Consider the following 57,671-nt stretch of genomic DNA (forward strand, 5'->3'; position numbering starts at 1 on the left):
TTACGTGTTTTATTTTGCAACTAACATCATAAAGAAAAACTGTATGATTGGGAAGTAGGGATTTTCTCTGCTTCCCTTTTTATTTAGGAAAAATTCCTATTTTTGCCAATAATAATTATACACTAACTCTTGTTCTGCTTTGGCTGTTATTTTTATACAATTACATAAAGGAGATGATACCATGTCGGAGAAAATCAAACGCTGCGCTATCTACATTCGTGTATCCACCTCAGAACAGCTCGTACATGGGAAATCACTGGAAGCTCAGAAAGATTATCTTACTTCCTATGCCAAAGATCACGGCATGATTCCTGTTGGAGTCTACGCAGATGAAGGTAAAACAGCCAGAAAAGAGCTGAAAAAGCGGAAAGCGATTCATGCCCTTCTGGAAGATGTTAAGGCCGGGAAAATCGATGTCATCCTCTTCTGGCGTCTCGACCGCTGGTTCCGTAACATGTCCGACTTTTACAAGGTACAAGACATTCTGGACGAATACAAGGTTTACTGGATTTCTGCATCAGAACCAGGAATCAACATGGAAACCCGTGACGGCCGTCTGCAGCTTAATGTCGTACTGTCGATCGGACAAAATGAAGTCGATACAACTTCCGAGCGTATCAAATTTGTAAATGAGGCTTCGATCCGACAGAAGAAAGTCATCTTTGGCGAAGCCAATATGCCAAGGGGATATAAAATCGGTGTTGTAAATGGCCAAAAATGCATGGTGAAGGATCCTGATCAGGAAGAACTGGTCAATGCTTTCTTTGATTATTTTGAAAAGCATCAGGGAAAACAGGCTACGCTGCGTTACATACAAAGCCATTATGATCCTTCCTTTTCCTACAGTAGCCTTCGTACTATGCTCTCAAGCGAGTTTTACAAAGGAACGTACCGCGGAATACCCTATTGCCCTTCCTACGTTTCTGAAGCCCGCTGGGCACGTTTGCAGAAGATCAGTAAGAAGAACATTAAAACCACTCCATCCGGAAGGATCTATTATTTCAGCGGGATGATCCGTTGCCCGGAATGCGGACAGATTCTGGCCGGGACCGGCTGCAGATCGATCATCAACCGCAAAACCGGTGAGAAACGGGATTACTGCTACTACCGCTGTAATCGGGCTATGATTGACCGGATATGCACGAATAAGCATAAAGTAAGTCAGAACCTTGTAGAAACTTATCTGCTTGATAATCTGGAAAGGGAATTCGAAGAATATAAAATTCGTGTAGAAGAGATTCAAACGAAAAATAAGCAAACGCCGAAAGTTCGAACCGAAGAACAGATCGAAAAAGAAATGTCCAGGCTGAATCTTCTCTTTCAGAAAGATCGAATTACCTGGGACTATTACAGCAAAGAATATGATGCTCTGGAATCTGAAAAAAACAGCTTAAAAACGGTCATCATAGAACCGGAAAGCGATTATTCCTTCATGGAATCGCTTCTAAAAAAAGATTTCCTTTCCATTTACCATTCCCTTTCTGAAGAGAACCGGAGGACTTTCTGGCGTAACATCATCCGGCAGATTCATCTGAAGCCTGACTATACTATTGACTATGTTGATTTTGTTTAGAATTGCTCTGTTTGCGGTGCGGATATACTTTTCCGCACCTTATAGAGAAAGTCTCTGCCTAAAATGTTTTCTCCAAATCCGGTGACAAGTTCCAGATCAATCCCTTCGTCCTTAAAATAATCTTCCTCGACAGCCACATACATCGGGGCATAAAAAATGGAATGGGCAACTTCATTCAAAGTTACTTTTGTAAGTCTGGTTTCCTCCTTTTTGTCCGATTCTGATGAACCGGTCTCTTCTTTTGCACATCCGGCAAGTACAGATGCTGCGAGAGCAGCAACAAGAAGTGCGGACAAAAGCTTCTTTTTCATAATAACCTCCACAAAACTGTTTCATACCATCAGATTATGCACTCCCACGAAAGGTGTGAAGGCCGCTTCTCATTCCGTATTTATCAGAATTTTATTGAAATTCGGACAATTCTTCTTTTACGCTCTATATTTCTCGACAAATCATTGACTTTTCACGCAAAAAGTGCTATGCTCTAGTAACATCGTATATTCGATGTATGGCTTATTGTTTTTATTTTTTATGGAGGTAGCACTATGAACAAGGGTACCGTAAAATGGTTCAACAACCAGAAGGGATATGGATTTATCTGTGATGAATCCGGAAACGATGTATTTGTACACTATACCGGACTGAATATGGATGGATTCAAGACTCTGGAAGAAGGACAGTCTGTTGAATTCGAAGTAACAGAAGGAGAAAAAGGTCCTCAGGCTGTCAATGTGACCAGGTTATAATCGAAATTGTATGCATCTTTTATTTATATAAATTCGTTTTTCAATTTAGATATTTAAAAGCCATAGAATCTGGATTACAAAAAAGGCTGTCGATGACAGCCTTTTTTGATACGTTTCTTTATAAATTTGCCTTATAAGCCTCATCTGCTTTCCAGACACCGAATCCACTTTGCTTCAATATGTCTGCCGCTCTTTCCGGCTCATCTGTCTTTAGGACTGCGGAAGCATCTTTACCGTTCGCGAATGCGTACATATATTCTACGTTAATTCCGCCTTCCACAAGCTGATGCATCGCTTTGCTCAAAGACCCGGTTGCATGCGGAACTCTCAGGGCAATAACCGGTGTGAGCATTGCCGTGATTCCAATCTTCTTCAACTCTTCTTTCCCCTTTTCCGGGTCTGAGACAATCATTCTTAACATCCCGTACTCTGTTGTATCTGCAAGGCTGAGGGCGACAATATTGACGCCGTTCGTTCCAAGCGCATGCAGAACTTCATCGAGTCTTCCTTCTCTGTTTTCCAGAAATACCGATAACTGCTGAATTGTACTCATGCTTTTCCCTCCTATACAAGATTCCGGTTGTCAATTACACGTTTTGCTTTTCCTTCACTTCTCTCGATCGTCTTTGGCTCTACCAGTTTGACTCTGACAGAAACGCCAAGCGCCTGCTTTAAGACATCACCGATCTTATGGCGGAGTGCATCCAGTTTCCGGATTTCATCCGAGAAAAATTTCTCATCCACTTCTACCATGACCGTAAGTACATCCATATTGTCCTCTCTGTCGATAATCAGCAGATAATGCGGAATGACTTCTCCAATTCCAAAGAGTGCTGTTTCCACCTGGGTCGGAAATACATTGACGCCGCGGATGACTTTCATATCGTCTGTACGTCCTTTGAACTTGGAAATTCTCGGTGTTGTACGTCCGCATTTGCATGTCTCATGGCAGATGCTTGTAAGGTCTTTCGTCCGGTAACGGATTAACGGTACGGCTTCCTTGTCCAGCGTGGTAAATACCAGCTCTCCGGTCTCTCCGTCTTTCAACGGCGCATGTGTGGCCGGGTCGAGTACTTCCGGATAGAAGAAGTCAGAATTCACATGGAGTCCTTCATGGTGGATGCAGTCCATCGCAACACCCGGTCCGCTGATCTCACAGAGCCCGTAAATATCAAAGCAGTTGATCTTCAGAATCTCCTCGATCTTGTGCCGCATCTCCACAGTCCAAGGTTCTGCTCCGCATACTGCCGCCTTGATTTTCATCTTTTCAACGACACCTGCTTCCTGCATGGCTTCTGCAAGATGCATCGCATAGGACGGTGTACAGGCAAACGCCGTGGCGCCAAAATCTTCCATACACATCAGCTGACGTTTCGTATTTCCGGCTGACATCGGGATTGCCATGGCTCCAAGCTTCTGCGCTCCAAAATCCAGTCCCATTCCTCCGGTAAACAGTCCATATCCATAGCAGACATGAATCCGGTCCTGCGCTGTCAGTCCGGCCATCGTAAGGCAGCGCGCCACACACTCGCCCCAGATGTCCACGTCTTTCTGCGTATAGGCCATGACCGTCAGTTTTCCGGTCGTGCCGGACGTTCCCTGAACTCTTACGATCTTTTCATTCGGCACTGCCTGAAATCCGAACGGATAGTTGTCACGCAGGTCCTCCTTTGTCGTAAACGGAAGTTTCGTGATATCTTCGATTCCTTTGATATCTCCCGGTTCTACACCGAGTTCTTTCATCTTTTCCGTATAAAAAGGAACGACCCCGTACACTCTTTTTACAAGATTTTTCAGTTTTTCCCCCTGAAGTACCATCCGTTCATCTTCGCTCATACATTCTGCTTGCGGATCACGGATCTGTTCCTTCCATGTTTTGTCTGTTATCATGCTCTTTTCCTCCTATAACTCCTCATCCGAGACAAGCTTTACTCCTGCCTTCGCAAGAATCTTTTCCGCACGTTCCATGTCATCTGTCGAAAATACCATCACCGGTGCGTTATTATCACGGATCACGAACGAATAGATATAATTCAGATTGATCTGTCCGTCAGCCAGAATGGACAGCATTCTGTTTAAGTTTCCTTTTTCATCTTTTAATTCTACTCCGACCACGTCATAGATCCGTACCACAAATCCCAGTCTGGTCAGCGTCTCTTTCGCCCGTTCCGGCTGGTCCACCACCATCCGCAGGATTCCGAACTCCGGAGTATCAAACGAAGCAACCGCACGGATATTGATCTCCGCCTCCATCAGCTTTGAGGTTACTTCCATCAGACTTCCCGGTCTGTTTTCCACAAATACCGATACCTGTTTCATTTCGTCCTCCTATCGTGCTGCTCCTGTTTCAAATGCCTTTTTATTGATCTCGATTGTCTTTGGCGGCACCGTCTTTTCAATCACCCGGTACCACTGTTCTTTTGTGAAATCCATATGTCTGGATGCGATACCGAGAACAATCATATTGAATACTTTTGGATTTCCAAGCTTCTTGGCCTCCTCCGTCGCGTTGACAGTGTAGACTTTATGTTTCTCTTCCAGCGTTTCAATGATGTGTTCCGGATACCTGGCCGCGCCGATCACAACCGGCATCGGATCGATCCTCCAGTCATTCAGGATCAGTGCTCCCCCTTCTTTCAGAAAATGTGCATAGCGCAGTGCTTCCAGACGTTCGAACGCGATAATAATATCTGCGCAGCCTTCCTCCACAATCGGTTCTGCCACCTTGTCTCCATAGCGGACAAAGGTTACAACACTTCCTCCTCTCTGCGCCATTCCATGGACCTCCGAAAGTTTGACGTCATATCCTGCATCCAGTGCAAGTCCTCCAAGAATCCGGCTTGTCAGAAGTGTTCCCTGGCCTCCGACACCGACGATCATAATATTTTTTACTCCCATTACTTTTCACCTGCCTTTACCAGTTCAATCGCTCCAAACTTACAGAGGGATTCACAGAGTCCGCATCCGGTACACATGGTGTCGTCAATCCGGATCGTACCGTCTTCATTTCTTGTCATGGCCGGGCAGCCCGGTTTCATACACATGCCGCATTTTTTACATTTTTCCGGATCCGCAGCATAGAGCGGTTTTGGTCTCTTGTCAAGAAGTACGCACGGTGTCTTTGTAATGATGACGGATACTTCGTCTTTTGCCACTTCTTCCTTAATTGCTTTCTCCAGCGCTTCAATGTCAAAGGCATTGATTTCCTGCACATTCGGCACACCGATTGCACGGCACAGATTCGGAATGTTGATTGCGTAAGTCGGATCTCCCTGAAGTGTTTTTCCGGTCGCCGCATGATCCTGATGGCCTGTCATTCCGGTAGTGGAATTATCCAGAATCAGCACCGTTCCGGTAGCCTGATTGTAAACCATGTTCATCAGGGAATTGACACCGGTATGTAAAAATGTCGAATCTCCAATTACTGCCACCCAGTTTTTGATGTATTCTTTTCCTTTTGCTTTCTCCATTCCATGGAGGCTGGAAATACTTGCTCCCATACAGATTGTCGTGTCCACCACGCTGAGCGGTGCCACTGCTCCAAGTGTATAGCATCCAATGTCTCCTGCCGCATGCATCTTTAATTTGTTGAGAACATAGAAGACGCTTCTGTGCGGGCATCCTGGACAGAGAATAGGCGGCCGCTGCGGCACATCTGCCGGCGGATCCATCCGTACTTCTTCTCCGAGGATGGCCTTGCGGATCATATTGGAACTGTATTCTCCCTGAATGGTAAAGATCTCTTTTCCAATGGCAGGAATACCCCAGGATTTTACCTGCTCTTCAATGACAGGATCGAGTTCCTCCACCACATACAGTGTCTCAACTTTAGATGCAAACTCCCGGATCAGTTTTTCCGGAAGCGGGTTGACCATGCCAAGCTTTAAGACCGAAGCCTGAGGCAGTGCTTCTTTCACATACTGATACGGAATTCCACTTGTGATGACTCCGATTCTGGTATCGTTCATCTCCATTTTATTGATCGGAAGCGTATCTGCCGCTTCTTTTAATTCGTTATTTCTCTTTTCGATTTCCACATGCCGGAATTTTGCGTTTCCAGGCATCATGACATTTTTCCGGATATCCTTTTCATATGTTTTGTCCGGAATCTCCTCCCGGTCTTTGAGTTCCACAAGTCCCTGAGAGTGTGCCAGTCTTGTGGTGATACGGAAGATGACCGGACGGTCAAACTGTTCGCTTAATTCAAATCCGATTTTGACAAACTCTTTTGCCTCCGCACTGTCTGACGGTTCCAGAACCGGCACGCCCGCAGCCCTTGCAATCATTCTCGTATCCTGTTCATTCTGGGAGCTGTAAAGTCCCGGATCGTCCGCCACCATAAAGAGCAGTCCTCCGTTGACTCCCATGTAAGAAACCGTATAGAGCGGGTCGGAAGCTACGTTGAGCCCCACGTGCTTCATACATGCCATGGCACGTACTCCTGAGATGCTGGCTCCGATCGCGGTTTCTGCCGCCACCTTCTCATTCGGTGCCCACTCCGCGTACAGATCATCCCTGTATTTCACGAGATTTTCGCTGATTTCCGTACTCGGCGTTCCCGGATAGGCTGACGACACCTTGACTCCGGCTTCATACGCCCCTCTTGCGATTGCTTCGTTTCCAAGCATTATGACTTTCTTTGATTCTGACATTCTATAATCCATCCTTTCGTAAATCCTTGATTCTCTTTGCCTTTCCCTCAAATCTCTGCAGAGAATAAGGCGCTACCAGCCGGATTTCTGTTGCGAGGCCAAGCTGGGATTTCAGTCCCGCCTTGATCTTCTTTTCCAGTTCGCTGAGTTTTCCGTAGCTGTCAAGCAGCCTGTCATCAATCAGTTCCACTGTGATGGTCATAACGTCCAGTCTGTTCTTTCTTTCTACAAGGATTTCATAGTGTGGTCCGATCTCATCGATCTTGAGCAGTACTTCTTCGATCTGCGTCGGGAATACATTGACGCCGCGGATGACAAGCATGTCATCTGCCCTTCCGGAAAGATTTTCGATTCTTGCGGTCGTTCTTCCGCATTTGCACGGCTCATAGAAAATCCGGGTCATATCTCCGGTCCGGTAACGGATAATCGGAAGAGCCTCCTTTCCAAGACAGGTCACAACAAGCTCTCCACGCTCTCCCGGCGGCAGCACTTCTTCTGTCTCCGGATTGATGATTTCCGGTATGAACCAGTCTTCATTTACGTGCATGCCGCAAAGCTCTCTGCACTCGCCTGCCACACCCGGTCCGCAGAGCTCGCTCATGCCGTAATTCTGCGTGCAGAAGAACTGATCGCCCCATACATGGTGCATCTCCTCGCGCATCGCCTCGGTCATTCCTTCGCCTCCGAAGAGTCCGGTCCGAAGGCACAGATCTTTCGCCGGATCCATCCCGGCCCTGCGGATCTCTTCGCCAAGATGCAGCGCATAGGACGGTGTCGCCACAAGAAGTGTCACGCCCATGTCTTTTAGAAACATGATCTGTTTTTTCGTATTGCCGGATGACATCGGAATCACCGCAGCTCCGATCTTTTCCAGTCCTCCGTGCAGTCCCAGCGCACCGGTAAAGGTGCCGTATCCAAAGGAGAGCTGCACGATGTCATCTGCGCGTGCTCCTCCCATGCAGGCAACTCTTGCTACATTATTCAGCCAGATATCCAGATCGTTTTTCGTGTATCCGACAACCGTCGGTTTTCCGGTCGTGCCGGAACTTGCGTGAAAACGTACCAGTTCCTTTTTGTCAACCGCAAACAGCCCCATCGGATAATTATCTCTGAAATCCTTTTTGCTTGTAAACGGAAGTCTCCTCAAGTCATCCAGCGAACGGATATCTTCCGGAGCCACCCCTGCTTTGTCCATTTTCCCCCGATAAGGAGCCACCCTCTCATAGATGTAGGAAACTGTCTGTTGCAGCTTCCGGAGCTGGATCTCTTCCAGTTCTTCTCTAGGCAGTGTCTCCTCCTTTGCCCATATCATTTTTTCTTCCTCCTGGTCAGATTAATTTGGGAATAAAACGCTTCCCTGTTCCATGCAATGCCTTCTGTGCAGAAGTCTTTCCTTTCCGGCTTTTTGCACAGAAAAAAGAGGACCCGCCTCTTTGGCTTATCCTCTTTAGTATATCATATTCCTTTATTCGTTTAAAGCATTAATCTGCAAAATCAAACAGAGATAACTGATTGGATTCCGGAAGATCGGAAAGAAGTCCCAGTTCCGACATCTTATCAATCACCGTCTTGCTGGCCTTGGTTCTCTGTCGGAAATCATCTTTTGAAAGGTACCTGCCGTCCCTCGCTGCCTGTTCCACCGCTTCTGCCGCCTTGTCTCCCATTCCATCGATACTGGAAAGGGGCGGCATCAGCTTTCCGTCCACAATCCGGAACTTGGTCGCTTTTGCCTCATAAATATCAATCGGCATAAACTCCAGACCTCGCGCATACATTTCCTGCACGATCTTCATATCTTTCATCGTATCCTGCTCTTTTTTACTCAGCCGGTCCTGTCTGCTTTTATATTCCCGGATATGGTATGCCAGTTTTTCCTTTCCCTGACACATCAGCTCATAGGAAAAGGCGTCTGCACGGATTCCAAAGTAGGCAGCATAATACGCAAGTGGATAGTTGACCTTACAGTAGGCAATCCGGTATGCCATCATAACATAGGCGGCCGCATGCGCTTTCGGGAACATATACTTGATCTTCTTACAGGACCAGATATACCAGTCCGGTACTCCAGCCTCTTTCATCGACTCTTCAAACTCCGGCGTGAGTCCTTTTCCCTTTCGCACTTTCTCCATGATCGTAAAAGAGAGCTCACTGTCCATCCCTTTGTTGATGAGGTAAGTCATAATATCATCACGGGTACAGATCGCCGTGGAAATCGTTGCCTTTCCCTCCTGAATCAACGTCTGCGCATTATTCAGCCACACATCGGTTCCGTGGGAAAGCCCGGAAATCCGGATCAGGTCGGAGAGGGTCTTTGGCTTTGTATCTACTACCATCTGGATAACAAAGTCCGTTCCGAACTCCGGAATACCAAGGCATCCAACCGGACATCCGTCAATGTCATCCGGCGTGATGCCGAGTGCCTCCGTATTGGCAAACAGCGACATGACTTTCGGGTCATCCAGCGGAATATCTCTGGCGTCAAATACATTCTCTACGCCGTCATATTCATTGTCCATGGCGTCCGAATTGATCAGCTCCTCCAGTGTCTTGATCATGGTCGGATCATCGTGTCCCAGAATGTCAAGCTTTAATAGGTTGTGGTCAATGGAGTGGTAGTCAAAATGAGTCGTAATGATATCCGTATTCATATCATTTGCCGGATGCTGCACCGGGGTAAAGGAGTTGATGTCCTCACCGTGAGGAAGAACGATAATTCCTCCCGGATGCTGCCCTGTACTTCTCCGGATTCCCGTACATCCCTGCACGATCCGGTCGATCTCACAGTTTCGCTTCCTGCTGCCCCGCTCTTCATAATAGTTCTTCACAAATCCGAATGCGGTCTTGTCCGCCAGGGTACCGATGGTCCCTGCGCGGAACGTCTGCCCTTTTCCAAAGATGACTTCCGTATACTTGTGAGCGTTACTCTGATAATCTCCCGAAAAGTTCAGGTCAATATCCGGCTCTTTGTTTCCTTTAAACCCAAGGAAAGTCTCAAACGGGATATCGAACCCGTCTTTGACGAGCGGATGTCCGCATACCGGGCAGTCCTTGTCCTTCATATCCCATCCGCAGCCCCCCGCAAACGCGCGTACTTCCTCGGAATCAAAGTCACTGTAATGGCAGTGCGGACAATAATAATGCGGGCTTAGCGGATTGACCTCCGTGATTCCTGCCATGGTAGCGACAAAGGAAGATCCGACTGATCCACGGGAACCAACCAGATATCCATCCTCATTGGACTTCCATACCAGCTTCTGGGCAATAATATACATCACGGCGAATCCATTGGAGATAATAGAATGAAGCTCCCTCTCCAGCCGTTCCGTCACGACGTCCGGGAGGGGATCTCCATACATTTCATGGGCTTTTTTATAACAGATATCACGCAGGGTCTGATCGGAATTTTCAATGACCGGAGGACATTTGTCCGGTCGGACCGGAGCAATCTTTTCAATCATGTCCGCAATCTTATTCGGATTCTCAATTACAACCTCATGGGCTTTTGCCGCTCCGAGGTAGGAAAACTCCTCCATCATCTCTTCCGTCGTATGCAGATACAACGGTGCCTGTTCATCCGCATCAGAAAAGCCTTTTCCCGCCATGATGATTCTACGGTAGACCTCGTCCTCCGGATCCAGGAAATGAACATCGCAGGTTGCCACAACCGGTTTGCAGAATTTCTCGCCAAGCCTTACAATTTTCCGGTTCAAATCCCGCAGGTCCTCCTCGCTTTTTACATTGGAAACACGGTCGCTTGCAATCATGAACCGGTTATTCCCGATCGGCTGGATTTCCAGATAATCATAGAAATTCACCAGCTTTGCGATCTGTTCTTCTGATTTTCCATTTAAGACAGCCTGGAACAGTTCGCCTGCCTCACAGGCGCTTCCGATAATGAGTCCGTCCCTGTACCGTAAAAATTCGCTCTTTGGAATTCTCGGCATTCTGGAAAAATACTGCAGGTGGGACATGGAAATCAGGCGGTACAGATTCACACGCCCGGTCTCGTTTTTCGCCAGAATGACCGCATGGTGGGACGGAAGTTTCCGGATTGCGTCCGGATTCATGGAGCCGAAGTGATTCAGCTCTTTCAATGTAAAAATTTCCCTGTCTTTCAGCATTTCGACAAACCGGACAAAAATCTCGGCCGTCGCCTGGGCATCATCCACGGCCCGGTGATGATTTTCCAGCGAAATGTTCAGTGCCTTTGCCACAACATTCAGCTTATACTTGGAAAGAGTCGGAAGGAGCACCCGGGCGAGGGCCACCGTATCCACCGATATAAATTCCTTCTCGATCTCCTGATATCTACAGTTCTGCTCAATAAAACTGACATCAAATCCTGCATTGTGGGCTACCAGAACCGCATCTCCCACAAAGTCCAGAAATTTTGGAAGGACTTCCTCGACAGGCTCGGCATCCATCACCATGTCATCGGTAATACCGGTCAGATCCGTGATCTTAAACGGAATCGGAATCTTCGGATTGACGAAAGTACTGAAACGTTCTGTGATCGCTCCATGTTCCACCTTGACCGCTCCGATCTCGATAATCTTATCCTGAATCGGGCTGAATCCGGTCGTCTCCAGGTCAAATACCACATATGTATCCTGAAGAGTCTGGTCCTTCGCCCCCTGGGCAATCTCCGTCAGATCATCCACCAGATACGCCTCCACGCCGTAAATAATTTTAAACGGATCGTCTTTATCCAGAGATTCGATATAGTGGTTGGCATCCGGGAATGCCTGAACGACACCGTGGTCCGTAATGGCAATCGCTTTGTGTCCCCAGTCATGCGCACGCTTTACAATATCTTTGACTTCCGATACCCCGTCCATATCGCTCATTTTCGTATGACAGTGCAGCTCTACACGCTTTTCCGGATAGAGATCCTTTCTCTGCACGGTGAAGTCACTGATTTTCCGGATTCCGCTCACAGAACCGATGGTCAGCTCCCCATCAAATTTGTCGATCGTGGTAATCCCCTTTACTTTCAGGAATGCACCCTTTTTAATGTCGCCAAGCAGGTCCGGGAGCTGGTCGTTTCTGGCAAACATCTTGACAACGATCGTATCTGTAAAATCGGTGATGGCAAACATGAGGATCGTCTTTTCATTCCGGATCTCTCTCGTATCAAAGCTGATGACCTTTCCCCGGATAGTGATCTCGCCCATCTCACCCAACACCTGGGAGAGTTCGATCGGAGGATCATCGAAGTCACGTCCGTAAATCATGTTCGGATCATCCGATTTTCTGAAATCACGTCTGACAAACGGTTTCTTCATCTCTTTTCCAAACCGCTTTTCTTTCAATGTCTTTGGAGCAGATTTTGTTTTCTCTTCTTTTGTCCCGTTTTCTCCGGCATCCGCCTCTTCCGTATTTTTCCGTTTCTCCTTGCGGAGTGCCTCGTTTCTCTCAATAATTTCATCCACTTCTGCCTGAAGCTGAAGTTCGTTAAACTCAAGCGCGCTCTTTTTTTTCGGCGGTTGATAGCCGACTTTAATGGAAAGAGGCACATGAAAACGGTCATTAAACACTTCGGAAAGGAGGCTTACAATCGCCTCCTTCTTTCCTTCTGCCACGATAGAATTCTGAAGCTTCAGATTCAGAACGCTGTCCTCGAAATCATAGTCCGCATGCTCAAACATGCTTCTCTCAACGGCGCTTCTCTGCTCCAGCTCCAGAAGGATACTGTCATAATACTCGTGCATCAGGTTTTCCGGCGTATACTGCTCTGACAGCTGATAGCTCTCCAGAATCTCCACCTGGATCATCGTCCGGTCAAACAACTGGTGCTTGATAGCATATTCCAGTTCATAAATCTTCTTTTTCTGCAGAAGATGGGTGGAAAACAGATAAATCCGGATAAAATCTCTTGTTGAATTCGTTGAAACTTTCGTAACCCTGACATCTTTCAGCAGAAATTTTGTCTCCTCCGAAAGGTTCAGAGTCGGAAACACTTCAAAAAAGTCTTTTCCCATATGTCATACGTCCTCAATCTTTTTTCCAGTTCAGAAGCTCTTCCCTAAGGGCCGGGAGGAGTTCTTCTTCTTTGAGTTTTTTTACAATCTCTCCCTTTTTAATCAGGAGTCCTTCTCCGACGCCTCCGGCAATCCCGATATCGGCTTCCTTCGCCTCACCAGGTCCATTGACAACACAGCCCATGACTGCCACTTTCACATCGTCAAGCGGGATATCCTGCACCATGTCTTCCACCTGGTTTGCAAGGCCGATCAGGTCAATTCTGGTTCTGCCGCAGGTCGGACAGGAAACGACCTCGATGCCGCCCTTTTTCAGCCCCAATGTCCTTAAAATCAGCTTTGCGGATTTGACTTCTTCCAGCGGGTCTCCCGTCAGAGAGACGCGGATGGTATTTCCGATTCCCTGATAAAGAATGATTCCAAGCCCGATGGAAGATTTGATATTGCCGGAAAGGATAGTCCCTGCTTCCGTAATACCGACGTGAAGCGGATACGGACACTGCGGAGCAAGTAGTTCATGCGCTTTGACACACATCATGACATCAGATGCCTTAATACTGACAACCAGATTGTTGTATCCCATTTTTTCAATCATACGCACTTTATCCAGCGCGCTTTCCACCAGTCCTTCGGCCGTCACGCCATCATATTTTTCCACAAGATTCTTTTCCAGAGAGCCGCTGTTGACTCCTACCCTGATCGGAACCTTGTATTCTTTGGCCTTCTCCACTACTTTTCTCACACGGTCCTGATCCCCGATATTTCCCGGGTTAATACGGATCTTGTCCGCTCCGTTTTCAATGGCCGCAATGGCAAGCCGGTAGTCAAAGTGGATATCCGCCACAAGCGGGATATGAATTCTGCGTTTGATCTCTCTGAGTGCTTCTGCAGCCTCCATTGTCGGAACGGCACACCGGATAATCTCGCAGCCTGCCCGCTCAAGAGCCAGGATCTGCTTTACCGTTGCTTCTACATCTTCTGTTTTTGTGTTTGTCATAGACTGGATGGCAACCGGATAACTGCCTCCGATCTTTACATTTCCTATCTGAATTACTTTTGTCTGTGTGCGCAGCATACTCTTCCTCCTCTACATGAATAAAATCCCCCTCTACCCAAGTCACACGTCATATCCGTTTTCCTGTATAGAGGGGAAAGTTCTATTTTTTATCAAATATCATCTGTTCACCGTATTCGCGGTCCGTAAGCGTCAACGTCTGCCGTTCCATGCTGTAGTCAAACGATGTCGTAAACATGGAAAGCGCTGTATCCAGAGCACTCTGGGTCAACTGTCCATCATACTGCTCCAGGATTCTGTCAATCTCACTTTGCTGCAGTCCGCCGATCACCAGCGTCTTTTCCGTTTTATCCACCTGACAGTCCATTGTCACCGCAAGTTCCGGAACATCCTGCAGATTATCAAACTGAAGTTTAACTTTATCATCACTTTGAATGGTCATTGTAATATTGTCATCCTGATATTCCCATGTCCCAGCAATCGGATTTCTTGCAAATGACCGGATCAGGAAGTACGCTGCAACCGCAATGATGAGAACAGACGCTGTCCAGATTACAATCCGAAACAGGAAACTTCTCTCTTTTTCATCATTTTTGGCAATTAACATCCGGATTACCTCCATATTTTTCTTCTTTTATTCTAAGTAAATTATAAAATTTTTATTCATACCTGTCAACACGGGATTCGTCTCCGGCTCCTTTTGATGCTTTTCGACACATATTGCTCCACCTGTGTTCCTTTCCGCCATACTTCCTGTTTTCCCCACGTTTCTATTGCTAAAATGTAGCCACACTAAAGATAGGAGGCAATATATGGGGTTTTCAGAAAGACTAAAATTACTGCGCAGAAACGCAGACGTAACTCAGGACCAACTAGCACAATACCTTCAGGTATCCCGATCAACCATCGCCGGATACGAGACCAAAAACCGACAGCCAGACTATGACAAACTGTATATGATTGCGCAGTTTTTTCATGTCAGTACCGATTATCTCATTTCCGGCAAGGAGTCGCATCCGGTCGAAGTTTCTTCGTCCGGGCCTGCCATAAACGAACGGATTATTCAGTATCGGCTCAAAACTGTTTTCATGTCTCTCTCCCCGAAGTCAAAGCAGGATCTGCTGGAATATGCAAACCTCCTGGCTTTGAGGGACAGGCAATGATCATCCATACACAATATTTCAGAAATCAGGAAAGGAGGAATTTTTAATTCCTCCTTTTCCTGACTTATTCTTTCATAATCTCTTCCAACGTGTCAAAAAACTGATTCATTTCCTCATCTGTTCCGACAGTGATTCGTAAATACTGCGCGATCTCAGGCTGTTTCCAGTGTCTGACATAAATCTGCCGTTCCTTTAAAGCCTGAAACAGTTTTTCTCCATCATACTTCGGATGTTTTGCAAAAATAAAGTTTGTACTGGAATCCGGAAATTCAAATCCCAGATCCGCCAGTTTCTCTTTGCTCCATTCTCTTGTGGCGACAATCTTTTCCGTCGTCTTCCGGAAGTACTCCGTATCTTTTACCGCTTCCGTCCCGCAGACAATGGCCGGATAGGACATAGTATAGGAATTGAAAGAATACTTCACATCCTGGAGCCAGCGAATAAGCCGTTCGTTCCCTGCCGCAAATCCGATCCGCATTCCTGCCATGGATCTGGACTTGGAAAAGGTTTGTGTCACCAGAAGATTGTCATACCGGTCAATCAGGGAAATGGCGGACGGCTTTCCTGCAAAATCGATATACGCCTCATCCACAATGACGATCACGTCCGGATTCTGCTTTAAAATCTCCTCAATCACATCCAGACTCTCATAAATTCCCGTCGGCGCATTCGGATTCGGGAAAATGATGCCTCCGTTTTCCTTACAGTAGTCCTCTTTTCTGAGGTGCATCTTCTCATCCAGCGGACAGCATTCATACGGGATCCGGTAGAGTTCTGCCCACACCTTATAAAAGGAATAGGTAATATCCGGAAACAGAATCGGCTTTCCGGAATTAAAAAAGGTAAGAAAGCTCATTGACAGTACGTCATCTGATCCCACTCCTACAAAAATCTGTTCCGGTTTCACCTGGCAGTATTCGGCCAGGCTCTCTGTCAGCATGCGGATTTCCGGATCCGGATACAGACGGAGTCTTCCGTCATCCATCTCCTTTAGTGCCCGCTCCACTCCCGGCGCAGGCGGATACGGATTTTCATTGGTATTCAGTTTGATTACTTTCTGCTGCGGCTGCTCTCCCGGAACATAAGGAGTCACCCGGCGGATATTTTCTTCCAGTCTCATACGCGTCTACTCCTGTCCGCGGTACTCGGCCGCAAGTTCTTCAAATTTCGGGAGCGCACGTACAATCGTGTCGTATGCGACACAGTATGCAAGTCTGACATAGCCCGGACATCCAAAGGAGCTTCCCGGCACCATCAGAATATTGTATTTTTTCGCTCTGCTGCAGAATTCCTTTTCATCTTCCACCGGAGACTTGACAAACAGATAGAATGCTCCTTCCGGTTTAATGCAGGAAAATCCCGCCTTCTTTAACCCTTCGTACAGGGTCTCTCTGTTCTTATCATAAAAAGCAATGTCCGCCTTCTCATTCAGGCATCTTGCCACTGCTTTCTGCTGGAGTGTCGGTGCATTGACAAATCCAAGAATCCGGGTTGCTACGTTGGCAGCGGAAATCACATCCGCGCTGTCTGTCACTTCATCCGGAATCACAAGGTATCCGATCCGCTCTCCCGGAAGAGAAAGGGACTTACTGAATGAATAACCTACAATCGTATTGTCGTAATACTTTGTCAGGAATGGAACTTCGGCATCCCCGTACACAAGCTCACGGTACGGCTCGTCGGAAATCAGATAAATATCCGTTCCGTATTCCTTCTGCTTTTCCTCCATAACGGAAGCCATCTTCTTTACTGTCTCCTCGGAATATACGACACCGGTCGGGTTGTTCGGATTGTTGACGATCACCGCTTTGGTCTTCGGCGTGATCTTCCGGGCAAACTCGTCAAGTTTTGGCTGGAATGTCTCCGTATCAGGGGAGATCTCCACAAGCACTCCGTCAAAATTGTTGACATAGCTTCTGTATTCTCCAAAATACGGCGCAAAGACAATCACTTCATCTCCCGGATTGATCAGTGTTTTCAGAATGACATTCAGGCCGCCTGCCGCTCCTACTGTCATCGTAATATTCTTTCCTTCAAAGGAAGTTCCGAAACGCTCGTTCAGATTCTGTGCAACAGCCTCTCTGACGTCCGCATACCCTGCATTGCTGTTCGTATATCCGTGCAGCACAACCGGATCCTCCTCTTTCAGCACATCCATCATAGCGTTTGTCAACGCTTCCGGAGCCGGAATATTCGGATTTCCAAGACTGAAGTCATAGACATTTTCTGCCCCGTAAATCCCGGCAAGCCGGTTTCCTTCCTCAAACATCGCACGGATCGCGGAACTGTTCGCCACCATCCCTTTCATCTTCTCTGCAATCATTCTGATACCTCCTGTACTTTTGATAAAACTCCTTTTTCAAGCAGCATTGCCGGCTTATAGGAAAGCTTTGCTTTTCTAAGCCCCTCCTGTCCGGCATCATCCTCTCTGTTGACATAGCGGTATCCCATACATTCATGTTCCACAAACTGCTGGTTGATCATTGTATATGCACCCGGCACATCGGCAAATGCCTTTTCAATGTGGACAACAACCGTGTCATCACTTACCGGTTCCCCGACGGTAAATGCGACAATCTTACCGTTTACACGAAGAATTCCACCTTTGAGATGCAGCTCCTGAAACAGTCTCAGAGAATTGAGCGTTACACACATCTCGCAGTTTTTCTCTTCATCTTCGTCACATCCGTTTTCGTTTCTCCATTTCAGAGCCATCTGAAAGCATTCTTCCAGATTGTCCTTTGTGAGCGGCTCATATGCCCAGTCCTCATACGTGGCCTTGAACTTATTGATGTGGTTCCGTTTACCGTGAAGCTTTTTCCCCGACAGGGTACAAAGCTTTTCCGACTCATAAATATAATCCGCCGCATCCCTGTCATATTCAATCTGGTACTTTCCCGGATACCAGCTGTCGACAAGGGCAAACTGTGCCTCGGAAAGTCCGTACATATGAAACTCTCCTCCCTGCTCCTCGCAGTGTTTCTCCATCTGCGGGATCAGTTCCCGGATTTCCTCATCCGGTCCTGCGGGCCATGCAAAACCGTACCCGCTCTCTGTCTTTTCCCGGAACAGAATAGCTTTTCCTGTAAAGGCAAAATCCAGATTATAATGTCTTCCCCAAAGCATAACTCCAAAAAATGTTCTGTCACAGCTTCTTGACGGGTATTTCCGAAAATATTCCTTAATCAGTTCCTGATCCTTTAGCTGGACACGGTTAAATTTCCATTCATCCATACTGTATTATACCTTCTTCTTTTCCACGAATACAAAAGCCCTACATCCGGTGCCATACCGATATAGGGCATCCTGTCTGTCAGTTAGTTTTCCTGCATGTTCGCAAGTTTTGCCGCCTGATCGGCCGCAATCAGCGAATCAATGATTTCATCCAGATCTCCGTTTAACACGGTATCCAGTTTGTGAAGTGTCAGCTTGATCCGGTGATCTGTCACACGTCCCTGCGGGAAGTTGTATGTCCGGATCTTCTCGGAACGGTCTCCTGTTCCTACCTGGCTTCTTCTTGCCTCAGCCTCAGCGTCATGCTGCTTTGCCTGCTCCAACTCGTAAAGTCTTGCACGCAGAACCTTGAGCGCTTTATCTTTGTTCTTCAGCTGGGACTTCTCATCCTGACAGGAGATTACGATACCTGTCGGGATATGGGTCAGACGTACAGCAGAGTCTGTCGTATTGACACACTGTCCACCGTTTCCGGAAGCACGGAATACGTCGAATTTACAGTCGTTCATATCGATATGAACATCTACTTCCTCCGCCTCCGGCATGATAGCAACCGTGATGGTGGATGTATGAATTCTGCCTCCGCTTTCCGTTTCAGGCACACGCTGCACACGGTGTACCCCGCTTTCATATTTCAATCTGGAATATGCACCCTGTCCGGAGATCATAAAGACTGCCTCCTTAAATCCGCCGATTCCATTCTCATTGAGTGAAATCATCTCACATTTCCATCTTCTCCGTTCTGCATAGTGAATATACATCCGGTAGATCTCTGCCGCGAACAGCGCAGCCTCGTCTCCGCCGGCGCCGGCACGGATCTCGACGATAACGTTCTTGTCATCATTCGGGTCTTTCGGGAGAAGCAGGATCTTGAGTTCATGCTCCAGCTCTTCCACACGTTTTCTGGCATCGGCAAGCTCTTCTTTCAGAAGCTCCCGCATCTCTTCATCCGACTCTTCCTCCAGCATGGCAAGGCTGTCCTCGATTGTCTCGTTACATTTTTTGTATTCTTTATATGCTTCCACAATCGGAGCCAGATCGTTCTGCTCTTTCATCAGACTGCGGAACCGCGTCTGATCATTGACAACGTCCGGTTCCTGAAGCTCTCCCATAATCTCTTCAAAACGAATCAGCAAATCGTCCAGTTTATCAAACATTTGTTAATTCCTCCTCATTTTCTCTTGCTTTATTGTACACGCCGCCTACTACACGGTCAAGCCCTGCCAGATCCTTTTTTACATAGATCTGACTGTAGCCGGCCTCTTCCATCAGCCTTTTGACATCCTCCGCCTGATCGTATCCGATTTCAAAAAGCAACGTCCCCTGATGTTCAAAATAACCGCCCGCCTCTGAAATGATGCGGCGGTAAAAATACAGCCCGTCTTCTTTGCCGTCCAGTGCCCCGTAGGGGTCATGGAGCCGGACCTCCTCCTGGAGCTTCCGGATCTCTTCCGTCCTGATGTAGGGGGGATTGGAAACGATCATATCGTATGTCCCCTCAATTCTTTCAAACAGATCGCTTTGCACAAATGCGGCCCGTTCTTCCGGAATCTCAAGCAGTCTGCGGTTCTCTTCCGCCATCTTAAGGGCCGGTTCCGAAAGATCGGATCCGGTTCCGGTCCGGTTTTCATTCATTTTTAAAAGGCTTAACAGGATGCAGCCCGATCCGGTGCAGACATCCAGAATCCGCTTCGCGCCTGTATCATCTGCCGCCCGGTCTGCCTCCTCTACAAGGATCTCCGTATCCTGCCGGGGAATGAGCACATGCTCATTGACGTGGAATTCATATCCCATAAATTCCTGCACCCCGGTGATGTGCTGGAGCGGGACGCGGCTTTCGCGCTTTCTTATGGCCTCCTCGTACTGCTCCCGGCACGATTCTTCCATCTCTTCTCTGTCTCTCACAAAATACATGGCTCTGGAAAGGCCGGACACATGCTCCAGCAAAAGCCAGGCATCCAGATCATATTCCGGAATCCCTGCATGCTGAAGCTTTTCTTTTCCCCAGTTCAGTGCTTCCCGGAATGTCATACGGCCTCCTCTTTTCTGCCGGATTCTTCACGGACCGGAAAATTTTCTGCAAGGTACGCCTTCCAGTCAAAGACCGCTTCCACAGAAGCAATCGCAACCTCAATCATACTGTCGTCCGGTTCCTTTGTCGTCAGCCCCTGAAGCATCAGCCCCGGTCTGCTTAACAGGTTAACTACCACGTTATCACTGTTTCCAGCCAGCCGGATAATCTCATAGGAAATTCCCGCAATGACCGGAAGCAGCGCGATCCGGATTACAACCCGCAGAATATGAGACTCCGTCTGGACAAAAAACAGAAGGACAATTCCCACAATCATAACAAACATGAGGAAACTCGTCCCGCACCGTTTATGCTCTTTGGAACTGATTCTGACATTGTCTACTGTAAGCGGCAGTCCATGCTCGATACAGTTGATACATTTATGCTCGGCACCATGATACTGGTACAGACGCCGGATATCCTCCATCCTGGAGATCAGCCAGATATAGCCGACAAAAATCAGAATCCGGATCACGCCTTCGAGAATCGTCCGGATAACATAGGACGGAATGACCGTCTTGAACAGATCTGACAGAAAATACGGAAGAACCATAAAAATTGCGATGGCAATCAGGAAAGAAACCGCCATGACGACCCCGTTGATCACCTGATCCAGTTTCTCCCTTTTCCTGGCCTCCTTTTCCGTCAGCACCTCCTCTTCTTCCTCAAAGCCGGCTGACCACGTCAGCGTCTTCATACCCAGAATCATTGAATCGATAAAATTGAAGATTCCGCGGATAAATGGTGTTTTAAGCAGCTTCTGGTGGGAACCGACGATGCTTTTGTAATCATCCTGCTCCACAACAACCGTCCCGTCCGGCTTCCTTACCGCCACGGCGTACCGGTCTTTGTGTTTCATCATCACGCCTTCCAGAACCGCCTGTCCTCCTACATTTGATGACTTCATTGAAACTCCTTCTCTGCTAAATAACAGTTTTCTAAAGTAACGAAAAAGAGCTGAGATATGAAAACCTCAGCCCTGTACTTCTGAATCTTATTTGCTTTCGATTCCGTATTTCTTGTTAAACTTGTCAACACGGCCACGAGCCTGAGTTGCTTTCTGCTGTCCTGTGTAGAATGGATGACATTTGGAGCAGATTTCAACATGGATATCTTCCTTTGTGGATCCTGTTACAAATGTATTCCCACAGTTGCATGTTACAGTTGCCTGATGATATGCTGGATGGATTCCTTCTTTCATGATTTTCACCTCTTCTTGCTTTTATTCGTCTCACACAGATTTCTCTGCGACTAATCGTCTTCTAAACAGCGGGTTTATTGTATCATACCTGTTTTTGTTTTGCAACCCTCTTTTTAAATAAACTTCATTTTTTTGACAGTCTGTACGAGCTCTGAATTATGCTTCGACCGGTTGAACAGATTCAGAATCGTATCAACCGCCTCATCGGACTTCATTCCATTGAGAGCGCGGCGCATAATGTAAACCGCTTCCTGCTCATCCGGAGTAAGGAGAAGATCCTCCCGCCTTGTCCCGGATTTTGGAATGTCAATCGCCGGGAACATTCTCTTTTCTGAAAGTTTCCGGTCAAGGACAAGCTCCATGTTTCCGGTTCCTTTGAATTCCTCGTAAATGACATCGTCCATCTTACTTCCGGTATCTACAAGTGCAGTGGCAAGAATGGTAAGGCTTCCGCCCTCCCGCATGTTTCTTGCGGCTCCGAAAAAGCGTTTCGGCATATGCAGGGCCGCCGGATCCAGACCACCGGAAAGGGTACGTCCGCTCGGAGGTACAACAAGGTTGTAGGCTCTTGCAAGTCTGGTAATACTGTCAAGCAGAATGATAACATCTTTTTTATGCTCAACAAGACGTTTTGCACGCTCAATCAGCATTTCGGACACTCTCTTATGGTGATCCGGGAGCTCATCGAAGGTAGAATAGATGACTTCCACATTTTTCCCGCGGATTGTTTCCTTAATATCGGTTACTTCTTCCGGACGTTCATCGATCAGAAGAACAAGCAGATGCATCTCTGGGTTGTTTCTCAGAACGGAGAGAGCCACTTCTTTTAACAGTGTCGTCTTACCTGCTTTCGGAGGAGATACAATCATCCCTCTCTGCCCTTTTCCTATTGGCGAGAGCAGGTCTACAATTCTCATTGCCGTGCTGCTTCTCTCATTTTCGAGTCTCAGACGCTCATTTGGAAAAATCGGTGTCATGTCTTCAAAGTTTTTCCGTTTCACTGCAACCGCAGGTGGAAGTCCGTTGATCTTCGTTACAAATAACAGCGCACTGAATTTTTCAGACTGTGTCTTGATTCTCGTATTTCCGGAAACGATATCCCCTGTCTTGAGTCCGAATTTCCGGATCTGGGACGGGGAAACATAAACATCATTCTCTCCCGGAAGATAGTTCTCACAGCGGATAAATCCGTATCCGTCCGGGAGTACTTCCAGGATTCCATGGGCCGTCATACCGCTGTCCAGGTCAGACAGTTCCAGTCCGGCACCCTTTTCCCCTCTTACGTCTTCTCTCTGGACGTGCTCATGATCATGCCTGTTTTCTCTTACAGGTTCTGTTTCCTCTGTCTTCTGTGTTTTTCTATCTTCTTCAAGAAGGCGTTCAATCAGATCCGATTTTTTTAACGCGGATGTTCCTTTCAGCCCCCTTGCTTTCGCCACATCTTTCAGTACTGCCAGTGAAAGCGTTTCGTATTTTTCTTTCATATCCATCATATTCTATTTTCCTTTCTATTCTGGTCTCATGGGAAAAAATAGTCTGACTCGACCTGACTGACTTAATACGTAAAGTATACATCACAATTTTCAAAATGAAAAGTGTTTTTTCCAAAATTTAATTGCGCCCCTGTTTTAAGAATGGTATGATTGAAGAAGTGTATATTATAATAGAGAAGAAAAGGTGAATAGTATGGCAGAAAACAATACATTGGAAAAAGCACTGAAAATGCATGAAATCTGGAACGGAAAGATCGAAACGACGGCAAAGGCCCATGTCCGTTCAAGGGAGGACCTGGCGGTCGCATATACGCCCGGAGTTGCGGAACCTTGCAAAGTAATCGCCAAAGATCCTGAAGCCGTGTACAAATACACCATGAAGGCAAATACGGTTGCCGTTGTCTCCGATGGAAGCGCGGTTCTTGGTCTTGGCAATATCGGAGCCCGTGCCGCAATGCCTGTCATGGAGGGAAAAGCGGTTCTGTTTAAAGAATTCGGACAGGTCAATGCAGTTCCGATCTGTCTGGATACACAGGATACAGAAGAGATTATCCGTACCGTAGTGAATATTGCCCCTGCCTTCGGAGGCATCAATCTGGAAGACATCTCCGCCCCGAGATGTTTCGAGATCGAAGAACGGTTAAAAGAGCTTCTGGACATTCCGGTCTTCCATGATGACCAGCACGGCACTGCCATTGTCGTTCTTGCAGGCGTCATCAATGCGCTGAAGGTTGTCGGAAAATCAAAGGAATCCTGCCGCGTTGTCGTAAACGGTGCAGGTTCCGCCGGAGTTGCTATCACAAAGCTCCTCCTGACCTATGGATTTTCCCACATCACCATGTGTGATATCAATGGAACGATCTGCCGGGATTCCGAGCATCTGAACTGGATGCAGAAACGGATGGCCGAACTGACGAATCCGGATCAGATCCACGGTACCCTTGCGGATGCGTTAAAAGGTGCGGACATTTTCATCGGTGTCTCCGCCCCGAATATCGTCACCAGGGAGATGGTGGCATCCATGAATCAGGATTCCATCCTCTTTGCCATGGCAAATCCGGTACCGGAAATCATGCCGGATCTTGCAAAGGAAGCCGGGGCAAAGGTTGTCGGAACCGGACGGAGTGACTTCCCGAATCAGGTCAATAACGTAATTGCCTTTCCTGGCATCTTCCGGGGTGCCCTCGAAGGACGTGCCTCCCAGATCACGGAAGAGATGAAGCTGGCTGCTGCCAATGCCATCGCCTCTCTTGTTCCGGAGGAGGAACTGAGCGAAACCAGCATTCTTCCGGAAGCATTTGATCCTCGTGTAGCCGATGCCGTGAGCGAAGCCATCAAGGCTCTGATTCCGTAAGATGGACGCGACTGTACGCTGGGGCGAAAAGCGGTATAATTCGCTGGATTATTATATCAAAGAGACTTTCCATGAAAAACTGTACAAACTGTCCCTGAATGCCGGCTGTACCTGTCCGAACCGTGACGGCACCTGCGGAACACGTGGCTGTATCTTCTGCAGCCGTGGAGGCAGCGGTGATTTCGCGGCGGACGTTTCTCTTTCCATCCCGGAACAGCTCCGGGTGGAAAAAGAAAAAAAGAAATCCAAATACTCGGGACATTCTTATATTGCTTATTTTCAGGCCTACACGAATACATACGGCCCTTTGGAAGTTCTGGAAAAGGCATTTACCCAGGCTTTGACAGATCCGGAGGTGAAGGTGCTTTCCATTGCTACCCGTCCGGACTGTCTCTCTGCGGAAATTCTTGACCTCCTGGAGCGGCTCTCCCTGATCAAACCGGTCTGGATTGAGCTTGGCCTTCAGACGATTCATGAATCCACAGCCGAGTTTATCCGGAGAGGTTATCCTCTTCCGGTTTTTGAGGAGGCGTTGAAAAAACTCCGTGCCCTTGGTCTTTCTGTGATCGTCCATACGATTTTATATCTGCCCGGTGAATCCGAGGCTGATATGCTGGAAACAATAGAGTATCTGAACAGACAGGATATCCAGGGGATCAAGCTTCAGCTGCTCCACGTACTCAAGGATACCGATCTGTACGACTATTATCTGGAGCACCCATTTTTTCTTCCAACCATGGAAGAATATCTGGAATTTCTGGGGACCTGCCTGTGCTGTCTCAGACCTGATATTGTTATCCACCGTCTGACCGGGGACGGTCCGAAATCGTTGCTTGCCGCTCCCCTCTGGACCGGAAACAAGCGGCTGGTTCTCAATCAGATGGAAAAATCTTTCAGGGAAAGAAATATCTGGCAGGGCAAACACTATCACGCTCTTTAGAAAGGAGTATGCACTATGGCAGAAACATTCACACTCTATAAACTGATCATTTTGTACATGCTCAGCAAGGTGGATTTTCCTCTTGCAAACGCTCAGATTTCCGATTTTGTTCTTGGAAAAGGGTATACGACTTACTTTACCCTCCAAAAAGCGCTCTCCGAACTTACCGAGTCCGGTCTGATCCGGGAGGAGACAACACACAACCGTACGATGTACCATCTGACCGAGGAAGGAGCCGAATCAATCTGCTTTTTCGAGAATAAAATTTCAGACGCAATTAAAAAGGATATTGAAGACTTTTTTATCGAGAAGAAATTTTCGCTGAAAAATGAAGTGTCTGTGAAATCCGATTACTATCGGAACACAAATGGAGAATTCTCCGTACACTGCCAGGTGATCGAACACTCCATGCCTCTGATCGATCTGACAGTTACGGTCCCTTCTCACGAGGAGGCTGAAACCATGGCGGCGAACTGGGCCGCAAAGAATCAGGAAATCTACGCCTACATTATGACACATCTGCTGTAATTTGTATTGAAAAGAATAACCCCCGTGAGATTCCGGTTTGCAGCTCCAGAATTCTCGCGGGGTTCTTTTTTGCATATAATATTCCGGATGAGGACATCCGCTTCTTTACTGTTTCCTGATATAGGAAAGCCAGTCTTTTAATTCTTTTTCTTTTCCCAGATCTCCCGGATGGTAGAATACACTTTCCTTGATTTCATCCGGAAGATACTGCTGGTCAACGTAGTGGTTCGGATAATCGTGTGCGTACCGGTAACCGATTCCATGTCCCAGCTGCTCGTGCCCTCCATAATGGGCATCCTGAAGATGCGCAGGAACCGTTGTCTTTTTGCTTTTCACACTTTCCATTGCCTCGGAAACCGCCCGCACTGCAGAGTTGCTCTTCGGAGCAGATGCCACGTAAAGCACGGCCTGGGACAGAATAATCTGTGCCTCCGGCATCCCGATCCGCTCCACTGCCTGAGCCGCCGACACTGCCACGGTAAGAGCCATCGGATCTGCATTTCCCACATCTTCCGATGCACAGATCATGATTCTGCGGGCAATAAACCGGATATCCTCTCCGGCATAAAGCATCTTTGCCAGGTAGTACACCGCAGCATCCGGATCAGATCCACGCATACTTTTGATAAAGGCGGAAATGGTATCATAATGGTTGTCCCCGTCTTTATCGTAACGTACTACTCTTTTCTGGATGCACTCAGATACAACATCCAGTGTCAGATGAATGAACCCGTCACTGCTTCTTTCGGTTGTCAGCACGGCAAGCTCCACCGCATTGAGCGCCAGTCTGGCATCGCCGCCCGACATATCTGCCAGAAATGCGCTGGCATCCGGATCGATCTTGGCGTGATAGCTTCCCATTCCCTTCTTCTCATCATAAACGGCCCGGTGAATCAGGCCTTCCACATCCTCTTTGGACAGTGGCTTTAATTCAAAGACTGTAGACCGGGAAATCAGCGCCCGGTTCACTTCAAAATACGGGTTCTCCGTCGTCGCCCCGATCAGAATCACCGTACCATCCTCCACAAACGGCAGGAGGTAATCCTGCTGTCCTTTGTTAAACCGGTGGATCTCATCGATAAACAGAATCGTCTTCTGCTGGTACATTCCCCTTGCCTTTTTTGCCTCTTCCACCACCGCTTCCATATCTTTTTTCCCTGCAACTGTCGCGTTGATCTGGCAGAATCTTGCGCTTGTTGCATTGGCGATGACTTTGGCAAGCGTCGTTTTTCCGGTCCCCGGCGGGCCGTAAAAAATGACGGAACTTAGCTTGTCCGCCTTGATTGCACGGTAAAGCAGCTTGTCCTTTCCGATGATATGCTGCTGTCCTGCCACTTCTTCCAGTGTCTCCGGCCTGAGCCTTGACGCAAGCGGTGACTCTGTCTCTTTTTGTTTTTCCCTTGCATATTCAAATAAATCCATCTCTATCTGTCTCCCTCCCGGTATCCGCTCAAATTACGGATCACTTCTCCGGCGATCATCAGCCCGGCCACAGGCGGAACAAAGGAAATACTGCCCGGAAGCGATCTTCTGGCCCCCTTTTCCTCTTCTGTCACCCGGTCGGAAATATCCACCGGCTTTTCTTTGGAATACAGTACCTTAAGGCTCTCCACATTCCTCTTTTTCAGCTCTTTTCGCATCACGCGGCACAGCGGGCATACGGATGTATTTCGGATATCATCAATCTCAAACATCTCCGGATGCAGCTTGTTTCCGGTTCCCATACTGCTGATCAGCGGAATCTGATGCTCTTTGGCATACTCTGCCACCGCAAGCTTTGCCGTCACGGTATCGATAGCATCCACAATATAATCCGGGCGGATTTCAAACACCTGTTCCAGATTTTCTTCCAGTACAAACTCCTCGTAAGTCATCACCTGAATCTCCGGTGAAATGTCGGCAATCTTTGCTTTCATGACTTTCGTTTTATACTGTCCGACCGTACTGTGAAGGGCAATGGACTGCCTGTTGATATTTGTCAGAGATACCTTGTCATGGTCCACGAGAATCAAATGTCCCACACCGCTTCTGGCCAGTGCCTCGATACAGTGAGACCCGACACCTCCTACCCCAAGCACGGTAACGCAGGAGTGTCTCAGCCTGTCCATTCCTTCTGTTCCTAATAATAATTCTGTCCTCGAAAATTCATGCAGCATCTTATTTCACTTTCCTTAATCCATAATCAGTTCATCGACTGTCACAAACCGGTATCCTTCCTCCTGCAGGGTATCTATGATCTGAAGTCCCGCCTCCACGGAAGTCCCGTAACAGTCATGTAATAAAATAATACCATTTTCTTCTGCCTGCGTCACTACCTTTCTTACGATTTCCCCGGTACTTTTCGTGCACCAGTCAAGAGGATCAATATCCCATTTTACCGGAATCAGATCGATTTCTTCCAAAGTTTCTTCTCTCCACGAGCCGTACGGAGGCCGGATAAAAGCAACCGTTTCCCCCGTGATATTTTCGATTACTTCATTTGTCTTTTCAATCTCCTTTCTTTCCGTCTCCTGATCTACTTTCGTCAGTTCCACATGATGGTACGTATGATTCCCGATCAGGTGTCCTTCTTTTTGCATCCTCCGGATCAGATCCGGATGTTCCTCCGCCTCCTGACCGATCACAAAAAAGCTTGCTCTGACTCCCCTCTCTTTCAAACCGTCCAGAAGTACAGGAGTAGATATACCGTCCGGGCCATCATCAAATGTAATGGCAATCCTCTTTTCCTCCTCTTTTTTCTTCACATCGCTGATGCTTTCGATCGTTTTCTTTGTGTTCTGCCACATTCCCGCCATGCAGACTGCCGCAATCAGGATGATCTCCGCTGTAAGTCTCCACTGTTTTCCGAATTCCTTCACGCTGTGCCCGCCTCATTCTTCTCTCCTGTAACTTTATTCACCGGGAGATACAGATAGAACCCGGAATCTGGAACAAATTTTTCCAGCCTCCGGGTTCTTCCCTTTTTTTGCAAAGTTTATTTTCTTTTTTTCTTTTTCTTCTTTTTCACACTGAACCCGAAAGTTCCGAGCTGCTTCCCAAGAGTTAAATACTCCCCATGGGAATAGGCAATCAGCCCTGTCTTGTTCAACTCGAACTTTCCATTTTCATTCATGTACTCACTGCTCACCTGAACGCCCGTTACATCCGCCAGAAACATATCATGTGTTCCAAGACGTATAATCTCTCTGACTTTACACTCAATATTCACCGGACATTCCGCAATTGCAGGCGCATACTGAAGGGACTCTGTCTTTTTTCTTGTGAGTTTCATCTCGTTCCATTTATCGACGTCTTTTCCGGAACGCACACCGCAGTAATCGGCCGCCTTTGCAAGTTGTTCCGTCGTAAGGTTGACAACAAACTCTCCGGTTTCCTCGATCATATGGTGGGAAAACCGGTTCGGCCGGACAGAAATATAGAGCATCGGCGGATCTGAACAGACCGTTCCCGTCCACGCCACCGTCAGGATATTGTCTGTTCCGTCTTTCCCTGCACAGCTTACCATCACTGCCGGGAGCGGGTACAGCATATTGCCTGGTTTAAAAATCACCTTGTCTGTCATATACTCCCTCCTACTGCTGCAGTTCGCTCACCAGTGTCGGGATCAACTGTTTCTTTCTGGATACGACACCGTTTAATACGATCTGATCTGTATCTTCCGGAAGCTCAAAAGCATCGATCACGGTCTGCCTTGCACTTCCTCCACAGCAGAGAAGCTCTGTAGACTGGTCTACAATATTCGTAAGCATAAAGAATACCATATCCAGTCCGCTTTCTTTCAGCACATCCGGCAGTTCCGGACATACCTTTTCCCGGATCTCCTGCAGTTCCTCGCTGCTCATGGAATTGATCTGTCCCACTCCGAACGTCAGCTCATTGACATGGAACTCCTTGAAATCCTGGAAACAGATCTCGGAAACAGATTTATTCGCAAGATTGCTTCCTGCTTTGAACATCTCTTTTGCGAACTCATCGATATTTATTCCCGCAATCTGAGCAAGCGTTCTCGCAGTCGCTTCATCCATCGGAGTGCAGGTCGGCGACTGGAACAACAGGGTATCGGAAATAATCGCTGCACAGAGAAGACCTGCTGTCTCTCTGGACGGAGTAATCTGGTTTTCCTGATACATCTGATAGATAATGGTCGCAGTACAGCCAAGCGGTTGGTTTCTAAAATAAACCGGACCCATCGTCTCCAGATTTCCGATTCTGTGGTGATCGATGATCTCAAGAATTTCCGCCTCTTCAATTCCGTCTACCGCCTGCGTCTTTTCGTTATGATCGACAAGAACGACCTGTTTGCGCCTCGGCTTTAACAGTCTCCGTCTGGAAATAAATCCGGTGAACCGTCCCTTTTTGTCAATAACCGGAAAATCACGGTATCTTTTCTTGGACATGACATCCCGTACTTCCTCCAGGTAATCATTCATATGGAACGTGCTCAAATGTTCTTTAGTCATAAAATATTTGACCGGAATACTTTGATTGATCAGACGGGCGGTCGTAAAGGTGTCATGCGGCGTACTGATAATCACTACATCTCGCTCGGATGCCAGCTTCCGGATCGTCTTCGATACCTCCGCTCCCTGGCAGATGACAAGACAGCTTGCATCCATTTCTATCGCACAAAGCTGAGACTCGTACCTGTTTCCAACGATGACAAGATCGTCTTCATCGATAAAATTCTCCATCATATCCGGAGAGGAGGCTGCGATAACAACCTTTCCTTTCACGAAATATGCATGCTCGTTCCCTGTGACGATCTTCCCGTCCAGTGTATTCATAATGCTTCTGTACTGTGTCCGTGCGTCGGACAACAGATAACTGTCATAGAGCTCCATATAGGAATTGGCAATATCTCCAATCGTGATAATTCCTTCCAGCTTCTGCTCATTCAGAACCGGCAGCGTCCGAATACTGTTTTCCCGCATCATCGCCCAGGCCTCTTTGATCGACGCCTGGCTGGAAACTCCGTCAATCTTCCGGATATCCACATCTTTTAACTGCTGAAATACATTCTGAAGGAGCGCCGGCTCTTCCACATGAAAATAGTCAAGAACATATCTGGTCTCCTCCGAGACCTCTCCGGCTCTTTTTGCCACATAATTTTTTCCTGTAATCTGCTTTTTTAATTCTGCGTATGCAATGGCAGAACAGATGGAATCCGTATCCGGATTTTTATGTCCTACCACATATACCTTTCTGTCTTTCTGATTATCTGACATACTTTTTACATTTCCTCCCATATGCCGTACGTGCCGGCCAATCTTTTACTTGATATAAAAATAGAGTATCATCTTTTTGATTCCGCGCCAACTGTTTTTTCGGTTTTCATAAAAATATTCTTTCACTTTGCTTTCTCTAACAAAAAATCTATGATATACTTTCTAGAGAAAACACAAAAAGGGGTGCATCATCAATGAACGAAGAATTAGAAACAAAAACATCTGCCCTGGAACCGCAGGCAGAGTCCATGAAAGACTATGAAGACCAGTTTGATATCGCCGATCCATGGCATATCGTACAAAACTATATGGACAACCGTACAAACCTTACATTGAAAGTAGAAGGTGTGGTCAACGGCGGCGTGATCGTCAAGGTGGAAGGCCTTCGCGGTTTTGTCCCGGCATCCAGACTTTCTCTTTCCTATATCGAAGATCTGGAAAGCTATCTTCTGAAAGAAATCACCGTCCGCGTCATTGAGGCAGATCCGGAAGAACACCGCCTCATTCTTTCCGCCCGTGAGATTTTAAAAGAAGAAGAAGCCAGAGAGCGTGCCGAACGCATCTCAAAGATCCAGGTTGGAAGTGTTATGGAAGGCACCGTGGAATCCATTCAGTCCTACGGCGCGTTTGTCCGCTTTGACGATGGCCTCTCCGGACTTGTCCATGTATCCCAGATCTGCGAAAAACGGATCAAAACACCGGCCGATGTCCTGAAGGCAGGAGACCGTGTCAATGTCAAAGTCATCGGAATCAAAGATGGAAAACTGAGCCTGAGTATCAAAGCTCTTTCCGAAGAAAAAGAAGAAGAGACAGAAGAACTGCATGTAGAGCTTCCAAAATCCGAAGAGATCGGAACAAATCTTGGAGATCTTTTCAAAAATATCAAACTGTAATTCCTCTTCAGACAGTTCTGGTTGAAACATCCGGGGCGGATTCATGTCCGGACAGTCCGGAAGATATCCGCCCTCTTTCTTTTATCTCTTTCTCTTATAACCGTTCCAGATCCTGAATCCAGACAGCCGCCGAAGCATCGCTTGGCATCCTCCAGTCTCCCCTTGGAGACAGAGCCACCGTACCTACTTTCGGTCCATCCGGAAGGCAGGAACGCTTAAACTGCTGTGAGAAGAATCTCCAGTAGAATTTCTTCAGCCATTTCAGAATCGTCTCATCATCATAGACACTTTTAAATGCATGCTTTGCAATCCGGTAAATTTTGGACGGCTCATATCCAAAACGCAGCACATAATAAAGGTAAAAATCATGAAGCTCATACGGTCCCACCAGATCTTCTGTCTTCTGCGCAATCTGACCGTCCTCCGGCGGCAGAAGCTCCGGACTTACCGGTGTATCCAGCACATCCAGCAGAATCTTCTGAAGCTCTTCATCCCCGCAGGTGTCCGCATAGTACTGTACCAGATGGCGCACCAGCGTTTTCGGTACAGAGGCGTTGACACCGTACATGGACATGTGGTCTCCGTTATACGTCGCCCAGCCAAGAGCAAGCTCTGACATATCCCCCGTTCCGATGACAAGTCCTCCGTCTTTGTTGGCAAGATCCATCAGCACCTGTGTCCGTTCCCTTGCCTGACCGTTTTCATATGTCACACTGTGGTCATTCAGATCATGGCCGATATCGCGGAAATGTACAGTCACCGCTTCCCGGATCGGCACTTCCAGAAGAGAAGCACCAAGTCTGCATGACATCTGGCAGGCGTTTCTGTATGTCCGGTCTGTCGTCCCGAAGCAAGGCATGGTCACCGCCTTGATCCGGGATCTTGGAATTCCAATCATATCAAAAGCCTTTGCCGTCACAAGGAGCGCCAAAGTGGAGTCCAGTCCGCCGGAAATGCCGACTACTGCTCCGGAAGCCTTTGTATGAACCAGTCTTTTTTTCAGCCCCATAGCCTGAATAGACAGAATCTCTTCGCATCTTTCGGCACGTTCCTTTTCATCCTGCGGAACGAATGGTGCCGGGGAAAAGGTTCTTGTAAGGGCCGTCTCCTCTTCTTTGACGGAAAACGGAACAACCGGCAGTGTCTTTTTTGCCGCAGAACGGAATGTCGTATTTTTCCGGCGCTCGGACAGCAGCCGCTTGATATCAATTTCGCTGTAGATTGTTTCATTCGCAAACCGCCGGGAAGCTTTCAGTATCGTCCCGTTTTCCGCAATCAGATTGTGTCCGCCGAACACAACATCCGTGGTGGACTCTCCTTCCCCTGCGTTGGCGTAAACATATCCCGCAATCAGTCTGGCTGACTGTCCTTTGATCAATTCCTCCCGGTAACGGTTCTTTCCGATTGTCTCATCACTCGCGGAGCAGTTCACAAGAATCACAGCTCCTTCCAGCGCCGCCTTGATGCTTGGCGGAACCGGGGACCACACATCCTCACAGATCTCCGCTGACAGGATCAGTCCCTCAGTCTCCATGGACTCAAAAAGGATCTGCGGACCGAATGGTATTTCTTCTCCTGCAAACCGGATCATTCTTACCTCTTCCGGTCCCGGAGTGAACTGACGCATTTCATAAAACTCTCCGTAATTCGGAAGGAACGTCTTTGTTGTAAATCCAAGAATCTTTCCCTTATTCAGGGCCGCTGCCGTGTTGTACAGCTCACCGTCCACCGCAAGAGGACATCCGACAAAAACAACCGATTCCAGTTCTTTTGTTTCTTCGGCAATCCTGCAAAGTCCTGCTTTTGCCTGTTCCAGAAGAATATCCTGGGTAAACAGATCACCACAGGTATATCCGGTGATGCAAAGCTCCGGAAAGACAATGATCTTTGCGCCGTTTCCCGCTGCCTCTTTCATCTTTTTTATAATTTCTTCTGTATTAAATGCCGTATCTGCCACACGGATATCAGGTGTAGCCGCCGCCACTTTGATAAATCCCTGTTTCATGCCCCGTTCCTCTTTTCCTTTTTATTTTTTCTTTGCCTGTTTTAACAGAGCGGAAAGCTCGTCCACACTGAAGCTGTATGCAGTGTTACAGAAATGGCACTTCACTTCAATGTCTTTTCCTTCATCAATCATCTCTTTGATCTCTTTTTCCCCGATACTGATAATTGCCTTTTCAATCTTTGTCTTAGAACAGTCACAGTAGAACTGTGTCGGAAGGGTATCAGTAATCTCAATATCCATTCCTTTTAATACTTCCTGAAGCAGAGATTCCGGTGTATGTCCCTGTTCCAGAAGCGCAGTAACAGAATGGATGTTGCTGATATTTTCCTCCAGCTGTTCCAGCACTTTTTCTTCCACAAACGGCATTACCTGCACGATAAATCCTCCGGCACATTTCACCGTATTGTCTTTTTCCATCAGAACTCCCAGTCCTACCGAGGACGGTACCTGTTCGGAATTTGCAAAGTAATAAGTCAGGTCATCTCCGATTTCACCGGTCTGAAGGATCGTCTGTCCCACATACGGCTCTTTCAATCCCATATCTTTGATGACATTTAAAATGCCAAGTCCCAGTGCGCCGCCTACATCCAGCTTGCCGTTCTTAGGCGGAAGCATCACATCCGGATTTTCCACATATCCTTTGACATTGGCTTTACTGTCTGCTGTCACCGTCAGTCCCTGAATCGGTCCGTCACATTTGATCTGGATGGTCAGGATGTCCGTATCATTTTTCATCATGCTTCCCATCATGGCTCCGGCTGTCAGCAGTCTTCCAAGCGCAGCGGTCGCAACAGGGCTTGTATTGTGGTGCTGTCGTGCTGTCTCTACCATCTCTGTCGATGTCACCGCAAACGCACGGATCTGGCTGCCCGCCGCGGTTGCTCTTACTAAATAATCTTTCATTACTGATTCCTCATTTCTTTCTTTATTCGGCTCTGTTCTTTCCACATTCTCTTGCCACTACACAGATGCGGGTGCTTTCTTCGTCCGGCTGCTCTTTCGTAAAGCCGTCATACATCGCAACAAGTTCCATGCCGGCTTTCCTCAGACAGTCCGTCACTTCCCTGACCGTATAGCCTCTCTGAAAATGGGTTTCTTCAAACTTTCTGTACAGTTCTCCCTCACGTACAAAAATCGTCAGATCATACTCGTTGATCCGCTCCTGAGGGTCATAAAAATTCTCCCAGATAAAACTGCACTCGTCTCTGTTTTCCGCAATCGTTGTATCCCCCAGGATCTCCCTGTATTTATATTCTGTATTAAAATCAAACAAAAACAGTCCGCCCGGATCCAGATAGTTGTTCACCAGTGCAAACATCTCTGCCAGCTCTTCGGGCTCCGTAATATAATTGACGGAATCACAGGCGCTTATGACTGCGCGGACCGTACCGTAGAGCTCAAACTCCCTCATATCCTGAAGAAGATAAAGGATATCATGTCCGGAAGCCGCTTTCTTCTCCGAAGCAATCTCCAGCATCTCTTCCGAATTATCCACTCCAATCATGTCATAGCCAAGCCCTGCCAGAAGCTCTGTCATGCTTCCGGTGCCGCATCCAAGATCCAGAACGAGCCCGTCCCGGATTCCGTTTTCTTTCAGAATCCCCGCATAATATTCTGTCCATTCTGCATATGGGACATTGTCCATAAATGTATCGTATACTTCCGCAAATCCTGTATATGCATCCATTTGATCATCTCCCGCCGACTATAAATCCGGCTTATTATAGCATGATTTCCATATTTTTTAAAGGGGAAATCAAAATCCCCCGGACATCTTGCCCGGAGGATCTGTTCCATTTTCCTTATTCAATTACATGAATCCATCCTTCCGGAGCCTCGATCCGCCCCATCTGGATTCCTGTCAATGTGTCATAGAGCTGTTTTGTCACCGGTCCCATCTCATCCATGCCGCTTGCAAAACAGATTTCTCTTCCGTGGTCTACAATCTTGCCCACCGGAGAAACAACGGCAGCTGTACCGCACAGTCCGCATTCCGCAAATTCCGGAACTTCTTCCAGAGTCACTTCCCGTTCTTCTGTCTCAAGCCCAAGATACTCTTTTGCCACGTAAAGGAGCGAGCGTCTTGTAATGGACGGGAGGATGGAGGATGATTTCGGTGTTACAACTTTTTTATCTTTTGTGATAAAGATAAAGTTGGCTCCGCCTGTCTCCTCTACCTTTGTTCTTGTAGCGGCGTCGAGATACATGTTTTCCGCATAGCCTTCTTCGTGTGCTGTCACAATTGCATGAAGGCTCATGGCGTAGTTCAGTCCTGCCTTGATATGGCCGGTTCCGTGCGGTGCCGCTCTGTCAAAATCAGAAACCTTGATCGTAATCGGCTTTGCTCCGCCTTTAAAATATGGTCCGACCGGAGTGGTTAAAATGCGGAACTGGTATTCAGCCGCCGGACTCACACCGATCACCGGACTGGAACCGAACATATAAGGCCGGATGTAAAGGGTTGCCCCGGAACCGAATGGAGGTACCCATGCGGCATTTGCTTTTACTGTCTGTGTTACCGCATCGATAAAGCGCTCTTTCGGAAATGCCGGCATTTCCAGTCTCTTTGCCGAATCGATCATTCTCTCAGCATTTAAGTCCGGACGGAATGTTACAATCTTTCCGTCTTCTGTTGTGTATGCCTTTAATCCTTCAAATACGGTCTGTGCATACTGGAACACACCCGCACACTCGTTGAGTACGATACTGGCATCGGATGTCAGACATCCATCGTCCCACGCACCGTCTTTAAAATTGGAAACATATCTTTTATCGGTCTGGATATACCCGAAACCCAGATTTGACCAGTCCAAATTTTTCTTTTCCATTTCCATCCACTCCAATCTTGTTTTCTTATTTTTCTAGTATAAGACTGTTTTGGAAAAAATTCAAGAGTGCGCTCTGTTTTTTTTGAATCCGTATGATTTTCCTGCTACCGCTCTGCCATACTGATTGCTTCAATTCCGACGCTTCCGCCCCGCACGACTTCCACATCCCGGAATTCTTCTTTCAAAAGCTTGACAACCGCATCATTTTTGGTGGCCGTCTGCAAAAATTCAAGCAGCATACTGTCTTTCCCGTAATCGATCACTTCCGCCTTGAAGGTCTCGGCAATCTGGAAAAGCTCTGTCTTTTCCTCCAGACTGCATTTTTTCACTTTGACATACAGGATCTCCTTCATGCAGACTGAAAGATCCGTAAAATCGATGACCTTGATCACTTCCACCATCCGGTTCAGCTGTTTCTTAATCTGTTCAAAAGTCTCCTCATCACAATGCGTTTCGATCGTCATTCTGGAAATCGTCGGGTCTTCTGTCCGTCCCACCGTCAGACTTTCCAGATTATAGCATTTTGCCGAAAACAACCCGGAAATCTTGGAAAGCACACCAATCTGATTTTCCACATAAAGAGAGATCCATCTTTTTTTCAACATTCCATTCATTTCCATTTCCTCCTTCTCTAGCAGTCCATCAGCATCTCATGGAGCGTACCGTTTGGCTTCACCATCGGGTAGACCACTTCTTCCGGATCGATGATGAATTCGATCAGTGTCGGTACCTTCGTCTCTTTTGAGGCTTCCAGAAGTGCCGCCTCGATATCCTCTTTCTTCTCCACACGCATTCCCTTTGCCCCGTAGCTTTCTGCAAGTTTCACAAAGTCCGGTGTATATTCCGGCAGCTTTTCATCCCCGCGGCGCAGAGCAGCCCCTGCAAGAAGATTGGTCATGGCGTAGCGTTTGCCGTAAAACAGCTTCTGCCACTGACGCACCATTCCAAGGTAGGTATTATTCAGAACACAGATAATAATCGGCAGCTCTTCGAGAACCGCTGTGGCAAATTCCTGAATATTCATCTGCATGCCTCCATCACCGGAAATAACGATCACCGGTTTATCCGGATTGCCGATCTTTGCTCCGATTCCTCCCGGGAATCCATATCCCATCGTGCCAAGTCCTCCCGACATCAGAAGGCGTTTCTTCGGCGTAATCTCCGCATACTGTGCCGCGAACATCTGATGCTGTCCTACATCCGTTACAATGATTCCTTCATCAAAAACATGATTGATTCCCTCGATAATATCCTGCGGAAGCATGACATTTCCCCTCTTCTTCATCTGAAGCGGGTGTTCCTGCTCCCAGCCCTGAATTTTCTCCATCCACTCTTTTGTATCCTTCTCTTCCGCGTACTCCAGCATCTTTTCGATTGCTTCCTTTGCGTCCGCTACAATCGGCACATCCACATGGATATTCTTGGAGATGGACGCCGTATCAATATCGATATGTACAATCTTTGCGTTCGGCGCAAACGCGTGCAGCTTTCCTGTGATCCGGTCATTGAATCTTGTACCGATGGAAAACAGCACATCGCACTCTTCCACCGCCATATTGGCCGCGTAGGCTCCGTGCATACCAAGGTTTGCCACATAATACGGATGATTCGTCGGAACAGCGCCTCTTCCCATTACCGTTGTGACCACCGGAATTTTCGTCTTTTCCACCAGTCTTGTAAAGGCTTCATTGGCTTCCGCAATATTCACTCCGCCTCCTGCAAGAAACAGCGGTCTCTTCGCGTGGTTTAACAGCTTGACCGCGCGTTTTAACTGGCCAATGTGAACGCTGGTGTTCGGCTTATAGCCGCGGATATTGACCTCTGACGGATATTCCGGAGAGCCAAGCTCGCCCATCACGTCTTTCGGAAGATCTACGAGAACAGGTCCCGGTTTCCCGCTTCTTGCGATGTAAAACGCTTCTTTTATAATTCTTCCCAGATCTTCTCTTCTATGTACCGTCACTCCGTATTTGGTGATGCTTCTTGTAATTCCTACAATGTCGACCTCCTGGAATGCGTCATTTCCAATCAGATGCCGCGCCACCTGTCCTGTAAAACATACAAGCGGCACACTGTCATAGTTTGCCGTGGCAAGACCGGTTACCAGGTTCGTCGCTCCGGGTCCGCTTGTTACAAGGCAGACCCCGACCTTGCCCGTTGATCTTGCGTAAGCATCCGCCTCGTGAACCAGTGCCTGCTCGTGTCTTGGGAGAATGATCTTGATATCTCCCTGTTTATAAAGCTCATCGCTGATATCAATCGTACATGCCCCCGGATAACCAAAGAGCGTATCCACACCTTCTTCTTTTAATGCTTTTACAAGAAGCTTGTTTCCACTGATTTTCCTCATGCCGTTTCCTCCTTTTCCTTCTCCTTGTCAAGGCTCTCTATTCTTCCCTGCATCTGTACGGAAATTTTATTCCCCAGGGCATCCGAAAAGACTTCCTGTAGAAAAAAACGCCCTAAGCCTTTGCTTAGGGCGAATAACTCCGTGATACCACCTAACTTCAGAATTTCTCTGCACTCAACCAGTACTTTCATACTGTTTCCCGATAACGCTGGAACAACGTCGGAGCCTAATCACATCTTACTTCCTGCATCGGATAAGACCTTTTCAGTCCGCTGTTCATGGGCCAGTTCCCACCCGCCGTCACGAAGACTTCCACCACCCGCCTTCTCTCTTTGCATCCGGCCGGGAGGTACTCCTCCCACTCACTACATTTCTCTGTCTCGTTAAAGTAATTATTGACATTATACGGGGTGGGGATATCTGTTGTCAAGCTTTTTCTCCGGCATCAGTCTTTTGTAGTTCTTTTTCTGTATCTTGTAAATATGTATTCCAGATCGAAATATGTCTGCTCGTCAGACTCTCCTTCCAGGATCCAGTCTTCCTCTTCATCCAGATTCGGGAAATATGTATCCGCGTCATAGGCATGGTCCGTCTTTGTCACATAAGCCTCGGTACAGTACGGGAGCATCATCCGGTAAACGCTCTCCCCTCCGATCACATAGATACTCTCATCCGGATACTGCTTCAGTTCCTCCAGAAGTTCCTCCAGACTGTGTACTACAACTGCTCCTTTTACCTGATAATGCGCGTCTCTTGTAAGGACGATATTCGTTCTGTTCTTCAACGGCTGTCCGCCAGGAAAGCTTTCCAGTGTCTTTCTGCCCATAACAACCACGTTTCCTGTTGTTGTCTCCCGGAAAAACTTCATATCTGCCGGGATGCTGACAAGCAGCTTGTTTTTATTCCCGATAGCCCAGTTTTTGTCTACATTCACAATCAGATTCATCTGTGTGCCTCCTCTTCTTTATACCGCAATCGGAATATTTTTAATCTGCGGTCCTGTCGCATAATCATCCAGACGGACGTCATCCGGCGTAAAGTCATAGAAATCTTTTACATCCGGGTTCAGCCAGAATTTAGGCGCTTCGTGCTGCTCTCTTGAAATCAGCTCCTCCACAAGCGGAATGTGACGGTCATAAATGTGCGCGTCCGCGATCACATGAACAAACTCGCCCACCTGCATGTCACAAACCTGCGCCATCATATGCATCAGCACCGCATACTGACAGACATTCCAGTTGTTTGCCGCCAGCACGTCCTGGGAACGCTGGTTCAGGATTCCGTTCAGCACCAGTTTTTCACTGTCCGGACGCTTCGTCACGTTGAAGGTCATGCTGTATGCACACGGATACAGATTCATTTCATGCAGATCCTGATGAACATAGATGTTGGTCAGAATCCGCCTGCTGTACGGATTGTGCTTCAGATCATAGATAACACGGTCTACCTGATCCATCATTCCTTCCTTATACTGATGTTTCACTCCCATCTGATATCCGTACGCCTTTCCGATGGATCCGTCTTCATCTGCCCAGCTGTCCCAGATATGAGGTTTCAGGTCATGGATGTTGTTGGATTTGCGCTGCCAGATCCAGAGCATCTCATCGGTACAGCTCTTGATCCCTGTTTTCCGAAGGGTCAGTGCCGGAAATTCTTTCGCAAGATCATACCGGTTTACAACCGCAAACTTCTTGATCGTATAGGCAGGTGTTCCGTCTTCCCACTTTGGCCGCACCTTTTCTCCTTCTGTACTTGTGCCGTGATCGATAATGTCTCTGCACATGCTGACAAATACCTGATCCGCATAACTCATATTGCTACCTCCGTTTTTCTCCATTTTAATTTGATTTCATCAATGCAAATACTTTTGCTCTGGATAATGTCCGTACTACGAGATAAAACAGCACCGTCTCCACCGGCACCATCACCATCTGTTTCAGAAGTCTTGCCGGAAGCAGCGCCGCAAAGGAACTTCCGTACATGACAGTAAGCCAGTACGTGTTCAGACAGGTGTTGACCAGAACTGCGACAAGTACTTTCGCAAATACAATCCGCCCCACGGAAAGCGGCTTCCGGTACAGAACCATTCCATAGAGGATGCCGCCCGTCACGGCACTGATGGTAAATCCCGGGAAAAAGGCTCCCGTCGGCTTTACCAGATACTTCAGAATATCCGCCGTTCCCGCGACAATACCGCCCACAGACGGTCCAAACAGCATTGCTGCCAGTTCATTTGGCAGGAAGGAAAATCCGATCTTCAGAAAGTCCGTCACCTGCACGGTTCCAAAAAATCCCAGCACCACAGCGAGTGCCAGAAGCATCGCTATGACAACCATGGTATGGCTGTCTTTGAGTTCACGGGCTGATTCCCGGAACATGTCTCGTAGTTTCTTGCATTTTTCCATAAAAATATACCTCCTTTGCAGTAGTCCTTTTGCCACGCACAGCAGGTATATCAGTCTCTGTCTATGTGTAGCAGCGGGATGCGAAATATGTACCGCAAGAAATTTCTTTTCGTCCACCGGCAACTCCCCGTCCGAATGGCACTTAACGCACATATTTCTACTCTGCCTGTTCATTTCGTCTCTGATTATAGCACGAAGTCCTCTGATCGTAAAGAGATTTCTCAGTATGCCATTGCCTCCTCTCTCGTCATCCAGAAATGGATCCCATGAGTGGAGTCTTTCCACCGGTCTTCTGTAAAAGAGTCAGCGTATACCCACTCCCCTTTCCGGTAGACGAAGTTTTCATCCACCAGCGACCATGCCTCATCAAATTCCCTTGTGCCGTCAAAGTTTCTGATTGTCAGTACTTTTGCCTTATCACACCGGCATGTCGGACCTGTGGCCGAGCTCCGCTTTGCATCTGCCGGAACAAGGAGCTGTACAATCCGGTCATACACACATTTCTTGTATGCTACAAACGCTCCTTTCTCCGGGCAGCGCATAGGATACCCCACGGTTGTCTCATCCATGCGCGCCCCGGTCAGGTCTGCATTTTCCAGTGTTGAAAGCCGGATATCCGCACCCCGGAAGTCTGCATTTTTAAGACTGCATCCCCGAAGGTCCGCCCCTTGCAAATCTGCCCCGCAAAATTTTGCTCCTTCCAGATCACAGTCCCGAAATCTTGAATTAGAAAGCCTGCACCCTGTAAAGTCGGCATTCCGGAAACTGACGGCGGTAAAATCTCCCCATTCCAGGATTTTACCACTCAGATCGATTCCGTCCATCCGTCTTTCATTCCATACTGTTTTTGTACTGTTCTGCTCCATTTTGACACCCCCGGTTCTTTGTAAATTCTATTTAAAATTTTTTTAAAAAACATGTTGACATTTCTTTTCTTTTATAGTATCATACATTTTGTTCCGAGTGAACAAAAAACATTAAGCGACAGTGGCTCAGTTGGTAGAGTACGACCTTGCCAAGGTCGGGGTCGCGGGTTCGAGCCCCGTCTGTCGCTCTTCTTTTTCAAAATTTGATATTCATGCGACAGTGGCTCAGTTGGTAGAGTACAACCTTGCCAAGGTTGGGGTCGCGGGTTCGAGCCCCGTCTGTCGCTCTTAAAACACGATTCAAATGAATCGTGTTTTTTCTTTTCTCAGACAGCTGTATCCCCGAAACCTGTATGCCAGATACTCTCAGAACAAAGGACAAAGTTTTCTGTTAATTGAAAAGGATGTTGCAGTTTCCCACAACACCCTTTTTTTCTTCTTTCTCACGAAATTACTCTTCTGTTTCCGCTTCCGCCTCTTCTTTTCTGATGACACCGATTCCCAGCTCTTCCAGCTGTTTTACTGCTACTTCAGACGGTGCCTCCAGCATCATGTCTGATGCATCTTTCACCTTCGGGAATGCAATGACATCACGGATGCTGTCTTCTTTCGCCATGAGCATGACAAGACGGTCCAGTCCGTAGGCAAGTCCTGCATGAGGCGGTACCCCGTACTTGAACGCATTCAGAAGGAATCCGAACTGCTCTTCGGCCTCTTCTTTTGTAAATCCGATCACTTCAAACATCTTTGTCTGGATGTCATTCTGGTGGATTCGGACACTTCCTCCGCCGAGCTCGGTTCCATTTAATACAATATCGTATGCTTTCGCGCGCACTCTTCCCGGATCACTGTCCAGATACTGAAGATCCTCCTCCATCGGCATGGTAAACGGATGGTGCATTGCCACGAAACGGTTCTCGTCTTCATTCCACTCAAGCAGCGGGAACTCTGTTACCCAGAGGAAATTGTACTGGCTCTTGTCCAGAAGATCCAGCTGTCTTGCAATTTCAAGACGGAGATTTCCAAGTACATCCCATACAATCTTATTCTTGTCAGCCGCAAAGAGCAGAAGGTCTCCCGGCTGTCCGTCCATTGCCTGGATCAGGGAAGCCATTTCCTCTTCTGTCATGAATTTTGCAAAGGAGGATTTCACGCTTCCATCTTCCTGAATCGCAATATATGCAAGTCCTTTTGCACCATATCCTTTTGCAAATTCTACAAGCTTATCAATCTTTTTACGCGGCATTGCACCCTGTTCTTTGGCATTGATTCCGCGGACGCTTCCGCCCTGCTCCAGAGCTCCGGTAAAGACGCCGAATCCGCAGTCCTTTACGATCTCGCTGACATTGACAAGTTCCATTCCGAAACGGGTGTCCGGCTTGTCGGAACCGTAGCGGTCCATTGCATCCTGCCATGTCATTCTCTGGATCGGAAGCTTTACATCCACATCCAGAACTTCTTTAAACAAATAAGCAAGGAGACGCTCGTTGACTTCCAGAACATCATCTACATCAACAAAGGAAAGCTCCATGTCGATCTGTGTAAATTCCGGCTGGCGGTCTGCACGGAGATCTTCGTCCCGGTAGCATCTTGCAAGCTGGAAATAGCGGTCGCATCCGGAGCACATCAGCAGCTGCTTTAATGTCTGAGGAGACTGCGGCAGCGCATAAAAGCTTCCCGGATGTACACGACTTGGTACCAGATAGTCTCTTGCTCCTTCCGGTGTACTCTTTACCAGTGTCGGTGTCTCGATTTCAAGGAATCCTTCATCTGCCAGGAACTGTCTCGTCAGTGTGGCGATCTGGCTTCTCATGCGGAGATTCCGCTGCATATCCGGTCTTCTTAAGTCCAGGAACCGGTATTTCAGACGCAGTTCTTCCTTTGTCTTGCTGTCTTCCTCAATCGGGAACGGCGGAGTCTCGGACTCGGACAGGATCCGAAGCTCTTTCACACGTATCTCGATGGCCCCTGTAGCAAGATTTTCATTGACAGCTCCGGAACGTGCCTCCACGGTTCCTACTGCCGCAATGACAAACTCGCTTCTGAGCTTTCCTGCTTTTTCAAATCCTTCTTCATCGATACTTCCGTTCTCAAATATCAACTGCAGGATCCCGGAGCGGTCTCTTAAGTCAACAAAGATAATACCGCCTTTATTTCTGTTCTTCTGCACCCACCCCATGACGGTGACGGTCTCACCGATATTCGCTGTGCCAAGTTCTGCGCAGCGGTGGGTTCTTTTCAGGCCTTTCATTGATTCTGCCATTTTCTCTTCCTCCATTTATTATTGCTCTATTCTTCGCTCTTTGGCGCAAATTCCCGTACAAAGCACTCTGTCACATCCGTGTAGCCGTCCTGCGCAAGCTGCTCTTTCTGGAATTTCTTGTTTTTCTTCATATTGGAAACAAGAACCTGACATCCCTTTGCCCGTTCTTCTTTCGCAAGCTCCAGGATTCGGGTAATGCCTTCCGACGGCATTCCTTTTTCAATCAGGAATGCTTTCTTTTCCTTCCTGGTCGGAACCTGATAGCCGCTTTCTAAAAGCAGCAGGACAATCCGCTCGAATCCGATGGAAAATCCACATGCCGGCGTATCCTGTCCCGTAAACTTTCCGATCATCTTGTCGTAGCGTCCGCCTCCGCCTACTGATCCTCCGAACTCATCCATGGAGATCTCAAAAATCGTACCGGTGTAGTAGGACATTCCCCTGACAAGTGTCGGGTCAAAGCTCATCTTGAACTCCGCTTCTTTTACCGCTTCCACGCTGGAAATGATCGTCTCCAGGCCGTCTGCCACTTCCGGATCCAGAAATCCATCAAGCTTCTCTTTCAGGTAACGGATACCTTCCACATCACGTGTCACTTCCTTGAACAGTGTCAGGTAAGTCTCCACAACCTGTGCTTCATATCCCGCTTCTTTTAACTCGCTTTCCACACCTTCCAGACCGATCTTGTCCATCTTGTCCAGAATGATGAATACTTCGTCAAAGCTTTCCGGAGCAAATCCACTGAAAGCAGCCATTGCCTTTAAGATCTGTCTGTCATTGATCCGGATAGTAAAGTTCTTGAAATCCAGTTTTCCGAGGAGTGTACTTGTGGTAAGGATCAGCTCGATCTCCGCAAGATTGGACGGCTCGCCCAGGATGTCGATATCGCACTGCATGAACTGGCGGTATCTTCCTCTCTGCGGACGGTCTGCTCTCCACACATTTCCGATCTGCAGTGCCTTAAACGGAGACGGCAGTTCATTCGCGTGATTTGCATAATATCTGGAAAGCGGCAGTGTCAGATCGTAACGGAGTCCTCCGTCCACCAGATCCGCCTCTGTCTTTGCTGTCTCCAGATTCAGCTTCGCCCCTCTTTTTAAAATTTTGAAGATAAGCTGCTCATTTTCTCCTCCCTGTTTGCTGAGAAGATTATCAATGTGTTCCACACACGGAGTTTCAATCGAAGAAAATCCAAATGTACGGTATGTCTCTTTGATCATCTGTATCACATAGTCACGGATTTCCATCTCTCTTGGGAGCATATCGTTCATTCCGGTGACCGGTTTTTTCTTTAACGCCATAGCCATTCTCCTTTTCGCTCTATCATCTCGTCAATCCGGGCAATGTACTCGTCCACATTTTTCACATTTTCAATGCGGATCAGATTTGTCATCTTTTTCTTTTTGCTGCCCGGCATCTCTACTTCCTCCGGGAGGACAATCTTCGTGGAAGCACCCGCTCCCGCCGCAATAATCGACTGTTTTTCCTCCATAATTAGTATATTGTAAATTCCCGCTTTGTCAACCTCTGCATATCCGACATTCTCAAAATTTCCGGCCATATTTTTCTGGCGGTACAGATAGTACGGGACAAGCCCCATCTCCTCCGCGCACCGGTACGCCGCATCGATCATGGCCGTCAGGTCTTCTGCCGAAAGCAGGTGACCGGTAAAGCCTTCTCCGCTTCTCTGTTCCTGGCGCAGTCTCGATGCCCGCTTGATGGCAAGGGCATGCACCGTCAGACTGTCCGGGTGAAGCTCCCGGATCTGCCGCAGCGTATCTTCCATATCTTCCGGCGCCTCCCCAGGCAGTCCGGCAATCAGATCCATATTGATATTCTCAAAGCCGAGTTCCCTGGCCAGACGAAACGTCTGCACCACATCCTCCACTGTATGCCTTCTTCCTACCAGATCCAGTGTCTTCTGCTGCATGGTCTGAGGATTGACTGAAATCCGGCTGATTCCGTGGTTTCTTAAAACCTCCAGCTTCTCCCTTGTGATGCTGTCCGGCCGCCCGGCCTCCACGGTAAGCTCAAGAAGATGTTCATAGGAAAACTGCTGCTCCAGATGAGTCAGCAGACGGTCAAGCCGGGATGCACTAAGGGATGTCGGCGTCCCGCCTCCCAGATAGATCGTATTGAGTTTTTTCTCTTTGGAAACATCTGCAATATAGGAAAGCTCCCGGCAGAGCGCATCCAGGTAATCGTCCATCCGATCAAGATACTGCGCAATCGGGTAAGAAGTAAAGGAACAATATGCACAGGTTGTCGGGCAGAACGGGATTCCGATATAGAGACTGTATCCATTCTCGTAATCCAGTCTGGACAACAGCTCCTTTTCCCTTTTTGCAATTGCCAGTCCCAGTTCCGCCTTTTCTTCCGAGACAAAGTGCTCCTTTTCAATCCAGTTCAGAATCTCCTGATCCGGCACTCCTTCTTCTAATTTCTGCATGAACATTTTGGTCGGCCGCACCCCGGTGAGACTTCCCCACGGCAGTTTCTTTCCTGCCATTTTACTCAGTTTCTCATAAAGTGCACTTACTACCAGATGCTTTCTCCTGCTTCTGTCCATCTGCCCGATTTCACCTTTCTCTCCGGCCAGGCTGACACAAAAACAAGAATCACGGTCTGTCTCGATCCTGACCTGTGACTCTTGCTCTTCATTAACCTGCTGTTCGATTTCTTCGTCCGGATAAAAAGCTTTCAACAGATGATACGCGTCATATGTGTATAAAGTATCATTACATGTCAGCTTCATCATAGTCTCTCCCGCGTTTTATTTCCTCAAAAACGGATTGTATTTTTTCTCTTCTCCGATGGTGGTCGCATCCATATGACCAGGCAGGACTTTCGTCTCATCCGGAAGACAGAGGAGCTTTTCCTCAATCCCGCGTACCAGATCTGACATGCTTCCTCCCTCAAAATCCGTGCGTCCTACAGAATGGTGGAACAGAGTATCCCCGCTGAAGAGAATTCCCTCATCCGCCAGATAATAGCAGACTCCGCCCGGCGTATGGCCCGGCGTAAAGAACACCTGAATGTCAAAACCGGCGATGTGGAGCATTTCTCCGTCTTTTACATAGACCGCATCGGAAAACGTGTATCCGTTCGTATAGATATCGGACTGATTCCAGTGGGCATCCTGTAAAAGCGCCGCTTCCCTCTCCCCTGCGTAAACCGGCACATCATAGACCTTCCGGAAATCCTGGATTCCCATAATATGGTCAAAATGTCCGTGGGTCAGGAGAACAGCCTTCATGTCAAGGCCCTCCTCCTGAATAAAGTTCATCAGCTTTTTCGGACATGCTGCCGGATCGACCAGCACGGCCTCTTTTGTGTTTTCATCGTATAAAACGTAGGTATTTGTCCCGATAATGCCTGTTACAAATGTCTGAATCTTCATCTTTTTTTGCCCCGGCCTTTCTTTAGCCCGTCGTCCTTTCTATATCAATTACATTTTCAATCTGTCTGAGCTTGCCTACAAGGCGTCCCATCTCTTCTTTTCCTCTTACAACAAATCCCATCTCCACGGTAGATACGCCCTTCTTGCTTGTACGCACATTCATCGTCTTGATATCGATCTCCGCCTCGGTAAAGACTCTGGAAATCTCCATCAGCATACCCGGCTTATCTTCCACAAACATTTTGATTTCCGCAAAATATTTGCCTTCGGAAGTTTCCGCAGCATCGGCCTCCCATTCTACCGGAATGAGTCTTGCTCTCTCTCTCTCTGTCAGATGAAGGACATTGATACAGTCTGTCCTGTGAATCGTAAGACCCCTTCCTCTGGTTACAAATCCTACGATCTCATCGCCCGGAAGCGGATTACAGCATCTGGAAAAGCGCACCGCCATGTCATCGATTCCTTTGACAATGACACCGCTTTTCGATTTTGCGATGTGTACCACGTTCTTCGATGCCTCTGCTACCTTTTCAAGTACAGCCTCATCCGTAATCTCCTGTCTGTGGTCTTTGTTATATTCTTCTGCAAGACGGTTAACAATCTGACCTTCTTTCAGTCCGCCGTGTCCGATTGCCGCAAGGACGGAATCCCAGTCCTTGAAGCCGTATTTCTGCTGCACGATCTGCTGATATTTCGGTTTCATCAGATTACCCTGCTCATAGCCTTTGGCCTTGCAGTAGGAAATCAGCATTTCTTTTCCTTTGACAATATTTTCTTCTTTAAACTGCTTTTTGAACCACTGGTTGATCTTGTTCTTAGCCTGCGTGCTCTTGACAATATTCAGCCAGTCGCGGCTCGGTCCCTTGGAATTCTGAGAAGTCAGAATCTCGATGCGGTCGCCGTTCTGAATCTTGTAGTCTACTTTGACAAGTTTTCCGTTGACTCTTGCACCGACCATTTTATTTCCCACCGCACTGTGGATCGCGTATGCAAAATCGATCGGCGTGGAACCGTTCGGAAGATTTTTGACATCTCCGTTCGGGGTGAAGCAGTACACATCTTCCGCGAACAGATCCAGGTCTCCTTTGATCAGATTCAAAAACTCCCGGTTATCCGACATGTCTTTCTGCCAGTCGAGGATCTGGCGGAGCCAGCTTAACTTTTCTTCTTCCTGAGCCTTGATATTCTTCTTTCCGTCATTGGACTCTTTGTATTTCCAGTGGGCTGCGATTCCGTATTCGGCCGTCTTGTGCATCTCCTTTGTACGGATCTGAATCTCAAACGGCTGTCCGACGGAACTCATCAGCGTCGTGTGAAGTGACTGATACATATTCGGCTTCGGCATGGCAATGTAATCTTTAAACCTGCCAGGTACCGGTGTATACATCTCATGGATCACGCCGAGGGCCGCGTAACAGTCTTTCACCGTGTCAACAATAATCCGTACTGCAAAAAGATCGTAAATCTGGTCTACCGTCTTATCCTGATTAACCATCTTTTTGTAGATACTGAAGAAATGCTTGACTCTTCCATTGACTTCCGCCCTGATATGGGCATTTTCCATATGCTGTGAGACTTCCCTTACAATCTGAGCCACAAACTCTTCCCGCTCGGTCTTTCTCTCATTAATCTGCTGCACCAGGTCATAGAAAATCTCCGGATGGAGATACTTAAGCGCAAGGTCATCCAGCTCTGTCTTCACTTTGGAAATACCGAGTCTCTGGGCGATCGGAGAATAGATGTCCATCGTCTCTTTCGCTTTTTCCTTCTGCTTCTCCGGCTTCATAAACTGCAGTGTGCGCATATTATGAAGGCGGTCGGCAAGCTTGATAATGATGACGCGGATATCCTTTGCCATGGCGAGAAACATCTTTCTTAAATTCTCCGCCTGCATTTCAAGCTTATCCGAAGAGTAGGAAAGCTGTCCCAGCTTTGTAACACCATCCACAAGAAGCGCTACTTCCTCTCCGAATTCTTTTTCAATATCCTCTTTTGTAACCTCGGTATCTTCTACCACATCATGCAGAATGCCGGCCGCAATCGTTTCCTTGTCCATTTCAAGCTGTGCCAGAATAATGCCTACCCAAAGAGGATGAATGATATATGCCTCTCCGGATTTTCGGAACTGATTTGCATGGGCCTTGCTCGCCAGCTGATATGCTTTTTCAATCAGCGAAACATCTGCTGACGGGTGATATTTATGGATATGCCCGATCAGATAACGGTACAGCTCATCCGGGTCCTGATAGTCCTCAGGCTCTTTTACAGCATGGCCGTCCACAATCCGCATCCCCTGGCGGACTTCTGTCGTAACTTCTTCCGGTCTGATTTTTTCTGCCATATCATTCCCCTCCTTTACCTGTTTCTTCACTGCTTTACTCTCAAATATTATGTCGTTTTTTGGAATATATCCTTTAGTATATCATTATTTCCAGAATGTGTAAAGCAGAGCATTCTACAGGTTTTTCGCGTAATCCTGCCTTTTTTCTTATCAGTATTACCGATAATCGAGAATTGTAATCTGAAGCGTCCTTCTTCCCATGTAATCGTTGATTCCCGGATAGTAAGTAACATCCATCAAAATCGGATTTCCTCTTCCATATAAAAGATGGTCTTTTGCATCCGGTCCGTACTTTTGTGACAGACAGGAAAAGAAGGTCTCCAGATCACCAAAAAAGATGGCATCCATAGTGGTGTGGTCCGCATCTTCTACTTCCAGTTTCAACACATTTTGATGCTTTCCGATAACCCGTCCCCGCCGAAAAAGCAGCTTTCTCCGGGCAAACACCGGTTTCGTATTTCCTTTTCCAAACGGCTCCAGAAGAGAAAGTTCCTGCACAAAATCCTCGGTAATCTCACACAGAGGAAGCTGCATGTCGATCACAACTTTCTCCGTCAGGTCTTCTTCCGTCATTGTCGTATTTTCGTTCAGTTTTTTCCGAAGAGACAGAATTTTTTCTTCCGGGAGCGAAAGCCCCGCTGCCAGACGATGTCCGCCGAAACGTGTCAGAAGATCTTTGCATCTGCTCAGCTCATCGTACATATGGTAGGTTTCAATCGACCGCCCGGAGCCTTTTGCTCCTTCTTCTGCCTTTGTCAGGACAAACACCGGTTTGTAGTACCGCTCCCGCAGACGTCCTGCCACAATTCCCGCTATGCTTTCATGACATTTTGGCAGATACACCACAAGTACTTTATCCTCCTTTAATCCGGTTGTCTCCACCTGGACCACGGCCTCTTTCACTGCTTCCTCTGTCAGATTCTTCCGGCTGTCATTGAGAGCTTTCAGATCTCCCGCCAGAAGATCCGCTTCTTTTTTTGTCTTTGCGCACAGAAGCTCCAGTGCCCGTCTGGCTGTATCCAGACGCCCCCCGGCATTGATGCACGGTCCGATCACAAAACCGATATGATAGGCAGACAGCCGGTCCGTATGGACTCCGGTACATTCCATCAGCGCGGCAAGTCCCGGATTTTTCGTTCTCTTCAGCATTTCCAGCCCCTGTTTTACAAAAATCCGGTTTTCGTCGGTCAGATCCATAACGTCTCCTACCGTCGCGATGGCTACATTTTCCATCAGATAATCCACATCTTCCGGATCTCTTCCCATGGCATTGTAAAGTGCCTCGACCAGCTTGTAGGCCACAGCTGCTCCACACAGTCCTTTGAACGGGTACAGGCAGTCCTCTCTTTTGATATCCACCACCGCGTCGGCAGGCGGAATCAGGTAGCCGCGTGTACCGTCTTCGTATTCTTCATACGGCACTTCATGATGGTCTGTTACAACGACAGCCATTCCCATACTTTTCCCATACGCGATCTCTTCGCGCGCTGCGATTCCGTTGTCACATGTCACAATTGTATCAATATTGTCATCCAGCGCACGGTCAATCAGATCAATATTTAACCCGTATCCGTCCCTGACACGATCCGGGATGTCATAATCCACTTCTGCGCCCAGTCCTTTCAACCCCTCCAGAAGAATATATGTAGCATTGACTCCGTCAATGTCATAATCTCCGATAATGCGGATACTCTGTTTCTCCACAATCTTTTCCTTCAGAAGATCCACCGCCTTATCCATATCTTTCATAAGCATTCCATCATACAGATCCGCGATGGTTCCATTCAGATAACGGTCAAAAGCCTCCTCTCCGATAATATCCCGGTTGCGGATCAGCGCCGCTGTTCTCGGCCGGATCCCAAACCGTTTCCCCAGCTCTGTAAAATTTCCTCCCTTTCTAAGCAGTACCCAGTTTTTCATCGATTGTATTCCTCCAAAAAAGCAAAAGGATGCCGCAAGATCCATACTTTCCATCCTGCTGCATCCTTTTCATGTTTTATTTCTTCTTTCCGGTTCTTGTCTTCATAACGTACCAGAGTGCTCCCGTGATACATACGGAAGAATATGCACCGCACACGATACCGACCATCAGAGGCAGTGCAAATTCTCTGACTGATGTGACACCAAAAACAAAGAGCGCAAACACCATAATAAACGTCGTCAGAGAAGTATAGATGCTTCTTGTCAGCGTCATTGTGATACATCTGTTTACAAGTTCGGCAAGTGGTTCTTTCTTCCTCCGCGCTTTCAGCTCCTCCCGGATCCGGTCAAATATTACAATGGTTGCATTGATCGAATATCCTACAATTGTCAGCATGCACGCAATAAAGGTACTTCCGACTGTAATACGGGATACGGCGTAAAAGGCAAGCACGACGAGGACGTCATGAATCAGGGCCGTCACCGCGCTTGTGGCAAACCGGATGTCCTTAAACCGGAACCAGATATAAAGAAGCATGCAGACTGTGGAGATAATCACCGCAACGACCGCATCCTGCCTCATCTCCGCACTGATCGTAGAACTGATGCTGGAATAGGTAATGTCCGAATCCGACACCTGGAACTCATCAGCCAGTGCCTGATTTAATGCCTCTCTCTGGTCAAGATCAAGGGCTTTCGTCCGGATGACAATCTCAGTGCTTCCTTTTACCTTCTGTGTCTGTACTTCCGAGTCTCCGGATGCTTTCTCAACCACCGGAACAATCCGGGATTCAATTTGCGAAATCGAATAATCTTTCTGAAAATCCACTGTCGTGGATGTTCCTCCCCGGAATTCCAGACTGTAGGCCAGCATACCGTTTTCTTTCACATGATGATATCCCATCACGGCAAATCCGGCAAGGATCACAAGCAGGGAAACAGCAAAGCAGATCTTTCTCTTTCCAAGGAAGTCTACCGGTTTTCTTTCTTTCATTTTCTTTGCATAGAACTTCTCGTTCCGGATTCCCACCGCATAGAACGAATTGATGATCATCCGTGTAATTACCAGCGCGGTAAACATGGAAACGACGATGCCAAGAGCCAGTGTCTGCGCAAATCCTTTGACCGTTCCCGATCCCCGAAACCAGAGTACCGCTGCTGCAATCAGCGTCGTGACATTTCCGTCAATGATTGCGGAAAGTGCCTTGTGAAATCCGCTCTTCAGCGCGTTCTGCACACTCTTTCCGGACGCGATTTCTTCCCTCACCCTTGCAAAGATAATGACGTTTGCATCCACAGCCATTCCAATGGACAAAATGATTCCGGCAATTCCCGGAAGGGAAAGAGTGATGTCAAATGCGTTCAACAGCACCAGCACCAGTCCGGTATAGATCAGAAGTGCAAGCCCTGCAGCAAGTCCCGGAAGCAGATAAACAGCAATCATAAAAAGGATGACTGCCGCAAGTCCGACTGCTCCTGCCAGAAGACTTGTACTGATTGCCTCCCCGCCAAGCTGGGCTCCCTGCACCTGTGAGTTGAGCTCTTCCAGTTCCAGGGAAAGACCGCCGATCCGGATTGCGGAAGCAAGCTCTTCGGCTTCTTCATAACTTGCCATTCCGTCAATATAAGCGGTATCCACAGTAATAGCTTCATTCACAGTCGGGGAACTGATTACCTCGCCGTCATAGATAATGGAAATTTCCTTTCCGACATTCTTCTCTGTCGCCTCGGTAAACTTTTCTTTTCCCTGCTCATTTAACTGAAGCTCTACCGTATATTCATTTGCTCCTGTCGTCTGGTTCTGACCGCTCATCGCCTTTGCGGTTTTAATGTCGCTTCCTGTCAGAACCGTCTCGCCATCTGCTGTCTGAAATTCCAGCGATCCCGGCTGTCCAAGCTCTTCCAGAATCTCATTGGCATCCGACACTCCCGGAATGGAAATGCTGATACGATTGTCTCCCTCCTGGTATACATTCGCTTCCGTACTGTATGCTTCTACTCTCTTCTGCAGTTTGTAGATGGTGTCCCGCATCTCTTCCGGCGACGGGTTTTCCTCTTTTGCCTGATAGGTAATGCTGACCCCGCCGGCCAGATCCAGCCCGAGTTTGATGTTTTCCATGGCACCGCTTTGGGAACGGCCCCATCCGATGGCTGTCGTATATACCAGCAGTCCGATTATAAGGACTGTCACAATCAATCCTGCGATCCCTCTGCTTTTCTTCACACTTTACATCCCCTTCTCTAAGCTTCTTCGCTCTCTCCGGAGTTGTCCGCCAGCGCCGCTTTGATCATGATGGCGCATTCCACACGTTTTCTTTCCATCTCGCATCCGATGTCATATGCATCATTCAGATTTCCCTCAAAATGGTATGCATTCGCCATACATCCGCCGCTGCAGTAGAACTTCGCAAAGCAGTTTTTACATTTTTCTTTTGAGTAGACATTACAGCACCGGAATGCGTCCGCAATCTCAGGCTTTGTAATACCCTCATCTACATTTCCCATCAGGAAATCCTCATCTCCTACAAACTGATGACAAGGATAGAGGTCTCCCCACGGTGTTACAGCCAGATATTCGGTTCCCGAACCGCATCCTGACAACCGTTTCGCAAGGCACGGTCCGCCTTCCAGGTCGATCATAAAATGGAAGAAATTAAATCCATTTCCTTCTTTTTCTCTCTGAATCATATATTTTGCGAGTTTATCATACTCCTCAAAAATCTGAGGCAGGTCTTCCTCCCTGATTGCGTAAGGGTCTGTATCATCACCGACAACCGGCTCGATGGACATCTGTTGAAATCCGAGATCTACAAAATGGCGCACATCCTCTGAAAAATCCAGGTTCTGTCTCGTAAATGTACCGCGCACATAGTATTTCTGCTGGTTTCTGCTCACGGCAAGTTTCTGGAACTTTGGAACAATCAGATCGTAGCTTCCTTTTCCATTCCGGAACGGACGCATCCGGTCATTGACTTCCCTTCTTCCGTCCAGGCTCAGCACGACATTGTCCATCTCCTTGTTGATAAACTCCTGAATTTCATCATTCAGCAGTACGCCGTTCGTCGTAACAGTAAAACGGAAATGTTTATCGTGAATCTTCTCCTGCTCTCTTCCATATGCCACAAGATCTTTGACAACCTGCCAGTTCATCAGCGGCTCCCCGCCGAAGAAGTCTACTTCCAGGTTTCTTCTGCTTCCGGAATTTGCGATCAGGAAATCCAGCGCCTTTTTCCCTACTTCATAGGACATCATCGCACGTCTTCCATGATATTCGCCCTCCTCGGCAAAACAGTATTTGCACGCCAGATTGCAGTCATGGGCAATATGGAGACAGAGCGCCTTTACTACTGTCTTTCTTTTCATGACATCCTGTATACAGGACTCATGAGTATCCGGTGCGAAGAGCTGTCCTGCCTCCGCTAGTTCAGCGAGATCATCGAGCACCTCGTCAATCTCCTGCGGATTATATTTCTCCTGATACTGTTTTTTGATTTTTTCCTTTGTCTCACCCTCCCTGATGGTATCGGCTGTCTGCTCCGGATTCATCGCGGTCAGTGCTGCGATCAGATCGTATCCCATCTGATCTACGACATGAACACATCCGCTGTTAACATCCAGAACGATATTATATCCATTATTCTGGTACTGATGGATCACTTTGTGTACCCCTTTCTCTTTTTTCTGTAGACATCAAGAGACAGCGACCAAATAGCCGCTGTCCTGTAATTTCACTTATAAGTCCTGTCTGCCTATTTCTTCTGTTCGCAGGTCTGGTTTCCTACTGTGCAGGAAGTCTTGCATGCTGACTGGCAGGATGTCTGGCATTCTCCGCATCCGCCTTTTTTCATTGTGTTGTTTAAAGTCTGTGTATTTAATGTTTTAATGTGTTTCATCCTGATTTCCTCCTTATGCATTTTGCTAGAAATTATTATATCATAGGCGGTTTCTTTTTTAAAGCCTTTTTTTCGTTTACGACAGCATTCCGCCAAGCATTCCTCCTGCCGCACACAGTATCAGCGTTGTCACAATCTGCATCGTATCGCCCTGAAGGGTGTGATATACACCAACGGACACCAGTACCAGGAGCAGAAAATATAGCATTCCAAGAATCAGTCCCCAGATAAATTTCCGTACTTTCTGCAGCTTCCCGATCAGAAAACCTCCCGCAAACGCGGACACAACATAGATACCGGTAATTCCTGCCGTCACTTTTCCTTTATCCAGATTCAGCTTATAAAGCAGCACCGCCAGCACCAGAAGCAGGATTCCCGTAACGATGTAGGATACCAGAAGTGCCTGAAAGATCCGCATGACCCCCGATTTTTGTCCTTTTACTCTCATCGCATCCCCCTTGTCCCGTTTTTCTAAGACTATTGTATGATGCGGATTTTCTCTTTATGACTACGTTTCCATCTGACTCCCAAGAAATGCAGCCGCGCACTGAGCCAGTTTCTGACAGATTTCTTCGGAAATGCCTTTTTGCCGCTCCGGTCTGACAAAAAGAACTGATCCGATCACATCGCCTCCTGCCAGCACCGGACAGGCAAAAATTTCTCCATAGTCCACCATCTTTTCTTTCAGAAAATTGATACCGGATCCCCCGCTGCGGCTTATGGATACCGCTCTCCGTTCTTCCAGAAGACAGACAAACTCCTCTGATACCTCCTGTTCTGCTACATCCTTTCTCCCTGCTCCGGAAGCAGCAATCACCTTTTCCATATCCGTAATGCAGGAAAGCATTCCCGATGCCTGCGCCAGACTCTCTGCATAGTTCTGCGCAAATGTATATATTTCTCCAAGCGGAGAATACTTCTTCAGAATAACCTCGCCGTCCTGGCCCGTAAAGATTTCCAGCGGAGTCCCCTCGCGGATTCCCAGTGTTCTGCGTATTTCTTTTGGAACAACCACCCTTCCAAGATCGTCGATTCTTCGCACAATTCCCGTCGCTTTCATTTCTGTAAAGTTCCCTCCATTTCACAAATCAGCCGCCTTTTTCCGGCTTTCACATAAGGCTAGTATCTGCAAAAGGAAAATTTTTATTCTGTTTGCACTTTTTCTTAAGAGATAGTAAAATAGAGAAAAACGTTTAGGAGGTCCATAAGGCTATGAGTAAAATCGATGATGTAAGAAAAGAAATGGTCGCTGCCATGAAGGCCGGCGACAAGGCAAGAAAAGAAACTCTGTCTTCTCTTCTTGCCGCTCTGAAAAATAAAGCAATCGACAA

At 47.6% G+C, this 57,671-nt stretch carries 52 protein-coding genes, 2 tRNA genes, 1 riboswitch and 1 other annotated feature (1 of these 56 running past the window's edge); of the genes, 10 read left to right on the plus strand and 44 right to left on the minus strand.

Annotated elements, in window-relative coordinates; genetic code table 11:
* Positions 1-181: 181 nt before the first annotated feature.
* The gene (locus Selli1_RS09750) at positions 182-1,573 is read left to right on the plus strand and encodes a recombinase family protein (protein WP_281872909.1); all 1,392 of its coding nucleotides are present in this window, start codon (positions 182-184) and stop codon (positions 1,571-1,573) included.
* Here the strand turns inward: Selli1_RS09750 and Selli1_RS09755 are convergent.
* A complete protein-coding gene (locus Selli1_RS09755; RefSeq protein ID WP_281872910.1) occupies positions 1,570-1,884 on the minus strand; it encodes an ABC transporter substrate-binding protein in 315 nt (104 codons plus the stop codon). The two genes, Selli1_RS09750 and Selli1_RS09755, sit on opposite strands and share 4 nt — an antisense overlap.
* 234 nt (positions 1,885-2,118) lie before the next feature.
* Here Selli1_RS09755 and Selli1_RS09760 point away from each other — a divergent pair, with 234 nt between their 5' ends.
* Positions 2,119-2,319 carry a cold-shock protein gene (locus Selli1_RS09760; protein WP_087168450.1) on the plus strand — a complete coding sequence of 67 codons (201 nt, stop codon included), beginning with the start codon at positions 2,119-2,121 and terminating at the stop codon, positions 2,317-2,319.
* A 118-nt stretch (positions 2,320-2,437) separates the two neighbouring features.
* Here Selli1_RS09760 and Selli1_RS09765 read toward each other — a convergent pair whose 3' ends face one another.
* From Selli1_RS09765 to Selli1_RS09805, 9 genes are all read right to left on the minus strand, one after another.
* A complete protein-coding gene (locus tag Selli1_RS09765) occupies positions 2,438-2,872 on the minus strand; it encodes an ACT domain-containing protein (protein ID WP_087168451.1) in 435 nt (144 codons plus the stop codon).
* 11 nt (positions 2,873-2,883) lie between these two features.
* A complete protein-coding gene (locus Selli1_RS09770; protein WP_087168452.1) occupies positions 2,884-4,209 on the minus strand; it encodes a phenylacetate--CoA ligase family protein in 1,326 nt (441 codons plus the stop codon).
* A 12-nt stretch (positions 4,210-4,221) separates the two neighbouring features.
* Positions 4,222-4,638: an ACT domain-containing protein gene (locus tag Selli1_RS09775; protein WP_087168453.1), complete on the minus strand. Its 417-nt coding sequence runs from the start codon at positions 4,636-4,638 to the stop codon at positions 4,222-4,224.
* A 9-nt stretch (positions 4,639-4,647) separates the two neighbouring features.
* The gene (locus tag Selli1_RS09780; RefSeq protein ID WP_087168454.1) at positions 4,648-5,217 is read right to left on the minus strand and encodes an indolepyruvate oxidoreductase subunit beta; all 570 of its coding nucleotides are present in this window, start codon (positions 5,215-5,217) and stop codon (positions 4,648-4,650) included.
* Positions 5,217-6,971: an indolepyruvate ferredoxin oxidoreductase subunit alpha gene (gene iorA / locus Selli1_RS09785; RefSeq protein ID WP_191434031.1), complete on the minus strand. Its 1,755-nt coding sequence runs from the start codon at positions 6,969-6,971 to the stop codon at positions 5,217-5,219. Before iorA ends, Selli1_RS09780 begins: the two co-directional genes overlap by 1 nt.
* A 1-nt stretch (position 6,972) precedes the next feature.
* Positions 6,973-8,283, minus strand: a complete 1,311-nt coding sequence (locus tag Selli1_RS09790; protein ID WP_281872912.1) for a phenylacetate--CoA ligase family protein — start codon at positions 8,281-8,283, stop codon at positions 6,973-6,975.
* 169 nt (positions 8,284-8,452) lie between these two features.
* Positions 8,453-12,952 carry a PolC-type DNA polymerase III gene (locus tag Selli1_RS09795; protein WP_281872914.1) on the minus strand — a complete coding sequence of 1,500 codons (4,500 nt, stop codon included), beginning with the start codon at positions 12,950-12,952 and terminating at the stop codon, positions 8,453-8,455.
* 13 nt (positions 12,953-12,965) lie between these two features.
* On the minus strand, positions 12,966-14,027 hold the full coding sequence (gene ispG / locus Selli1_RS09800) for a flavodoxin-dependent (E)-4-hydroxy-3-methylbut-2-enyl-diphosphate synthase (protein ID WP_087168458.1): 1,062 nt from the start codon (positions 14,025-14,027) through the stop codon (positions 12,966-12,968).
* Positions 14,028-14,109: 82 nt separating this feature from the next.
* Entirely contained in the window at positions 14,110-14,574 is a 465-nt protein-coding gene (locus tag Selli1_RS09805; RefSeq protein ID WP_087168459.1) for a hypothetical protein, read from the minus strand.
* 205 nt (positions 14,575-14,779) lie between these two features.
* On the opposite strand from Selli1_RS09805, the gene Selli1_RS09810 reads away from it, so the two are divergent.
* A complete protein-coding gene (locus Selli1_RS09810) occupies positions 14,780-15,130 on the plus strand; it encodes a helix-turn-helix domain-containing protein (RefSeq protein WP_087168460.1) in 351 nt (116 codons plus the stop codon).
* A 64-nt stretch (positions 15,131-15,194) separates the two neighbouring features.
* Here Selli1_RS09810 and hisC read toward each other — a convergent pair whose 3' ends face one another.
* The 8 genes from hisC to rho all read right to left on the minus strand — a co-directional run bounded on the left by hisC (position 15,195) and on the right by rho (position 23,120).
* On the minus strand, positions 15,195-16,250 hold the full coding sequence (gene hisC / locus Selli1_RS09815) for a histidinol-phosphate transaminase (RefSeq protein WP_087168461.1): 1,056 nt from the start codon (positions 16,248-16,250) through the stop codon (positions 15,195-15,197).
* Positions 16,251-16,256: 6 nt separating this feature from the next.
* The gene (locus Selli1_RS09820; RefSeq protein ID WP_087168462.1) at positions 16,257-17,453 is read right to left on the minus strand and encodes a pyridoxal phosphate-dependent aminotransferase; all 1,197 of its coding nucleotides are present in this window, start codon (positions 17,451-17,453) and stop codon (positions 16,257-16,259) included.
* Entirely contained in the window at positions 17,450-18,364 is a 915-nt protein-coding gene (locus Selli1_RS09825) for a DUF2156 domain-containing protein (RefSeq protein ID WP_087168463.1), read from the minus strand. Before Selli1_RS09825 ends, Selli1_RS09820 begins: the two co-directional genes overlap by 4 nt.
* A gap of 83 nt (positions 18,365-18,447) precedes the next feature.
* Positions 18,448-19,521 (minus strand): peptide chain release factor 1, encoded by a 1,074-nt coding sequence (prfA, locus tag Selli1_RS09830; RefSeq protein WP_087252578.1) that lies wholly within the window; start codon positions 19,519-19,521, stop codon positions 18,448-18,450.
* Complete coding sequence (gene prmC, locus Selli1_RS09835; RefSeq protein ID WP_118635827.1) at positions 19,514-20,395, minus strand: peptide chain release factor N(5)-glutamine methyltransferase; 882 nt, start codon at positions 20,393-20,395, stop codon at positions 19,514-19,516. The genes prfA and prmC overlap by 8 nt, the downstream gene beginning before the upstream one ends.
* The gene (locus Selli1_RS09840; protein WP_191435884.1) at positions 20,392-21,342 is read right to left on the minus strand and encodes a DUF1385 domain-containing protein; all 951 of its coding nucleotides are present in this window, start codon (positions 21,340-21,342) and stop codon (positions 20,392-20,394) included. The genes prmC and Selli1_RS09840 overlap by 4 nt, the downstream gene beginning before the upstream one ends.
* A gap of 87 nt (positions 21,343-21,429) precedes the next feature.
* Positions 21,430-21,636 (minus strand): 50S ribosomal protein L31, encoded by a 207-nt coding sequence (gene rpmE / locus Selli1_RS09845; protein WP_087168467.1) that lies wholly within the window; start codon positions 21,634-21,636, stop codon positions 21,430-21,432.
* A gap of 113 nt (positions 21,637-21,749) precedes the next feature.
* On the minus strand, positions 21,750-23,120 hold the full coding sequence (gene rho / locus Selli1_RS09850; RefSeq protein ID WP_087252632.1) for a transcription termination factor Rho: 1,371 nt from the start codon (positions 23,118-23,120) through the stop codon (positions 21,750-21,752).
* 202 nt (positions 23,121-23,322) lie between these two features.
* On the opposite strand from rho, the gene Selli1_RS09855 reads away from it, so the two are divergent.
* Genes Selli1_RS09855 through Selli1_RS09865 form a run of 3 tightly spaced genes read left to right on the plus strand, consistent with a single transcriptional unit; the run spans position 23,323 to position 25,951 of the window.
* On the plus strand, positions 23,323-24,483 hold the full coding sequence (locus tag Selli1_RS09855; protein ID WP_087168287.1) for an NAD(P)-dependent malic enzyme: 1,161 nt from the start codon (positions 23,323-23,325) through the stop codon (positions 24,481-24,483).
* A gap of 1 nt (position 24,484) precedes the next feature.
* A complete protein-coding gene (mnmL, locus tag Selli1_RS09860; protein WP_204863812.1) occupies positions 24,485-25,423 on the plus strand; it encodes a tRNA modification radical SAM protein MnmL/YtqA in 939 nt (312 codons plus the stop codon).
* 15 nt (positions 25,424-25,438) lie between these two features.
* Entirely contained in the window at positions 25,439-25,951 is a 513-nt protein-coding gene (locus tag Selli1_RS09865; protein WP_087168289.1) for a DUF4364 family protein, read from the plus strand.
* 105 nt (positions 25,952-26,056) lie between these two features.
* Here Selli1_RS09865 and Selli1_RS09870 read toward each other — a convergent pair whose 3' ends face one another.
* The 5 genes from Selli1_RS09870 to Selli1_RS09890 form a co-directional block, all read right to left on the minus strand.
* On the minus strand, positions 26,057-27,373 hold the full coding sequence (locus Selli1_RS09870) for a replication-associated recombination protein A (protein ID WP_281844379.1): 1,317 nt from the start codon (positions 27,371-27,373) through the stop codon (positions 26,057-26,059).
* 2 nt (positions 27,374-27,375) lie between these two features.
* Positions 27,376-28,107, minus strand: coding sequence for a tRNA threonylcarbamoyladenosine dehydratase (locus Selli1_RS09875; RefSeq protein WP_087168291.1), 732 nt, complete (start codon positions 28,105-28,107; stop codon positions 27,376-27,378).
* A gap of 15 nt (positions 28,108-28,122) precedes the next feature.
* Positions 28,123-28,809, minus strand: coding sequence for a polysaccharide deacetylase family protein (locus Selli1_RS09880; RefSeq protein WP_242958952.1), 687 nt, complete (start codon positions 28,807-28,809; stop codon positions 28,123-28,125).
* A 116-nt stretch (positions 28,810-28,925) separates the two neighbouring features.
* Entirely contained in the window at positions 28,926-29,513 is a 588-nt protein-coding gene (locus Selli1_RS09885; RefSeq protein WP_087168292.1) for a flavin reductase family protein, read from the minus strand.
* A 10-nt stretch (positions 29,514-29,523) separates the two neighbouring features.
* Complete coding sequence (locus Selli1_RS09890; RefSeq protein ID WP_087168293.1) at positions 29,524-31,176, minus strand: putative manganese-dependent inorganic diphosphatase; 1,653 nt, start codon at positions 31,174-31,176, stop codon at positions 29,524-29,526.
* 194 nt (positions 31,177-31,370) lie between these two features.
* Here Selli1_RS09890 and Selli1_RS09895 point away from each other — a divergent pair, with 194 nt between their 5' ends.
* On the plus strand, positions 31,371-32,069 hold the full coding sequence (locus Selli1_RS09895; protein ID WP_281872915.1) for a S1 RNA-binding domain-containing protein: 699 nt from the start codon (positions 31,371-31,373) through the stop codon (positions 32,067-32,069).
* Between the two features lie 94 nt (positions 32,070-32,163).
* On the opposite strand, the gene Selli1_RS09900 is transcribed toward Selli1_RS09895, so the two are convergent.
* The 10 genes from Selli1_RS09900 to Selli1_RS09945 all read right to left on the minus strand — a co-directional run bounded on the left by Selli1_RS09900 (position 32,164) and on the right by Selli1_RS09945 (position 42,523).
* Positions 32,164-34,074: an NAD(+) synthase gene (locus Selli1_RS09900; RefSeq protein WP_281872916.1), complete on the minus strand. Its 1,911-nt coding sequence runs from the start codon at positions 34,072-34,074 to the stop codon at positions 32,164-32,166.
* Positions 34,075-34,095: 21 nt separating this feature from the next.
* On the minus strand, positions 34,096-34,977 hold the full coding sequence (gene hslO, locus Selli1_RS09905) for an Hsp33 family molecular chaperone HslO (protein ID WP_087168296.1): 882 nt from the start codon (positions 34,975-34,977) through the stop codon (positions 34,096-34,098).
* A 22-nt stretch (positions 34,978-34,999) separates the two neighbouring features.
* Positions 35,000-35,761 (minus strand): class I SAM-dependent DNA methyltransferase, encoded by a 762-nt coding sequence (locus tag Selli1_RS09910; protein ID WP_281872917.1) that lies wholly within the window; start codon positions 35,759-35,761, stop codon positions 35,000-35,002.
* Positions 35,762-35,876: 115 nt separating this feature from the next.
* Positions 35,877-36,902 (minus strand): branched-chain amino acid aminotransferase, encoded by a 1,026-nt coding sequence (locus tag Selli1_RS09915; RefSeq protein ID WP_281872918.1) that lies wholly within the window; start codon positions 36,900-36,902, stop codon positions 35,877-35,879.
* 104 nt (positions 36,903-37,006) lie between these two features.
* On the minus strand, positions 37,007-37,516 hold the full coding sequence (gene ilvN, locus Selli1_RS09920) for an acetolactate synthase small subunit (protein WP_087168299.1): 510 nt from the start codon (positions 37,514-37,516) through the stop codon (positions 37,007-37,009).
* A gap of 17 nt (positions 37,517-37,533) precedes the next feature.
* The gene (gene ilvB, locus Selli1_RS09925; protein ID WP_087168300.1) at positions 37,534-39,252 is read right to left on the minus strand and encodes a biosynthetic-type acetolactate synthase large subunit; all 1,719 of its coding nucleotides are present in this window, start codon (positions 39,250-39,252) and stop codon (positions 37,534-37,536) included.
* A 122-nt stretch (positions 39,253-39,374) separates the two neighbouring features.
* Positions 39,375-39,627 (minus strand) — a binding site (T-box leader).
* Positions 39,628-39,697: 70 nt separating this feature from the next.
* Entirely contained in the window at positions 39,698-40,198 is a 501-nt protein-coding gene (locus tag Selli1_RS09930; protein ID WP_087168303.1) for a dihydrofolate reductase, read from the minus strand.
* An 18-nt stretch (positions 40,199-40,216) separates the two neighbouring features.
* Positions 40,217-41,065 (minus strand): thymidylate synthase, encoded by an 849-nt coding sequence (thyA, locus tag Selli1_RS09935; protein WP_087168304.1) that lies wholly within the window; start codon positions 41,063-41,065, stop codon positions 40,217-40,219.
* 25 nt (positions 41,066-41,090) lie between these two features.
* Entirely contained in the window at positions 41,091-41,657 is a 567-nt protein-coding gene (locus Selli1_RS09940) for a folate family ECF transporter S component (RefSeq protein ID WP_281872919.1), read from the minus strand.
* A 69-nt stretch (positions 41,658-41,726) separates the two neighbouring features.
* A riboswitch (THF riboswitch) is annotated at positions 41,727-41,824 on the minus strand.
* Between the two features lie 54 nt (positions 41,825-41,878).
* Entirely contained in the window at positions 41,879-42,523 is a 645-nt protein-coding gene (locus tag Selli1_RS09945) for a pentapeptide repeat-containing protein (RefSeq protein ID WP_087252568.1), read from the minus strand.
* Between the two features lie 115 nt (positions 42,524-42,638).
* Here Selli1_RS09945 and Selli1_RS09950 point away from each other — a divergent pair.
* A tRNA-Gly gene (locus tag Selli1_RS09950) sits at positions 42,639-42,711 on the plus strand.
* Positions 42,712-42,737: 26 nt separating this feature from the next.
* Positions 42,738-42,810: transfer RNA gene (locus tag Selli1_RS09955), tRNA-Gly, on the plus strand.
* Positions 42,811-42,974: 164 nt separating this feature from the next.
* Here Selli1_RS09955 and aspS read toward each other — a convergent pair.
* The 11 genes from aspS to Selli1_RS10010 form a co-directional block, all read right to left on the minus strand.
* The gene (aspS, locus tag Selli1_RS09960) at positions 42,975-44,786 is read right to left on the minus strand and encodes an aspartate--tRNA ligase (RefSeq protein ID WP_087252631.1); all 1,812 of its coding nucleotides are present in this window, start codon (positions 44,784-44,786) and stop codon (positions 42,975-42,977) included.
* A gap of 26 nt (positions 44,787-44,812) precedes the next feature.
* Entirely contained in the window at positions 44,813-46,087 is a 1,275-nt protein-coding gene (hisS, locus tag Selli1_RS09965) for a histidine--tRNA ligase (protein ID WP_281872920.1), read from the minus strand.
* On the minus strand, positions 46,078-47,544 hold the full coding sequence (gene hemZ, locus Selli1_RS09970) for a coproporphyrinogen dehydrogenase HemZ (RefSeq protein WP_087168308.1): 1,467 nt from the start codon (positions 47,542-47,544) through the stop codon (positions 46,078-46,080). Before hemZ ends, hisS begins: the two co-directional genes overlap by 10 nt.
* Positions 47,545-47,559: 15 nt before the next feature.
* Complete coding sequence (locus Selli1_RS09975) at positions 47,560-48,186, minus strand: MBL fold metallo-hydrolase (protein WP_087168309.1); 627 nt, start codon at positions 48,184-48,186, stop codon at positions 47,560-47,562.
* A gap of 22 nt (positions 48,187-48,208) precedes the next feature.
* Entirely contained in the window at positions 48,209-50,527 is a 2,319-nt protein-coding gene (locus tag Selli1_RS09980) for a RelA/SpoT family protein (RefSeq protein ID WP_087252567.1), read from the minus strand.
* A 156-nt stretch (positions 50,528-50,683) separates the two neighbouring features.
* Positions 50,684-52,447: a single-stranded-DNA-specific exonuclease RecJ gene (gene recJ, locus Selli1_RS09985; RefSeq protein WP_087168373.1), complete on the minus strand. Its 1,764-nt coding sequence runs from the start codon at positions 52,445-52,447 to the stop codon at positions 50,684-50,686.
* A gap of 76 nt (positions 52,448-52,523) precedes the next feature.
* The gene (gene secD, locus Selli1_RS09990; RefSeq protein WP_138372403.1) at positions 52,524-54,671 is read right to left on the minus strand and encodes a protein translocase subunit SecD; all 2,148 of its coding nucleotides are present in this window, start codon (positions 54,669-54,671) and stop codon (positions 52,524-52,526) included.
* Positions 54,672-54,688: 17 nt separating this feature from the next.
* A complete protein-coding gene (gene scfB, locus Selli1_RS09995; protein ID WP_281872921.1) occupies positions 54,689-56,104 on the minus strand; it encodes a thioether cross-link-forming SCIFF peptide maturase in 1,416 nt (471 codons plus the stop codon).
* A gap of 92 nt (positions 56,105-56,196) precedes the next feature.
* Entirely contained in the window at positions 56,197-56,340 is a 144-nt protein-coding gene (gene scfA / locus Selli1_RS10000; protein WP_008976445.1) for a six-cysteine ranthipeptide SCIFF, read from the minus strand.
* A 76-nt stretch (positions 56,341-56,416) separates the two neighbouring features.
* Positions 56,417-56,788, minus strand: a complete 372-nt coding sequence (locus Selli1_RS10005; protein ID WP_087168312.1) for a TIGR04086 family membrane protein — start codon at positions 56,786-56,788, stop codon at positions 56,417-56,419.
* 60 nt (positions 56,789-56,848) lie between these two features.
* Positions 56,849-57,400 carry a stage V sporulation T C-terminal domain-containing protein gene (locus Selli1_RS10010; RefSeq protein ID WP_281872922.1) on the minus strand — a complete coding sequence of 184 codons (552 nt, stop codon included), beginning with the start codon at positions 57,398-57,400 and terminating at the stop codon, positions 56,849-56,851.
* A gap of 152 nt (positions 57,401-57,552) precedes the next feature.
* Here Selli1_RS10010 and Selli1_RS10015 point away from each other — a divergent pair, with 152 nt between their 5' ends.
* Positions 57,553-57,671: the beginning of a GatB/YqeY domain-containing protein gene (locus Selli1_RS10015; protein WP_087168314.1), read on the plus strand. Its footprint extends 328 nt past the window's final position; only the first 119 of its 447 coding nucleotides appear in the window; the start codon lies at positions 57,553-57,555; its stop codon lies off the right edge, out of view.

Origin of the sequence: Sellimonas catena (genome assembly GCF_027924685.1) — a bacterium.
GTDB classification, from domain to species: domain Bacteria; phylum Bacillota; class Clostridia; order Lachnospirales; family Lachnospiraceae; genus Sellimonas; species Sellimonas catena.

Coding starts and splice junctions, on each gene's coding strand:
- Selli1_RS09750 (WP_281872909.1), top strand. CDS start 182: ATGTCGGAGAAAATCAAACGCTGCGCTATCTACATTCGTGTATCCACC.
- Selli1_RS09755 (WP_281872910.1), bottom strand. CDS start 1,884: ATGAAAAAGAAGCTTTTGTCCGCACTTCTTGTTGCTGCTCTCGCAGCA.
- Selli1_RS09760 (WP_087168450.1), top strand. CDS start 2,119: ATGAACAAGGGTACCGTAAAATGGTTCAACAACCAGAAGGGATATGGA.
- Selli1_RS09765 (WP_087168451.1), bottom strand. CDS start 2,872: ATGAGTACAATTCAGCAGTTATCGGTATTTCTGGAAAACAGAGAAGGA.
- Selli1_RS09770 (WP_087168452.1), bottom strand. CDS start 4,209: ATGATAACAGACAAAACATGGAAGGAACAGATCCGTGATCCGCAAGCA.
- Selli1_RS09775 (WP_087168453.1), bottom strand. CDS start 4,638: ATGAAACAGGTATCGGTATTTGTGGAAAACAGACCGGGAAGTCTGATG.
- Selli1_RS09780 (WP_087168454.1), bottom strand. CDS start 5,217: ATGGGAGTAAAAAATATTATGATCGTCGGTGTCGGAGGCCAGGGAACA.
- iorA (WP_191434031.1), bottom strand. CDS start 6,971: ATGTCAGAATCAAAGAAAGTCATAATGCTTGGAAACGAAGCAATCGCA.
- Selli1_RS09790 (WP_281872912.1), bottom strand. CDS start 8,283: ATGATATGGGCAAAGGAGGAGACACTGCCTAGAGAAGAACTGGAAGAG.
- Selli1_RS09795 (WP_281872914.1), bottom strand. CDS start 12,952: ATGGGAAAAGACTTTTTTGAAGTGTTTCCGACTCTGAACCTTTCGGAG.
- ispG (WP_087168458.1), bottom strand. CDS start 14,027: ATGCTGCGCACACAGACAAAAGTAATTCAGATAGGAAATGTAAAGATC.
- Selli1_RS09805 (WP_087168459.1), bottom strand. CDS start 14,574: ATGTTAATTGCCAAAAATGATGAAAAAGAGAGAAGTTTCCTGTTTCGG.
- Selli1_RS09810 (WP_087168460.1), top strand. CDS start 14,780: ATGGGGTTTTCAGAAAGACTAAAATTACTGCGCAGAAACGCAGACGTA.
- hisC (WP_087168461.1), bottom strand. CDS start 16,250: ATGAGACTGGAAGAAAATATCCGCCGGGTGACTCCTTATGTTCCGGGA.
- Selli1_RS09820 (WP_087168462.1), bottom strand. CDS start 17,453: ATGATTGCAGAGAAGATGAAAGGGATGGTGGCGAACAGTTCCGCGATC.
- Selli1_RS09825 (WP_087168463.1), bottom strand. CDS start 18,364: ATGGATGAATGGAAATTTAACCGTGTCCAGCTAAAGGATCAGGAACTG.
- prfA (WP_087252578.1), bottom strand. CDS start 19,521: ATGTTTGATAAACTGGACGATTTGCTGATTCGTTTTGAAGAGATTATG.
- prmC (WP_118635827.1), bottom strand. CDS start 20,395: ATGACATTCCGGGAAGCACTGAACTGGGGAAAAGAAAAGCTTCAGCAT.
- Selli1_RS09840 (WP_191435884.1), bottom strand. CDS start 21,342: ATGAAGTCATCAAATGTAGGAGGACAGGCGGTTCTGGAAGGCGTGATG.
- rpmE (WP_087168467.1), bottom strand. CDS start 21,636: ATGAAAGAAGGAATCCATCCAGCATATCATCAGGCAACTGTAACATGC.
- rho (WP_087252632.1), bottom strand. CDS start 23,120: ATGAAAGAAAAATACGAAACGCTTTCACTGGCAGTACTGAAAGATGTG.
- Selli1_RS09855 (WP_087168287.1), top strand. CDS start 23,323: ATGGCAGAAAACAATACATTGGAAAAAGCACTGAAAATGCATGAAATC.
- mnmL (WP_204863812.1), top strand. CDS start 24,485: ATGGACGCGACTGTACGCTGGGGCGAAAAGCGGTATAATTCGCTGGAT.
- Selli1_RS09865 (WP_087168289.1), top strand. CDS start 25,439: ATGGCAGAAACATTCACACTCTATAAACTGATCATTTTGTACATGCTC.
- Selli1_RS09870 (WP_281844379.1), bottom strand. CDS start 27,373: ATGGATTTATTTGAATATGCAAGGGAAAAACAAAAAGAGACAGAGTCA.
- Selli1_RS09875 (WP_087168291.1), bottom strand. CDS start 28,107: ATGCTGCATGAATTTTCGAGGACAGAATTATTATTAGGAACAGAAGGA.
- Selli1_RS09885 (WP_087168292.1), bottom strand. CDS start 29,513: ATGACAGACAAGGTGATTTTTAAACCAGGCAATATGCTGTACCCGCTC.
- Selli1_RS09890 (WP_087168293.1), bottom strand. CDS start 31,176: ATGTCAGATAATCAGAAAGACAGAAAGGTATATGTGGTAGGACATAAA.
- Selli1_RS09895 (WP_281872915.1), top strand. CDS start 31,371: ATGAACGAAGAATTAGAAACAAAAACATCTGCCCTGGAACCGCAGGCA.
- Selli1_RS09900 (WP_281872916.1), bottom strand. CDS start 34,074: ATGAAACAGGGATTTATCAAAGTGGCGGCGGCTACACCTGATATCCGT.
- hslO (WP_087168296.1), bottom strand. CDS start 34,977: ATGAAAGATTATTTAGTAAGAGCAACCGCGGCGGGCAGCCAGATCCGT.
- Selli1_RS09910 (WP_281872917.1), bottom strand. CDS start 35,761: ATGGATGCATATACAGGATTTGCGGAAGTATACGATACATTTATGGAC.
- Selli1_RS09915 (WP_281872918.1), bottom strand. CDS start 36,902: ATGGAAAAGAAAAATTTGGACTGGTCAAATCTGGGTTTCGGGTATATC.
- ilvN (WP_087168299.1), bottom strand. CDS start 37,516: ATGAATGGAATGTTGAAAAAAAGATGGATCTCTCTTTATGTGGAAAAT.
- ilvB (WP_087168300.1), bottom strand. CDS start 39,252: ATGAGGAAAATCAGTGGAAACAAGCTTCTTGTAAAAGCATTAAAAGAA.
- Selli1_RS09930 (WP_087168303.1), bottom strand. CDS start 40,198: ATGAATCTGATTGTGAATGTAGACAAAAACTGGGCTATCGGGAATAAA.
- thyA (WP_087168304.1), bottom strand. CDS start 41,065: ATGAGTTATGCGGATCAGGTATTTGTCAGCATGTGCAGAGACATTATC.
- Selli1_RS09940 (WP_281872919.1), bottom strand. CDS start 41,657: ATGGAAAAATGCAAGAAACTACGAGACATGTTCCGGGAATCAGCCCGT.
- Selli1_RS09945 (WP_087252568.1), bottom strand. CDS start 42,523: ATGGAGCAGAACAGTACAAAAACAGTATGGAATGAAAGACGGATGGAC.
- aspS (WP_087252631.1), bottom strand. CDS start 44,786: ATGGCAGAATCAATGAAAGGCCTGAAAAGAACCCACCGCTGCGCAGAA.
- hisS (WP_281872920.1), bottom strand. CDS start 46,087: ATGGCGTTAAAGAAAAAACCGGTCACCGGAATGAACGATATGCTCCCA.
- hemZ (WP_087168308.1), bottom strand. CDS start 47,544: ATGATGAAGCTGACATGTAATGATACTTTATACACATATGACGCGTAT.
- Selli1_RS09975 (WP_087168309.1), bottom strand. CDS start 48,186: ATGAAGATTCAGACATTTGTAACAGGCATTATCGGGACAAATACCTAC.
- Selli1_RS09980 (WP_087252567.1), bottom strand. CDS start 50,527: ATGGCAGAAAAAATCAGACCGGAAGAAGTTACGACAGAAGTCCGCCAG.
- recJ (WP_087168373.1), bottom strand. CDS start 52,447: ATGAAAAACTGGGTACTGCTTAGAAAGGGAGGAAATTTTACAGAGCTG.
- scfA (WP_008976445.1), bottom strand. CDS start 56,340: ATGAAACACATTAAAACATTAAATACACAGACTTTAAACAACACAATG.
- Selli1_RS10005 (WP_087168312.1), bottom strand. CDS start 56,788: ATGAGAGTAAAAGGACAAAAATCGGGGGTCATGCGGATCTTTCAGGCA.
- Selli1_RS10010 (WP_281872922.1), bottom strand. CDS start 57,400: ATGAAAGCGACGGGAATTGTGCGAAGAATCGACGATCTTGGAAGGGTG.